Raw genomic sequence first — 57,671 nt, 5'->3', positions numbered from 1 at the left:
GTCGGGCAATATATTGATATCCCCCGTAATTGCGAGCATCGTATTAAAAATATCGGTTCCACAGATTTAATATTTATTGAAATCCAAACCGGCGATTATTTCGGTGAAGATGATATTGAGCGCTTAGAGGATGATTATAAAAGGTGACTGTTATTTCTGTAAAATCAGGAATTCGTAACATGAAAGATAGAGATATTTCATTAGATTTTTTTAAAGGGATTTGTATTATCTCTGTGGTTTGTATTCATTCTTTTGATAGTAGCAATAATTCTGATGTCTTTGCTAATTTTGATATTGCTTTTAGACAAGTCTTTAATTTTGCAGTTGCTGGTTTTATATGGGTGGCTGGGTATTGGATGGGATTTAGTTCGTTAAAATCCATATCTCCTAAATTAAGTTTATTAAAGAGACGCTTAAGTGGAGTTTTTGTTCCGTACTTAATTTGGACTACATTCTATTTGTTGATCTTTGCTCGAAAGAATACAATTTCACTAAAGTATATATGTTCTTCGATATTCTTTGGTAAGGCTTCAGGTCAGTTATACTTTATTCCTGTATTAATACAATTGTTTTTATTGACTCGGTTAATTTTCTTTCTCTATTATAATAAATTGCTTTTAAAGGTAGCATTATTTATTAACCTAAGTTATATAATCTTAATCTATTTTCTAGCTAGTCTAAATATTCAAATATCATTTCCTTATTATGCTGTTCCTTTCATGGGATGGATATTTTTCTATTCTTTAGGGATTTATATTGGGATAAATAATGATGAACTAATTCTACACCCCTTTTTGCGGTTAAGGTATTTTTTATTTACTATTTTAATAATTACTCTTTTGAGCTCAATCATAGAGGCAGAATTGATTAATTCTAAATTCAAATTGTTGCAAATCGCTTTATCTCAGATAAAGATTTCTTCATTTTTATATGCGAATAGTATAATTTTATTATTTATTATTTATAGAAAGTCATTTATGCGAAAAAATATTGTTTCGAATTTAGGTCAAATATCTTTCGGTATTTTCTTAACACATTTATTGTTTATGAATTTAGTAAAGAAAATTCTTCCAGGTATAGATCATTCTTTTATTGTTCATTTAGGAATCATATTTGCTAGGGTATGTATAATTATTTTTTTGAGTTGGTCATTAATAAAATTTCTTAGGGTTATTTTAAGAAATAATTCACAAATTTTAAAAAAAATTGGTTTTATCTAATTAAGCTTGTTAAGGTAGATATAAAAATTTCATATTGATGTTGTGATAGTTTAAATAATCCTAAATTAATAAACGAGTTAAACTTTAAAACAGATTGTATAGAACAAAGTTATTTTGTTTAGAATAAACTCTACCAAAATTAATTCATTTTTTTTAAAATGAGCATTAGAAAAAAAACGGTGCAAGGAATTACTTGGGCTGGTATTTCTCAAGTTTCGAAACAAGGTTTTCAGCTAATCATTACTGCTATTTTAGCAAGATTATTAGTACCAAGTGATTTTGGATTGCTAGGTATGGCAACAGTATTTACAGGTTTTGCAGCTGTAATATCAGAATTTGGAATTAGTAGCGCACTAATTCAAAAACAAGAAATTACCGAGATTCACCTTTCTTCATCTTTTTGGGTAAATATTATTTTTGGTATTTTATTAACTTTATTTTTTATTCTTTGTTCGCCATTTATAGCAGCTTTTTATAATAAGCCTGAGTTAACATTAATTATAAAAATAATTTCTTTTAATTTTTTGTTTTCGTCCTTAATGGTCGTTCCTCAAGCAATATTAACTAAAAATCTTGATTTTAAACGTTTAATGATTCGCGATCTTGTTTCAGTAATAATATCTGGTTTGTTTGCGGTATTATTGGCATTTAAAGGTTATGGAGTTTGGAGTCTAGTAATTCAATCTCTCGTTTTTACTTTGGTAAATTGTTTTTCTTTATGGTTGCTTACGAGTTGGCGCCCAAGGGCTATTCTTTCTTGGATGGCGCTCAAAGAAATATCTAAATTTAGTATTTTTATGGTTGGATTTAACTCAATAAATTATTTTGCTCGTAATTTAGATTTCCTCTTAATAGGGAAATTTCTTGGCGATGGTCCTTTAGGATTTTATTCGCTAGCCTATAAGCTTATGTTAGTACCTTTGCAAAATGTTTCTGGTGTTATTACCAGAGTTATTTTTCCCGTTTTTTCAAAGGTTCAAAATGATGCAAAAAAGTTAATTTTAGGTTATCTTCATTTACTAAAAGCTGTTTCAATTCTTGCTTTTCCAGTAATGCTTGGATTATTTGTTTTAACAGATGTTTTTGTGAAAGTAGTTTTTGGAGATAAATGGATTGCTATCACTCCTATAGTTAAGTTGTTATGTTTTAGTGGATTAGCGCAGGCTATAGGAGGACAACTAACCGGTAATATTAGATTGTCTAAAGGTAGAGCAGGCCTCCATTTTAGGCTAGGTTTATTACATGCTTTGTTAACTGCTGCTTCTATTATCGTTGCTTTAGCCAACGGAATATTTTGGATTGTTTTTACTTTGACTTTGTTTAATGTTGCTTGGTCGTTTTATACTAATTATATTACATTGCCCTTAATTAACTTAAAAATGAGAAAGTATTTTTCTTCTTTAAAATCAATCTTTTTAAGCAGCTTGGTAATGGTTTTATCGATTTCCATAGTTTTGCTTTTTCTAAAACAAAGTAACATTTTTACGCTTGTAATTCTAATTGTTTTTGGATTGTTAGTTTATATTTTTAGTTTGGTATATTTTAAACAAATAGTATTTATTGAAGGTAAACCTCAAATCGCATTCGAAAATGATTAATAAAAATAATTTTTTGAATATCGTTATCGTTATTATATTTTCTTGGTTCGTTGGTAATATTGTTTTTAATGCTTTATTTTATCGTTTTAAATATTTTCAATTTGTTCTCATGGGTATATTGTTTATTCCTTTGTTTATAGCTTTATTCTTTAAACATAGTAAGAATATGATTCTAGGTCTAATTGTATTTAATTTAATGATAAATCCAGGATTCCCTATTAATTTTTTTGAACACAGGCTAGTTATATATACAAGCGATTTTTTATTTTTATTTGTTTCTTTTTTTGTTTTGGCGCGAAGTAATTTTTATAAGAAGAAGAAAATATTTTCTTCTTCTGTGCTTGGTGGTATCATCCCATTACTTGGTCTTGCCTTTTTTGAACTACTTTCTTTGATTCCTGCTGTTAATAAGACTTTGCCTTGGCTTGAAATTATCGATACTTTTAGAGTTATTTGGTTATTTTTATTGGCTATAATCTTATTTGATGAATTTAATGATTTAAAATTTGTTATAAGAAACTTATTAATTGCCTTTATATTGCAATCTTGTTTTATTTTAATTGAGTTCTTAGTTGGTCATCCGGTTTTTAGAATTCCTGCTGGCGTACACATTTTTGATGTAGTTGGAGATATTTTTAGACCCTCAGGTACATTTGGTCATTCAAGTGGTTTTGCAAAGTTTTCTTCTTTGGTTATTCCTATAGCTTTTGCCTCAATGATTTACGAAAAAAGAAAATGGAGAGTTATTTCTTTTGTTTCTTTTATTCTTGGTTGCTTTGCTTTAATTCTTACCGTTTCGCGCGCGGGTATCTTGTTTACTTCGATTGGTTTATTCTACTTTATTTTTTTAATTATTATACAACGTTCTTTCAAAATCGCTTTGCCAAAATTTGTATTATTGATTTGTTTCTTTGCAGTTATTTTATCAGTTTCTTTAGGTGGAAAGAGGATTATTAGTCGTTTTAATAACGATTTGGGATCAATTTCTGCTAGGCCAAAAATGTATTCTGTCGCTTTCAATATTATAGCTCATAATCCAATTTTAGGTGTAGGGATGAATAATTATGTTCTTGTGGCACCCAAGTATGATACTACTTCAGATAGGGTTTCAGTTAGGATCCCCGATCCGGTTCACAATATATATTTACTATACGCTGCAGAAGCCGGTTTATTAGGGTTTTTGATGTTTTTGCTTTTTCTTTTGAGAACAATTTTTGCGTATTTCAAGTTTCCTTTTAGTAATGATTCTACAATATGGTTACTTTCTCGTTCGATTGGGATAGGCATAGCGTGTTGTTGGTTGCACGGTTTAATAGGGTGGGGATTTCGGCTTACGCTCGTTTTTTCTGGGTTTTTATGCTTATTTAGTGCTGCAGTTTTTAAGCTTATCTCGATTAAAAAAAATAATTTATAATGAAGAAAATACTAATAACTGGAACAGGTAATATTTTCAATAACGGCGAGTTTGCAATGTTACTTGGAGTTTATGAAGGGATTTCGAATAATTTTTGTGATTTTGAACTTAATGTGCTTACAAATAAGAAAGAGGAATGCAAAAAAATTATAAAAAATAAGAAAATAAATTTCTTAAACGATTATTGGGTAGGTCAAAAGAAAAATAAGTTAGTTTTTATTAGAAGCGTAATTTGGAATATTGTTTTTCTCGTATTTTCTCGCTTTGTTAAGATGAAATCAAAACATGAATCACTAAACGCTTATAATGATTGTGATATTATTGTTGATTTAAGTGGTGATGGTATTAGTACAGATTATACGGTTTTATCTTTGTATCTGCGTCTTTATTCTCTTTTTTGTGGAATGATTGCTAAAAAGAAAATTATTCTACTGGGTCAAACTATCGGTCCTATCAAAGGAAGAATCAATTTATTTTTAACTCGTTTTATATTGTCTAAAGCAAATGTAATTGTGTTAAGAGAAGAAAGAAGTTTCGACTATATGATTAGACACAAGTTTTTAAGAAAAAATTTAGTTTTGGGAACCGATAATGCTTTATTATTGGAACCTGATATTGAGGGAGCGGAAAATGTTTTATTTAAGAATGTTATTTTACCAAACTCCAAGTTAATTGGTTTGTCTCCTAGCGCTATAGTATATAAATGGTTTCCTGATAATGCTAGTAATGCAGATATGAAAAAAGAGTATATACGTTCCGTTGCTGGTGTCATTGATATTCTAATTGAGAATTACAAGTTTAAAGTTTTATTGATTCCTCATGTAATTTCTTCTGTAGATAATGATGATCTAGAAGTCTGTAAAGAAATCTATAAAGCTGTTAAAAATAAAAACGATATTACGTTGTTACCAGAATATTATAATGGAGCAATTTTGAAAGGCATAATTGCAAGGTTGCATTTTTTAATTACTTTTCGTATGCATGCCGCAGTTGCAGCAATTAGTTCGGGAGTTCCAGTTATTTGTTGGTCATATAACGATAAATTTGAGGGGTTAATAGGAGATAAAATGGGTCTATCTCAATATATTGTAAACATAAGAGAAAATAATTTAAGCGAGGTTATGAAAAAAACTTTAATTTTGGTGGAACAAGTTGAAAATGATTACCAAAACATTACTTATTCTTTAAAAAAAAATGCAGCTACTCAAAAAGGAAGAGCTTTAGAGAATATCAGTCATATTTTTGAGAATATGGGAATTTTTAAATGAGTATTTTAGATAAGATTACAAAAAAAAGAATTTGTACTGGTTGTGGTACTTGTTACAGTGTGTGTCCACTCGATGCTATTCAAATAAAGGAAGATTTTGAGCAGGGAATCAATCTTCCTAAAATTGATGAATCTATTTGTTCAGAGTGTGGTCTATGTCTAAATATTTGCCCTCAGAATTCGCTCTTAAAAGGAATTGAAAACCCTAATGATTTTTTTGGTTCTATGCAGTATTGTTTTTACGGATGCTCAGCAAATTATCATTTACGGATTGAATCAACTTCTGGAGGATTAGCTACAGCTATAAGTAGTTTTTGTCTTGAACAAGGAATCGTAAGTAGCGTTGTTAATGTTATTCCAAATGAAGATAATCCATTGCGGTATCGAGCCACGCTAAGTACTACAGTAAAGGATATTATGAAAAATAAGGGCGCAAAATATTGCCCTGTCTCTTTAAATGTAATTCTTAAAGAGATTGCTAAGAGGAAAAGTGAGGATTGTCTTTATATAGGTTTACCGTGTCACGTAAAGGGACTAAAAAAAGCAATGGAATTTCTGCCCGAACTACATACTAAAATTAAATACGTTATTACGATTTTTTGTGGAAACGTTCCTAATTTTAAAGGAACCGATTTTATTTTGGATAAATATAAAATCAAAAAAGAATCGGTAAAAAAGTTAGATTATAGGGGCAGGGGCTGGCCGGGAGGAATGTCTATTTCTTGCTCTGGACAGGATAGATTTTTGCCTTCAAAAGAGTATTGGAATAAATATTTTGCTAATTATTATTTTATTTCTGATTACTGTTTTGTTTGTGATGATTTATTTGGACGAGAAGGTGATATTTCAATAGGAGATGCTTGGTTGCCACGATTTAGCGAAGATAATCAAGGTACTTCAATTGGTATCGCCCGAACGTCTAAAGGGTCACAGTTGTTAGATAAATGTGTTGAAAATGGGTGTATTTATTTAAATCATATCGAGAAAAAAGAAGTTTTGCGTTCTCAGTTAGAAAAGGTAAAATTCAAAACTGGTGCATACGGATGGCGCAAAGCCTTTCTCTTAGGTGAATACAAAAAGTTCTTAAATATTGATTCAAGTTTGGGGTATAATTCATTAATTTTGTCTAATAATTTTTTGTCAAAAAATGTTTTTTTCAAGTATTTTTTACTAAATTATTTTGGAAATATATATTTTAGAATACTAGCTAAGTTAAGATTTAAACTTTTGAGATTAATTGAGGATTTTTCATGAAAGTGGCATTGGTAGCTTTTTGGTATATTGAGTATACTATTGAATTAGCTAATGCTTTAGCTGATTTGGAAGGGACTGAAATAGTCTTGTTTGTACCTGAAAGATTAGCGTGTAAATATTCTAGTCAGATTAGCAGTTTATTGAAGCTAAAAACTTTTAAATATCGGAGAATGAGTAATCCTATAAATTTCTTTGTAATAAGCGGTGTTTTTTTAAAGCTTAATAAATTGAAACCCAGTATTATTCATGTTCAAGGTGGAAATGTATGGTTTAATTTTCTTCTTCCTCTGCTTAATAAACAAAGTAAATTAATTGTAACTATACATGATGTTACTCCGCATGAAGGAGATAAGATGACATCTATTTTGCCTTTAAGGGAAAGAATAATTAGGTTTGCCGATGGATTTATTGTCCATGGAAATAAGATAAAAGATGAGTTTATACGTAAATATAAGGCAGATTTAAAAAAAGTTGCAGTAATTCCGCATGGCGAATTCTCAATTTTTAGTAGGATTGATAATCAGCTTATTGAAGAGGAGGAAGCAACAGTTCTTTTTTTTGGTAGGATTCTCGAATACAAAGGGCTCCAATATTTAATTAAAGCAGAACCGTTGATAAAAAAAGAAATTCCAAATATTAAGATTTGTATAGCTGGTGAAGGAGAATTGCTTAAGGAGTATGAAAAGCTAATTGTAAACAGAACAAGCTTTGAAATAATAAATTCTTATATAGATAATAATAAAGTCTCTCAACTCTTTCAGAAATGCTGTTTAGTTGTTTTGCCTTATATTGAAGCTTCTCAAAGTGGAATTGTCCCGATTGCTTACGCTTTTAAAAAACCTGTTATAGCTACAAGCGTAGGGAGTCTTCCGGAAGTAGTTAAAGATGGAGTTACTGGTTTTATTATTTCTCCTCGCGATATTAATTCTTTGGCAGAAAAAGTGATTTTTTTGATTAAAAACAAAGAAAAAAGACTTCTTATGGGTAAGAATTCTTTTCATATGACTAAAAATGAGTTGTCATGGATTGAAGTAGCTACCAAAACTCTAAATTTTTATAAAGAGATAGGGATTATTAAGAGATGAAAAATGTCTTATTGATACCTGGTTTTTTAAGTGATACTTTTTCAACTGTTGAAAAACTTTCTTTTCATTTGACTGAGATTTTGCAGGAGGAGGGTTATTCTGTTGTTTGGCTGGTTCAAGATGTACGTTCTTGTTTCAATGTATACAAAAACAGTATTAATGTAGGCTCTTTGAATGAACCTGTTTATGTTACTGAGCTTAAGAAATGTAAGATAACTTTTGTTACTAAAAAGTTATATAAATTCAATTTAATAAAAGATTATTTTATATTTAAAGAAATTATAAAAAATTATAAGATTGATTGTGTAATTGTTCAGTTTGGGCTAGAACGTTTTTATGCTGCAATGTTTTCGAAAATTTTTGGAGTAAAAGTTATTTGGTATGAAAGATGGGCATCTCTACATAGTAAGTTTTGGTTTCTTAAAAAAATATTTTATCATTTATTCGTTGATTTTTTTATAGCTAATTCTGAATTTACCGCGAAAACTTTACCAAGAAACAAGAGAATATTTATTTTGCAAAATAGTATTGAAGTTAAAAAAATGACAAATCTTGATAAAACAGAAAAGAATTTGTTGAAATTAAAATTGAACTTAGAGAATTTTAAATATATTGTTTTGATGATTGCAGCATTTAGAAGTGAAAAAAGATACGATTTAGCAATTGAAATATTGAAAAGGATTTTGTTGCAAAGAAAAGATGTTTGTTTTGTTTTCCTTGGAAATGGCGAGTTAAGAGAATTCTTTCTAAAACTTGTTGATAATCTTAATCTTCAAGATAATGTTATGATGCCCGGTCATGTTAATAATATTGAAGAGTTTTTGTTGGTAGCTGATGTTTTAATGTTAACTTCTTTTAATGAGCCATTTGGAAATTGTATTATAGAAGGCATGAGCTATTCTTTGCCTGTCGTGTCTTTTAATAACGGTGGACCTGCAGAAATTATTAAGGATAATGAAACCGGATATTTGGTGCCTTTTGGAGATGTTGAATTGTTTTCTTCAAGGTTATCAAATATATTAAAGAACGATGAGTTAAGGAAAGTTATGGGTGAAAAGGGATTTTGTAGGGTTAACGAAAACTTTAATATTTTGAATTGGAAAATTCAAATTCCAAGGATATTTAATGAGATTTCCGCAATTAAATAATAGAAATATTGTTACAGTTATTCATCCTGCTGACCCTTTGGGTCCTAAGGTTGGTGGGGTTGAGTCTTTTATTAAAGGCATAATAAAATATGCACCATCGAATTTTACGTTTTTTTACATTGGTGTTACTTCAGATAATAATATACGAAAAGTTAGGATTCTACAAAAAATTGAGCTTGATGGTAAAAGTATTTATTTTTATCCATTATTTATTGAAGAAAACGAAAATATTAAATCATTAGTTCCTTTGTCATTACGTTTTACTCTTTTTCTACTTTTCCATTTAAAGCTTATTCCAAAATCGGTATTATTCTTTAATAGAATTGAACCAGCAATTTTATTTTTGAAATGGAAGTCAAAAAAAGTTTTTGTTATCCATAATGATATGTTAAAGCAACTTAAAAAAGGCAATAGTGAGGTTTTGTGGAGTAATTTTCCTAAACTTTATTACTTTTTGGAAAGTATAATTTTAGATAAGTTTAATTTCATTTTTTCAGTTAATATAAATAGTTTAAACTTCTATAATAAACGATACCCTAAACTAAAGAATAAAATGAAATTTATTCCTACTTGGGTAGATAGTAAAGTATTTTTTCCATTGAACGTTGAAAAAAGCGAATTAATAAAGAACCGTTTGGAAAAGGAGTTTAAAATTATAACTAGTAATGGTCCTTGGGTTTTATTTGTTGGTAGGCTTCAGCTTCAAAAGGCCCCTATGAAATTGGTAGAAACCTTCCTTGAATTTAGAGAAAAAAATGATAATGCAGTACTTATTATAGTAGGAGATGGAAATTTACGTGGTCAATTAGAGTGCTACGTTGATAAGCATAATTTAAGAAACTGTGTTTATTTACTAGGAAATTTGACGCAAATGATTGTTGCGGATTTTTATAGGGCTTCCGATGTTTTTGTCTTAACAAGTAACTTTGAAGGTATGCCAATTAGTGTTTTAGAGGCATTAGGTTCTGGGTTACCAGTAGTCTCAACTTGCGTAGGAGAGGTCGAGAGAGTAATAACAGCGGGTTTCTCAGGAGAGATTGCTTATTCAGGGACTGTTGAAGAATTGACAAATAGTATTAATAAAGTAGTGATAAATAGAGAAAGGTATTCGAAAGTGAATTGTGTGTCTTCAATTGCTGAATTTGTTCCAGAAAAAGTTTTGAATGACTTATATGAAAAGCTAAATAATTAAGAATGAAAAATAAATTTGATCATTCACCCGAGACTGAATATTTATGGAATATAAATGTTTTGAAGTTTTTACTTATTATTTGTATAGTGTTAATTCATTCTAACAATTTTAAAATTAGATTTTCTGATGTTACATATTCGTTTCAACAAGATTATTGGCTTTTATATTTGGTTGCGTTAATAACTAATACTGTAGTTAGGGCTGCAGTTCCAGTTTTCTTTATTATTTCAGGGTTACTTTTTTTTAGAAATTATTTAACAAAAGATGATTATTTTAGAAAGCTTAGATCACGCGTTTCTACCATTATAGTTCCTTTAGTATTCTGGAACTCGATTATCCTTATTTTTCTTTATTTTTGCAATAAAACACCATGCCTCAGTAATTTTTTTACTCAAGGTCATTGGAAGCTACCGGATGCAAATATATTTTCTATTATAAATGCTATTCTTGGTATTACTAGATGGCCGTTTGTTTCCCAATTCTGGTTTCTTAGGGATTTATTCTTGTGTGTATTAATTGCTCCTATTCTACAGTACTTATTAAAGAATTTCTCTAGGATTACACTTATTATTCTAGGAATACTATGGTTATCGAGAGTGGCTATTCCTTTTAGATTGTTTCTTAGTGGTTTTGGGCATTTTACGCCACTATTTTTTTTCGCGGTAGGAGGTTATTTAACTATAAGCAAATTCGATTTTAAAAAAATTCTAAGGTTTAAGAAACAGATATTGTTTTTAAGTGTTGTTTCTGCTTTGTTTGAGGCTCATTTAATAGCAATTTTTGGTAAGTTTGGTTTTAGCCGAATCTTACATAATTTGTTTGTTATAATTTGGGTTCTTTTTTTCTTGAATTTGATGAATAGTGGGTTGAAAGACGTTGGCCTATTGAGAAAACTTTCGTTTTTTTCATTTTTTATATTTGCTACACATGAACCAATCATGACAATAATGCGCAAGCTTTTATTTAGATTATACTTACCTACTTGTAGTTTAGATTTATTTTTATTGTTTTGTTTAAACATAATTTTTACAATATCTATTTGTTTGATTTTTGGATTTTTAATCCAAAAATTCTCTCCAAAGTTTTTTAAATTTATTTCAGGATGGCGAACATAAAATGATGGTAAAATTTATTTTGCTAAATTGCAATATTTTACATTTTTCGGAAGCCATTGATTCGGTGATGAATTTCATAAAGCTGAAAAAAAGGTCAACCGTTTTCTTTTTGAATTCAGATTGTGTTTATAAATCTTTTACAGATAATGAGTATATTAATGTGCTTAATAACGCTGACATGGTTCTCCCTGATGGCGTAGGTTTACGACTTATCATTTGGTTTTTTGGCAAGAAAATGCTGGATAATTGTAATGGAACAGATTTCTGTCCAGTTTTAATGGAAAAATTAACCGAATTTAGATATAAAATTTTCTTCCTTGGTGGTAAGGAAGGGGTTGCAAAAAAAGCAGCAGACAATATGCGTAAGAAAATTCCCAATATTACCATTGTTGGGACTCATTCAGGATATTTTAAGGATGATAATCAAGTTATTGAGAAGATAAATTCTTCTGGAGCAGATGTTCTCTTTGTTGCTATGGGTGTACCATTGCAAGAGAAATGGATTGCAAGAAATAGAGAACATTTAAATCCTAGATTATGTTTAGGTGTGGGTGCATTATTGGATTTTTTGTCTGGAACCATCCCACGTGCTCCCAAATTCATGCGTTTGATACACCTCGAATGGCTGTGGCGCATAATTATTGAACCTAAAAGGATGTTTAAGCGATATATTATTGATGGATTTAAGTTATTTATTTTAGTTATTAAATACAAATTTAGTAGAAATTAATGAAAATAGATATCTGTGGAGCAAAAATAGATAATGTTACTTTTATTGAGGCCATAGAGGAAAGTATTAGTTTATCTTTTTGTAAAGATAAGTATCATTTTATTGTAACTCCTAATGTTGATCATTTAATGCAGTTGCAGAGAGATTCTGATTTAAAAATGGTTTACGATAATGCTGCATTGGTTTTGACTGACGGAATGCCGATTATTTGGCTATCTAAATTTCTTGGGAAAGGAATAAAAGAGAAGATATCCGGTTCAGATCTTTTACCAAAATTATGCGAAGTAGCAAGCGATAAAGGACTGAGAATTTTCTTTTTAGGTGGCAGGCTGGGATCAGTTGAAAGCGTGGAGAAGGCTTTTAAGAATAGATACCGTGGGATAAATATTGTAAGAGCGCATTGTCCATCTTTTGGGTTTGAAAAAGATGAAGTCGAGAATAGGCAAGTTATTGAATTGATTAAAGAGGTTCAACCGGATATTTTATTTGTAGGTTTAGGGACTCCTAAGCAAGAAAAATGGATTTATAGGTATAGAGATGAATACAAAGTTCCTTTGTCGATAGGGATAGGAGCGAGTTTTGATTTTGAGGCAGGAGTTGTTAAAAGGGCTCCTTTGTGGATGAGGAAAGTTGGTTTTGAGTGGTTTTGGCGTATTCTTATGGAGCCTAAAAGGCTTTGGAAACGATATTTAATTGATGATATGCAGTTTTTTTGGTTGGTGTTGAAGCAGAAGGTTGGGAAGAAATAGCGTAGATTCCCGCTTTCGCGGGAATGACAAAAGGGACGCGGGAATGACATTATTGTGTGTCAGTTATTGTAGGAATTACGCAATAGGGAGATTTTGAGAAATCTGTAGGAATGGTTTTACCGTTGTATTGAACTGTAACGTTGATTCGTTTAAGAAGCACAGGTGGTTTGCCCCAGTTAAATTTTCCTTCTTTGTTCCATCCAGAATCAGTATTCTTTACTTCGCTTATCGCAAATAATATATATTGATTATTATTCTTAAGAAGTGCAACTACGCCATCTTGATCAGTGGTTATAGTGAAGGGACCAAGTGCTTGAGGTTTATCTTTTATAAAGCCGATGATAGCGTTTAAATCAGGAGAATTGATAGTATATGCTCCATTATTAAGAGAAGTTTCATTTTCTTCATTTTTAAGAAAAATTAAACTGCTTAATGAGTTCAGGATTAATTGTTGGGGGTTAGCAATAGTGTTGAAATGACTTTCAATTTTAGTAAAATCCGGTTCAAGTTTCCATCCTCCACTAAAATTAAATTGAAATAATCCATCCCAATTGTTTCTTAGGGCTTCAGATGCTAAGATAATTGGTGTTTCATAAGCGTATTGGTTAGGGTAGCAATGATTCCATTCAGTAACTGTGTAGGGTTTACGGTTGCAAGTTTCAGGTTTCAAGTTACAAGGCGATTTCTCAATTAATAGTTTAATAATGCCAAGTTTTTTATCAAGAAGAGCAGATTTGTTATGGATTCGGAAATCATTTTTATCCCAAGGTTTGTTGGGAAATTTGGGATGATCCCAATATGCGTGTTTGTCAATAAAGTCGCAGGGTTCTAATGCATTTGTGCTGGAATATTGAGATCCAGTAATAGGGCATTTTACTCCGATATCTTTTTTTAAGGATTTCATTATTTCAGTGTAATATCTCTTTTCAATGTTATCTGTAGATTCTGTTGTTTGAGTTAGTTGATTCTTATAATAATCTGGCATTGTTTTTGGATCCTTTTTAGAAAGAGTAGTTTCATTAATAATCTCCACAAGCGCAACTGCAGGATCATCACAGTAGCGTAGTTTGGTGTAAGGATTGTAGTGAGTGAGTAAATCTTTGGCGTATTTTTTCTGTAACTCAATTAACTTTTTGTCAAACATTGAATATGGTTTTGCAGCCATGCCTAACATTGCCGCATCAACCACGCCATCAGCTTCAGTAAAGTGGCGAGCAACCAATAAATTCATATCAATGTAAATTCCTCGTTGTTTCAATAGGTAAATAAAATAATCAAGTTTTTCTAACTGTTTTTTGCTTAAGACGTCTGTTTTTTTCATTTGTGGGTCTTTAAAGGCAGGGCAGACGTCTTCGAAAATCCCCCGAGGTTCAAAGTAAAAATCCATATGATGCAGGCGCACAGCATTAAAGCCAAAATAGGCGATGCGGTCGGCTAATATTTTTGCTTGTTCTTTAGTAGGAAAGTTTGCATCAAAACAAAGGTTTGTCCCCCAAAATTTTGCCCTAGTACCATCTTCAAAATAAAAATGTCCTTCTTTTACCTTAACAAAGCCATGTTTACCTGCAGGGGCGTCTAAGACGAGCTTACCTATATTAAGGGGTGAGTTTTGGTCTAATTTTTCAGGAATGACGTAAGGATACCATTCGTCTGTATCAGAGGCGGTTGTGAGGACTGGGAGTAGAAGCGCTAGAAGAGTTAGAAGTAGGGTTGTTTTAAGTTTCATGGAGAGGATTATAACATAGATTGGGTTAAAATGAAATAGCGTAGATTCCCGCTTTCGCGGGAATGACAGAAGGGGCGGGAATGACAGAAGGGGCGGGAATGACAGTCGGGACCAGTCCCTTCATAAAAAAGTTAGTTAGATTTTGGTTGTTTTTACGTCTATTGGTGTATAAGGAGGAATTATTATGACAAAAGACATAGTTAGTGCAGAGGTGGTGGCGACAAAGATTCTGTTTATACGAGGAAGAAAAGTGATGCTGGATAGGGACTTGGCGGAGTTGTATGGGGTGTCGGTAAAAAGACTTAATGAGCAGGTAAAAAGAAATGCAAAAAGATTCCCAGCAGATTTTATGTTCCAGTTGAATAAAGAGGAGGTAGGAGTTTCAAGGTCGCAAATTGCGACCTTGAACGAACATATTGAAGATAAAGAAGTTATTACAATAACAAGAGGGAGAAATATCAAATATCTTCCTTATGTATTTACTGAGCAGGGTGTGGCAATGCTTTCTACTGTATTAAATTCAGATAAGGCTATTCAGGTTAATATTGCGATTATGCGTGCATTTGTTAAGCTGCGGGAGTTTTTATTGACACACAAAGAATTAGCGCAAAAGCTTGAAGAACTAGAGAGAAAGTATAACTTACACGAGAAAGATGTTCAGATGATACTCGAGGTTATCAAGCAGCTTATGACTACGTCTTCGGTACCAGAGAAGCCTAAGATAGGGTTTCATTCTTGAGGTCACAAATTGTGACTTCAAGATGGATTCCCGCTTTCGCGGGAATGACAGATGGGATGCAGGAATGACAGAAGGGTGCGGGAATGACAGAAAAAAATATTTTCTTGACACTGAGCAGTAAATTCTTATAATAACTTTTGAATTATTAAAAAACTTTATAAATACTTTTTCAATCAACTAAGGGAGGAACAGTGAAAAGATTTGTTTTTGGTTTAATATTGTGCGGTTTATTTGTTTTACCTGCAACGGCAATGGCAACAAGCGGCTGGTCGGATGATTTTAATGATAATCTCTTTAATTCCGCGGTTTGGGAGGATGGTTTTTACGGCGGGAGCACACCTGAGAGATTGTATTCTGTTGATCAAAATGGACATTTTGAATTCGTCAATCCTTCGGGCTATGAAAATGGCTGGAGCAAGACATACGAGACTGCTTTGTCATTGATAAGGTCTCAGTCTTCATTTGGATTAGATAATAATTTCTCGGCAAGAACTGATTTTCATTTTAACCCCTTGACAACCAAAGATAGCGATTTGTGGATGGGGCTGGCATTTTGGCCGAGTGATTTAGAAAGTCCTGCATATATTTTCTGCGCCGGGCCAGAAGTAAATAAAGGCCAGACTACATTTGCTAATTATATTTTAGAAGGTGGAAGCGGAAATGGTTATCTTTATCCCAGATTAGGAAGTGAAACGGATGGCACTATTTGGTATGATTATGATGCTTCTGGAAGTGGAACTTTAACAATGAGGATTACTGATCTTTCGGGGAATACTATTGTTGATCAAGAAGGTGATTTGGTCCAAGATACAGTAACTGATTTTAAGGTGCAATATCCGGATATAACTGACTTTAAGATTTTACTTGCCGCAGAAACTTTCGGCGCAGGTTTTGGTTTGGAAGGTGGAACAAGTAAAGCTTATTTTGATAATTTTAATGTTTCAGTTACTCCCGAGCCGGTAAGCAGTGCGTTATTTTTATTGGGAAGCGGATTGTTTGCAGCGCGTAAATTACGAAAAAGAAAACAAGGATAAATATGAATTCAAGAATTCTAAATATAGCAGTATTATTTTGTAGTTTAATATTTTTACCTATATTGCATGCACAGGCTTTTGATGTTTCGCCAGTGGTTGATGGAACTGTTTTTGATGGTAAATATCCAAATCTGTTTGACGGGCAAGGGGATTATATAAATTCAACTGGTTATCCGCAGGCAATGAATATGAATGGTTCTGCTTCACGAGCGCTTTTTGAATTTCCTCTTTCAAGTATTGAAAATTCATTTATTGCTGCAAGCCTGAATTTAACGGTTGAAGAGTGCCTTGGGCCTTTTCCATACACGTTAGGTATCTATTCTTATGCTGGCGATGGATACTTAGACTTTGATGATTACGCCCGCGGCAACATCATTGGTTCAATTACATTCAATGATCAATCTACGCTTAATTATGATGTTACTTCTGTTGTTCATGATTTAATTAGCTCTGGTAAAAGTTATGTTGGTTTTAATATAAGGAAAGAGGAGCAGGATATTCTTGCTCCTGGGCAGCCTTTTGTAGCATTTAGATCGTTAGAATATCCTCCATCTGCATATTTATCTGTTAAAGCTACGCCTGAGCCGATAAGCAGTGCGTTATTTTTGTTAGGAAGCGGGGCGCTGGCGATTGGGGTGAGGTTAAAAAAGAAGGTTTAACTATTTGTCATCCCTGCAGGAGTTGTCATCCCTGTAGAAGTTGTCATCCCTGTAGAAGTTGTCATCCCTGCGAAAGCAGGGATCCACTATATAGCGTAGATTCCCGCTTCTGCGGGAATGACAGCGAGGGATATTCCTTCCTAATTTGATTTATAAATTCGTTTATAAATAGATTAAAAAAGTGTTGACAGGTACGTCAGATTTAGTATAATAAAGTTGAAATATCCTTCCGGGATTTTCGTAATTCTAAATTGATAACCCGAAACAAAGAGGTTCCAATGAAATTTAAATTATTTTTAGTTGCATTGATTTCCCTCGTCGTATTTACTCCAGTTTATGCTTCTACAGTAACATTATCAGGGGATGTAGTTGTTGATAGGCAATTTACCGTCTGGATTAATGATACGGATGCCAATTTCTTGAATGCTCAATTAATAACCGGCGGTTCAAGCGCTAATCCCGATCCTGATTCCGCTCAAACTCATTTCAGCACACAGCTTACTCCGGGACACGATTATTATTTGACTGTTTTGGGTGCTGCTACTATAACTAATTTAGCTGGCTTTATTGGCGATTTTACATTGTCTGGCAGCGGGTTTAAGTTTGCAAATGGAACGCAATATTTATTGTCCAACGCAACTGATTGGACAGTGCGCCTTGAGCAATTTGATTTTCATAATTTTGGAGTTATAGATGAGCTTGCCTATGATGGGCAGGGTTATGGTGGAAAATGGAACATAGATTATCCTAATATTGATAATAATGCTAAATGGATTTGGACAAATGGCGGAAATGATTTATATTGCCAGAGATTTTTTACGACTAAAATTACCGCAACTCCTGAACCGATTAGCAGTGCGTTGTTTTTGTTAGGCGGAGCCGCATTAGTTGGATTAAGAAAACGAAGAGGTGTAAGATGAAAAAACTATTTTTAACGCTTGTATGTTTGTTTTTTGTTGCTGGTTCAGCTTGGGCAACTCCTCCTGATAATAACGGTGGTAAGGCTAAGATTTGGTTAAGTATTCCGGGAGCTGAGGAAGTCGGTATTTCAAGTGACCCTTGGCTAGAAGAAAGTGACCTAACTCATAATCCGAGTTTTACTCTAAATTTCCAGAATACTGCCGACGCTACTATTTTTGATGCACATCTTGTTTTGTCTATTCCGGGGACTTCATCTCCAACAGAGCCTTGGAAATTAACTGTTAATACCACACCATATTATTATTCCAGCTTTACTAATACAGGAAGTCACACTTATTTGCCTCCACATAGTATCTTTTGGCCAGAGGGGACAGCAAAATGGACAGAATATACCATTGGTGATGTAGCTGCTGGTACAACGATTGGAATACCGGTTTCAATCACCGATTTCATTAATTCAGGTTTAAAATTCCATTTTGATGCTTATGGAAGCTCTGATGAAAATAATCAAAACGGCTGGTATTTTAATCCACCTTCACATGATGCAAATGTAGTAACAACTCCAGAGCCAATTAGCTCGGCGTTGTTTTTGTTAGGTAGTGGAGCTTTAGCTGTAGGTTCACGTATTAAAAGAAAGAAAGCTTAATACAACTGTCATCCCTGTAGAAGTTGTCATCCCTGCGAAAGCAGGGATCCACTAAATAGCGTAGATTCCCGCGTTCGCGGGAATGAAATATTAGCGGAGAGAAGAAATTCTCTCCGCTTTTTTTTGCTTTTTTTGTGTTAGATTTTGCAAGTTTCTTCGTCTATTGTTGTAGCACCTGGCGCTTATCGGATTTGCGCCAGTGTGCCCTTGCTGGGCATAAGGAGGAAGAAAATATGGGAAAAGAATTGATTGTTGAGGCAGTAGCTGCGAAGATTTTAGTGATAAGAGGTAAAAAGGTTATGCTGGATAGAGACTTGGCGGAGTTGTATGGGATTGGAACAAAGGTATTGAATCAATCAGTAAAGAGAAATCGTAATCGTTTCCCAGGAGATTTTATGTTTAGTTTATCAGAAAAAGAGAAAAACGAACTGGTCACAAATTGTGACCGGTTTAAGCTATTAAAACATTCTTCAAGCACACCGTATGTTTTTACTCAAGAAGGAGTAGCGATGCTTTCAAGTGTTCTTAATTCTGAAAGAGCGGTTCAGGTTAATATCGCTATAATGCGGGCTTTTGTAAGAATTCGAGAGTTGCTTCTTACGCATAAAGAATTAGCAGAGAAGTTGGAAGAATTAGAAAGAAAGTATCAGCTGCACGAAACAGATATCCAAGTAATCTTTGAAGCAATAAAGAAGCTGCTTGAGCCACCACCTGAGCCACCTAAGCCAAGGTTTGGGTTAAATTAACTCTTGTCATCCCTGCGAAAGCAGGGATCCACTATATAGCGTAGATTCCCGCTTTTGCGGGAATGACAGAAGGGCGCGGGAATGACAGAAGGGCGCGGGAATGACAGATATGGATAAAAGTTATTATGTATATATTATGGCAAGCGGAAAGAAAGGTACGTTATATACTGGGGTTACTAATAATTTGTTGTTAAGGGTATACGAACATAAAAATGATATTATTGAAGGATTTACTAAAAAATATCGTGTCCACGATTTAGTTTACTATGAAATAGCGGAAGATATCAATAGTGCGATTATTCGTGAGAAATGTATAAAAAAGTGGAAAAGAGTTTGGAAGATTGAGTTGATTGAGAAAAGAAATTCCCATTGGAGAGATTTATATAAGGATATAGCGTAGATTCCCGCTTTCGCGGGAATGACAAAGTTCAGGGAATGACAAAGTTCAGGGAATGACAAGGTTCTGGGAATGACAAGGTTCAGGTAATGACATAAAAGACGCTTAGATGGCATAAAAAACAGTTAAGATTTGGAGTATAGTTTGTCATCCCTGCGAAAGCAGGGATCCAGAATTATTATACTAATTAAGAAATGCTATTTACCAAAGAGGTATTCGGCTTGGTCGGGTTTGATGTTTGAAGCGATTTCGTTGAGGAATTCATTGGCAAGTCTTTGAGCGTTTGGAATGTTTCCTTCGGTTGTAGGGATTTCAAGCCGCAGCATTAATCCCGCTTTCTTTTTATTCAATAATGTATTCCAGAATTCAAGTATCTTTTGTCCACCCCAGTTTACAATCTTTTTATCAATGCAGATCCAGTAAACAAGTAGCGTATTTTCTGATTCTTTTTGAACATAAAGTGTTTTAGCTACAAAAACCTTGTTTCCAACTTTTAGTTGAGTGTCAGCGAAGTCACTAATTTTATATCCTGAACCTCCAAAGCAAACCTTTGGATTATGGAAATTCCCCGCATCTAAGATTAAGAAAAGCAATCTCTCGCCTAACCTGTTAACGTAAGCGCGGCCGAAGATATTACCGATAAAGTTATATCGCTGGTCCCGAGTGTCAAATTTATTTGATACGTCTTGGCTAATCCAGTAATTGGTTCTCCATGGCACGTCAATTTTTGATAATATATTAAGGCTTTCGTATTTTGGTTTTGGAATCCCGAAGCTTACAGCGACGGAGAATAAAAGAACTGCTATAACTAGAATTTCTTTTTTATTTTTCATTTTCGTTTATTAAGTAATGCTTCCAAACCGACTAAACCAAGAATAAGGAAAACAAAAATCATATATCCGCTTATGTCATGGTATTTTTGGCCAATTGAATCGCCAAAATAAAAAGTTACCAAACACATTGAGACTACTCTTATGAGATTTCCGATTAAAGCAAACGGAATAATTGATGATAAGAGAAGAATCTTATTTTTCCGGTTATTCTTGCTTAAATATACGTATACAAGCCCTAAAGAAATCATTGTGATAAGCGATCGGAACCCGCTGCAAGGAGCGCCCATATAAATTTCATGGCTTCGTAGTTTTAAAAGCAAGCCCTCTCTGGTTATTGGATAGTTAAATGTTTTAAGTATAATTTCGGTGAGAACTGAAATTCCGTATCTCATGGGAACAGTAATACTGTCTAATATCCCGCTTGGAATAGGAACAAGCAAGAAAAGGTAGGAAAAAGGAAAAACTAAGGCTCTGGTTACTTTTCTGCCATATAAATAAAGTGATAAGCCGAATAAAAGAGGTATGAGGGAGAATGTAGCAATAAAATTAAAACCATTTCTATAGCCAATAATAAAGAGCGCAGCTGAAGCAATAAAAAGCGCCAGGCCTGTTTTTGAAACAACAGTAGGGATTGATTTATCAAAAGCTTTCTTTAGGTAAGCCCGCTTATACCAAATAAGCCCTAAAGAGACAGGTAAAATGAAATAAGCATGGGTATAGTCAATATATTCCCAGCCTGAACGATAAAGGAAGTAGAATGTTGGGGCATATAGGGTTGCGATAAGTGCCCAGATTATATAGTTAAGATTTATCATGGTAAATTTGAACTTTTTAAACTATTTTAATAGGAATATAAGTATATCCTATTGCAGGGCTTTGTCAAGGTATATTGAGGTTTTTTCTTGACAAATTATTGTATTTAATATATATTAAACGCTTCAAATGGAGGATAAACAAATGGCAAAAATCACGATTAAAGATTTAGACTTAAAGAATAAAACTGTTTTAATGCGTGCTGATTTTAATGTCCCGCAAGATGCTGAGTTAAAGATTACCGATGATACAAGAATTAAAGCCACAATTCCAACCATAAAATACATTTTACAAAATGGAGCAAAAAAATTAGTTTTAATGAGTCATTTAGGCAGGCCGGATGGCAAAGTTGTTGCAAAATACAGCCTTAAGCCGGTTGCTGACAGGTTAAAGGATTTATTGGGTGAACCGGTTAAATTTATTAATGAATGTGTTGGCGATGCAGTTAAAAAAGAAATTGATGCTGCTAAAGAGAGAATTATCCTTTTAGAGAATTTAAGATTTCACGCTGAAGAAGAAGCTAACGATGCGAATTTTGCCAAACAGCTGGCAAGCTTAGGAGATGTTTATGTTAATGATGCTTTTGGGACTGCACACCGCGCCCATGCCTCAACTGAGGGTGTTGCTCATTACTTGAAGGCTGCCGCAGGTTTTCTTTTAGAGAAGGAAATTAAATATTTAGGAGATGCCACACAGAATCCAGCCCATCCGTATGTAGCAATTTTAGGTGGAGCTAAAGTTTCGGATAAAATAGGAATGATTGAGAATTTATTGCCAAAATGTGATGCGATTATTATCGGCGGCGGTATGGCATATACTTTCTTAAAAGCCCAGGGTAAACCGATAGGAAATTCAAAATTAGAGAAAGATAAGATTGATTTAGCAAAATCAATTCTTGCAAAAGCAGATTCATTAAAGAAGAAGATTTTGTTACCCATAGATAACTTGGTTGTTGAAACTGTTGATGCTAATGCGAAGTCTGAAATTGTAGGCGAGAATATTCCTGATGGTAAAATCGCTGTTGATATTGGCCCAAAGACAATTGTATTATTTGAATCTGAGCTAAAGAATGCAAAAACAATAGTTTGGAATGGCCCGTTAGGAATCTTTGAAATGGATGCTTTTAGTAAAGGGACAGCGGAAGTCGCTAAATTTATCGCTACTCTTAAATGCACTTCAATTATCGGCGGGGGAGATACTGCTGCTGCAGTTGCTAAGTTTAAAGTTGATGATAAAATGTCTCATGTTTCAACCGGCGGAGGCGCAAGCCTTGAATTCTTAGAGGGCAAGGTTCTTCCCGGGGTCGCGGCACTTACGGAGAAATAAGATGAGAAAAATAATTATCGCGGGAAACTGGAAGATGTACAAAACAATTAATGAAGCAATTGAGCTGGCAAATGGCTTAAAAAGAGAGATTTTTAAGGTTGACAGCCTTAATGTCGATGTAGTTTTATGCCCTCCATATACCGCATTAAGCGAAGTTAATGAAGTAATAATTGAAACTGATATTGCTTTAGGGGCACAGGATGCTTATTGGCAGGATGAAGGCGCATTTACAGGGGAAGTTTCTTGTAAGATGTTGAAAGATGCCGGTTGTAAATATATTATCATAGGGCATTCCGAGCGCAGGCAGTTCTTCGGCGAGACCAATGAGACAGTAAATAAGAGATTAAAAGCTATCTTGCAACATGGCTTGACGCCAATTATGTGCGTAGGGGAAACTTTAGCAGAAAGAGAAAAGAATCTTACCTTTAAAGTTTTAGAAGATCATGTTAAAGGCGGGCTTAAAGATGTTAGCGCAACCGATGCTTTAAAAGTTGTTATCGCTTATGAACCTGTGTGGGCAATTGGCACTGGAAAGACTGCAACGCCTCAACAGGCTCAGGAAGCACATAAATATATTCGTGATTTGTTAAAAAAGATGTATAATGAAAACACAGCTAATGAGATTAGAATTCAATATGGCGGAAGCGTAAAACCGGAAAATACTACTGAGTTGATGAGTCAGCCTGACGTTGATGGGGCTTTAGTAGGTGGTGCAAGCCTTAAAGTAGAGTCATTTACCGAAATTGTAAAGAAAGCGAGTGAGGTTAGAAAATGATAATTTTGATTATTGCGGTCCATGTAATTGTTTGTATATTATTGATTGTTTTGGTTTTGGTTCAAAGAGGAAGAGGCGGCGGTTTAGTTGAGAGTTTCGCGGGTGTTGAGTCTATGTTTGGTACAAAAACCAATGAATTCCTTACGCGCTCAACAAGTGTTTTAAGTGTAATTTTCTTTATAACCTGTTTATCTTTAGCGATTATGTCTGTTAGGCAGAGCAAATCGTTGATGAGAGGGGTAAAGCCTGCAGCTGTAACACAGGCTGCTCAGCCAGCAGCAACAGCAGCAACAACAACCCAGCAAGTAACACCGCAAAAAGAAGAGCCTAAAACACCAGCAACACAGGAAACACCTAAAAAAACTCCTTAAGGGTGAATAACTCAAAGGTTACAGTAATAAAACAATTTAAGCTACCGATTTTCTTGGTAGCTTTTTTGTTTGTATTTCTTTCCCAAAGTTTTGCAAAAGATTATGGTGATGCTATTGTTTCAGGTTCAATTGCTGACGCAAGGAATCTTTTGCCGTTACTTGCTTCCGATTCCGCTTCCCAGTCAGCAAGCGGGCTGATTTTTAACGGGTTAGTTAAGTATGATAAAGATATAAATTTAGTTGGAGATCTGGCGGAAAGCTGGGAGATAAAAGACGGCGGGTTAACCATAATTTTTCATTTAAGAAAAAATGTTAAGTGGCACGATGGGTTTCCTTTTACTGCCTCGGATGTGGAGTTTACCTACCAGAAATTAATTGACCCTAAAATCAGGACGCCCTACAGTGGGGATTTTGAAAGGATTAAGTCTTTAGAGGTGATTGACGATTATACCGTTAAAGTTACTTACAAAGAACCATTTGCTCCGGGCCTTGCCAGCTGGGGGATGTCAATTATCCCGAAGCATCTTTTAGAAAAAGAGGATTTAAATACAACGAAATTCTCCCGTCATCCTATCGGCACCGGCCCTTATAAATTTAAATCATGGAAAAGCCAGGAGAAGATAGAATTAGCTTCAAACCGAAATTATTTTGAACACAGGCCTTATCTTGACCGTGAAATATTCAGGGTAATTCCTGATGAATCAACTATTTTTTTAGAGCTGCAGACGCAAGGGCTTGATTCTGCCGGGCTTACCCCATTGCAATTTACCCGTCAAACAGACACGCCTTTCTTCCAGAAGAATTATCGCAAATTTAAAGTGCCGAGTTTTACTTATATCTATTTAGGATTTAATTTGAACAATCCTAAGTTTAAGGATAAAAGAGTCAGGCAGGCGCTTAATTATGCTGTAGACAAAAATGAAATAATCAATATTGTGCTCTTAGGATTAGGCAAGATTTGCACAGGGCCGTTTGTCCCAAATTCATGGGCATTTAATGATAAGGTAAAACCCGCTCAATTTGATTCTAAAAAAGCAAAAGAATTATTAAGAGAGTGCGGTTGGATTAATAAGAATGGCTGGCTTGAAAAAGATGGGAAAAGGTTTGAATTTACAATTATTACCAATCAGGGCAATGAAGAACGACTGAAAGTTGCGCAAATTATTCAGCGCAGGCTCAAGGATGTAGGAATAAAAGTTAATGTAAAAGTTTTGGAATGGAGTGTATTTTTAACAGAATTTATTGATAAGAAAAATTTTGAATCGGTTTTGCTTGGCTGGGGGCTGGGTCGCGAGCCGGATAATTTTGATATTTGGCATTCATCAAAAACAAAAGAAGGTGAATTTAATTTTATCGGCTATAAAAATGAAGAGGTTGATAACTTATTAACTTCCGCGCGCAGGACATTTAATCAGGAAGAGAGAAAAGCTTGTTACCATAGAATCCAGGAAATACTTTACGATGAACAGCCTTATATGTTTTTGTATGTTCCGGATGGATTGTCTGTTTTGCACAGCCGTTTCCAAGGTGTGAAACTTGAGCCGATTGGCATTGGATATAATTTCATTGATTGGTGGGTGCCTCTAGGAAAGCAAAGATATAAGACGGTAATATCTAGTAGATAAGAAGCTGTCATCCCTGCAGGGCAATGTCATCCCTGCGAAAGCAGGGATCCACTAAATAGCGTAGATTCCCGCTTTCGCGGGAATGACATGAAGAACGCGGGAATGACAGAAGGGCGCGGGAATGACATGCGATTGTCATCCCTGTCCCTGCTTTCGCAGGGATAAACTCCAGCAGGGATCCAGTAAAATATGATTAAATATTTAGCGAAAAGATTATTGATGCTTCTGCCGATTTTCTTCGGCATTACGATTATTAGTTTTTTTATTATTCATCTTGCCCCGGGAAAGCCTACTGAGATTCAGCAATCGCTTAACCCTAAGGTTTCTTTAGAGGTCCGCCATAGGCTTGAGAAATTATATGGCCTTGATAAGCCTCTGCATGAACAATATTTTAATTGGGTTAAAAAGTTGGTTAAATTTGATTTTGGCAATTCATTTAGCGATGGCCGCCCAGTCTTAAATAAAATCCTGGAAAAAATCCCCATAACTTTAGTTATAAATGTCCTATCTTTAATAATAATTCTTATTCTTGGAATTGCATTGGGAGTAAGAAGCGCAATCAGGCCAAATCAGGCATTTGATAAAATCACGACTATCTTTGTTTTTATCGGTTTTGCCATGCCTACTTTTTGGCTGGCTTTGCTTCTGATGAATTTATTCGGGATAACATTAGGATGGCTGCCAATTTCCGGAATCACTTCTTTGGATTTTGAATATTATAGCTTTTGGGGGAAAATTGCAGATTTAAGCAGGCATTTGATGCTGCCTGTTTTTGTTTCATGCATCGGAGGCTTGGCGGGAATTTCCCGATATATGCGTTCAAGTATGATTGAAGTTTTGAATCAGCCGTATATTTATACAGCCCGTTCAAAAGGTTTACCGGAAAATGTGGTTCTTTATAAACACGCGCTTAGAAATGCAATTATGCCGATTGTTACTATTTTAGGTTTATCAATTCCCGGGCTTTTAGGAGGAAGTGTTATCTTTGAGTCAATTTTTGCTCTTCCGGGTATCGGCCGTTTATTTTATGAAGCTGTAATGACGCGTGACTATCCATTGATTATGGCTGAAGTTGTTTTGGGTGCAGTTTTAACAATGCTTGGGAATTTAATCGCTGATATCAGTTATGCGTATGTTGATCCAAGGGTAAGGTTTAAAAAATGAAAAACAAAGCTTTGTTAGCGGGAATAATAATTATTGGTTTTTTTAGCCTGATTGCAATCTTTGCGCCGATAATCAGTCCATATGAACCTTCAATTATTGACCAGAATAATCTACTTATGGCTCCGTCATCCAAACATTTATTGGGGACTGATAGCTTAGGAAGGGATATATTAAGCCGGATTATCTATGGGGCAAGAATTTCTTTAAGCATCGGTTTAATTGCAGTTGGCATTGCAACTCTGCTTGGGCTGATTTTAGGCTCAATAGCTGGTTTTTACGGCGGGTTAATTGATATGATTATTATGCGCTTTGTTGATATTATGCTTTGTTTTCCGACGTTCTTTTTAATCTTGGCTGTTGTGGCAATGCTTGAGCCGTCGATTTTTAATATTATGATTATCATCGGTTTAACCAGTTGGATGGGTGTCGCACGGCTTGTCAGAGCTGAAATACTGACGCTGAAAGAAAGAGAGTTTATCCAAGCCTCGCGAGCAATCGGAGCCTCAAATTTTAGGATAATATCTCGGCACCTAATCCCGAATGCAATTGGGCCGGTATTAGTTAATGCAACTTTGGGTATTGCGGGAGCAATTCTTCTAGAGTCGGGTTTAAGTTTCTTAGGACTTGGTGTTCAACCGCCTGTCCCCAGCTGGGGTAATATTCTTATTGAGGCAAAATCAACATTAGGAGTCGCCTGGTGGATTACGGTTTTCCCGGGTTTGGCAATTCTTGTTACTATATTAGGTTTTAATTTCTTAAGTGAAGGTTTAAAAAAGAAGATCGGATAATGGCTAATCTATTGGATATTAATAATCTAAAAGTGGAATTTGATTTAGGAGGGCAGTCTATCAGCGCTGTTGATGGAGTTGATCTAAGTATTAGAAATAATGAAATTGTTGTTTTAGCAGGGGAATCGGGATCGGGTAAAACCATAAGCGCTTTGTCGGTAACTAAAATCTTACCTAAGAATGCAAAGTTAACCAGTGGAAGTATCATTTTTAATGGCGTAGATTTATCAGGGTTAAGGGAAAGCGAACTGGTAAAAGTAAGGGGGCAGGAAATTGCTTATATTTTCCAAGAGCCAGTGAGCTACTTAAATCCGGTTTACACAATCGGCAATCAAATAATGGAAGCAATAATGCTTCATAATGATAAGCCTAAAGAAGAAGCTTATTATGTGGCACTTGATTTGCTTAGGCTGGTAAGGATTAAGGACCCGGAGAGAGTTATGTATGATTATCCGCATCAGCTTTCTGGAGGGATGAACCAAAGGGCTTTTATCGCAATGGCGTTAGCCTTAAAACCAAAACTTCTGATTGCAGATGAGCCGACCACTTCACTTGATGTAACAATTGAATCCCAGATACTTGATTTATTGGTTAATCTGAAAAAAGAATTCGGGTTTTCGCTTCTTTTTATTACTCATAATTTGGCAATCGCGCGTAAAATAGCGGATAGGGTTTATATAATGTATAAAGGCAAAATTGTTGAGTCCGGCCAAACAGAGAGGATTTTTAATTCGCCCGTGCATTTTCATACAAAAGAATTAATTCGGGCTTATCAATTAATCGGTAGATTATGAATATCGTCCAGATAAAGAATGTTTCCAAAGATTTTATAGTTGAGCGTGGATTATTTAAATCTGAAGGCGGTATAGTTAAGGCGCTTGATAACATAAGCTTTGAGGTAGGGCAATTTGAAACATTAGGAATCGTTGGAGAATCCGGATCTGGAAAAACTACCCTTGCAAAGGTCATCCTTGATTTAATCAAACCGACCAGCGGAGAAGTGGTTTTTAACAGTTCATTGATAAATAATTTCAGGAAGGACGTACAGATAATTTTTCAGAATCCTTATAATAGCCTTAACCCTAAAATGCGAATTATTGATATATTGTCTGAGCCGCTTTTAATCCACAAGATTGTTGAGAAGGGGCGTTTCCACTCAAAAGCAATGGAATTGTTAAATATGGTTGGTTTGGAAAATTCCGTTCTTGGCAGATACCCGATTGAATTTTCCGGTGGCCAACGCCAGAGGATTTGTATCGCGCGCTCACTTGCCAGTAATCCAAAGTTCCTTGTTTTGGATGAGCCGATTTCTTCACTTGATTTGACAATTCAGGCTGAAATGTTGGAATTATTTACTAAATTAAAGAGAGAATTAAGCCTTACCTATATCTTTATCAGTCATAATTTAGCGGTGATTAAGTATCTATCCGATAAAGTAATTGTCATGCAGAATGGCAGGATTGTTGAGCAGAATTCATCTAAGGCGATATTCAGCGCGCCTATGGAAGAATATACACAGAACCTATTAAAATCGATAATTTAACAGTTAGTAGTTTAAAACGGTATTTTTTCATGGTATACTTTTATTATGAAGGATAATTTAACTGCTTGCAGTAGAATAAGAAAGAAGAAAGCTGGGAATAGGGCTTTTGCATTGGCAGAGGTACTTTTGGCCCTTGGAATTTTAGCTTTCACGATGAGTGGCATCCTGCTTGTGCTGGCAAATACCTCTTTACTTTCTACGTTAAGCAAAAACTCAACTATCGCAATTAATACTTGCCAGTCCCGCATGGAAGAGATGCAAAATTTAAGCTATGATGCCATTACTGCGCTAAATGGGACAACTTTTCTTATCCCGAGCGGTAGCGGTGTTGCAGGGGACAATATCGGAATAGGAAGGATTGAAGTTGGTGTGGTAATTGACCGGTTACTTCTGCGTGTCAGGGTAGTGGCTTCATTTAGGAATAAAAATAGCATTATTGGAGAAGATGCAAATTTAGATGGAGATGTCACAGGTGCTGAAGATACAAATGGAAACGGCAGGTATGATTCTCCGATAGAATTAATAACATTGGTTCCAAATTATGGTGTTTAATATGAATAGAGGGCATACTTTAATTGAGTTAATGATTTCGGTGGGCATAGTTGTTGCTCTGTTAGTTGCGGCGCTTGGCATATTTACTATGTCTAATACGAGTTGGAGAGTTGGGATGCATCAATCTGCAGAGCAAAGAGAAGCCAGAAAGGGTATGGATAGAATTGCTCAAGCCCTAAGGCAATCATGTAGGCAATGGACTGCTGGCGGTATATATGGCGTTAATATTTCTAATGCTAATCAGCAGATTGATTTTTATGTGCCTGTTTTAGATGCAACAGGAAATATTACCACTCTTAGATTAGCGACTTTTAGGATTGATCCTAATAATTCTCAGCAGTTGCTTTATCAAGAGGGAACGGATGCCGAGTTGGTTGTGGCAAATTACGTTAGTGCAGTTAGTTTCCGGGCTGGTTGCGCTACTTGTGCTACATATACCTGCACTACTCCAGCAGCTGATTGCCCGATTATACTTGTTACGATTTCAACTTCAGACAGGCCGGCATCTGACAGGAATAGATTACCGTTTACCTTAACTTCAAGGGTTATGTTGCGTAATTATGATACAACTTTAACTAATAACCCTGTTATAGAAACTCATTAGTTAAGATTTATAAAAATGAAAGGTTGGCTCCCATGAAAAGAAAAACTAATAAAAAAGGGATGGTTTTGATAATAAGCCTTTTGCTTATAACCGGAATTCTTATTTTAGTTGGTGCTTACTTTTCTAATATCCTTTCTGAAAGCAGGTATGCTCGTGTAGAAAAAGCAGTTATCCAAGCCCAAAACCTTGCTGATGCAGGAGCAGCTAATGCTTATGCAGAGCTGAGAATTCGATCAGGGGTAAATTTAAATGCGAACATGCTTAATGTGACAAACGGGGCGCTGTTGACCGCCTATGTTACTAATAATGATCCATTGGGTTTTTTAAGGGATTATGGGACAAATGCTCCTAATCCCGCGTTTACAGTTGCAGGAGGAGAAGCAAGGCTTACTATTAATACAATGGCAGGGCTTAATACAGGAGTAAATGGCAGTTATGCAGCTACGTTGGTTGTAACTGCCGGTGCTAATCCGATTAATAATGGGTCTGTTGCTTATAGGTTTTTTTACAACTATAGAATAGAATCTATAGGAACATCAAATAATTTTCTTACCGCAATACAAAAATCCGTCAGATTGGCGCAAGGTTCTTTTTTTGTAGATATCACAAGAAACAATTTCGCGCGTTTTGCGCTTTTTACAAATAACCATACTATGCAAAATGGAGGATTGGTATGGTTTACAGGTAATACCCAATTTTCCGGCCCAGTTTCCACTAACACGCGTTTTTCTTTTGCTTACAATCCGCAGTTTTCCGGAGGAGTTGTTACACAGGTTGATAATCTGGCTAATTATTACAATAACGGGAATACAAAATCGCTTGCCAATGATCACAATGGTACTATTGATGTGCCAAATTTCTCCAATGGCTTTCAAAGGAATTCTCCGGTAAATACGCTTCCTACATCGGTTACTCAAACTGAAATGCGAGATCAGGCTTTAGGAACATTATCGGTTCCAAGTTCGAATGGAGTATATGTGCCTAATGATGGAAGTTGTTTAACGGGTGGTATATATATTAGAGGCGATTCAAATATCACATTGGGTAGTTCCGGAGACAGTGCAGTTTATACAATTAATCGGGGCGGAAACATATCTACAATTACTGCTAATTATGCGGCAAATACTACTACAGTTGTTGATGGAAGCGGCACGAATACATATTGTGGTTTGCCAAAAGGGGCAGGAGGAGAAGGTGTGTTGATTTATTCTGCATCAAGCATTAATGCTATTTCTGGAACGGTTAATCATAATTCTAATCTTACTGTTGCGGCTAATAACAATGCAGTTATTTCAAGCCACATTAGGTATGAACAATATAATACTTCGCCTTCGCTTAATGCTAGCGGGTATTCTAATGTATTAGGTTTGCTTTCCTGGAATGGAAATGTAGAAATAAGCTCTGGCGCCCCAAATAATATTGAAATACACGGAGTAGTTATGGCGCCTAACGGAGTTTTTACAGTCCAAAATTATGATTCGGGAGCTCCTAAGGGAATTGCAACTCTGCTTGGAGGTGTAATTACTGATAATTATGGAGCCTTTGGCCAGTTTAGCGGGACAACTAATACGCATGGTTATGGCAGGAATTTTGTGTATGATGCAAGAATGATTTCGGGGACTGCCCCTCCATACTTTCCTTATCTTACAAATTATTCAGCTACTCCAACCTGGACAACTAGGCCAATATGGCAGGATATGGGAGGGTAATTAATTGAAAAGCAGAGATGTTATTATTGGGGTAATTACAGTTACTTTATTAATCTTGTTTATCCTCGGTTTATCTATTAACAAAAAGAAGCCGGTTTCTGTTAATATCAGAAGTATGCAGCAGGATAAGTCTATAGAAAATCTTAATAATACCATTAAGCCGCCTTTGTCAAATGAAGAGCCGCTTAGGCCGCTTCCAAGGGAGCAGCCTTTTATAAAAGATGTGCTGGACATCTAAATTTAGTCTTGCCTTTTTCTAAAACTATACTAAAATAATTAGTATGTTTAAATCATTAGAGCCATTCATCTTAAGCTTCATTCCGATCTTTGTTGCTGTGGATGCCATTGGCAATGTTCCGCTTTTTCTTTCTCTTACCGAAGGGCTCAATAAGAAACACAAACAAAAAATTGTAGTTGATTCTGTTGTAACCGCAACGCTTATGGCTGTGGCTTTTATGTTTGTCGGCAAGTGGGTGCTTAATCTGCTAAGTATTACTATCTCTGATTTCCAGATTGCAGGCGGTATGCTTTTATTTGTAATTTCTGTCCGTCTGCTCCTACCCGGGGCAAGTAAAGGGCTTATGGTTAGCAATCATGATAAAGATGTAGGTGTGTTTCCTCTGGGGACTCCATTAATCACCGGGCCAGCTGTTTTAACAACTACCTTAATAGTGTTGGATACCTACGGAACGTTAGCTACTTTTGTTTCGTTGGCGATTAATATGCTTATTGTCTGGATTACTCTAGAGAAATCTGATATCCTAATTAAATATACAGGTGAAAGTGGCACACGCGCTTTTTCTAAAATTATGTATATCTTATTAGCCGCAATTGCAGTTATGATGATCAGGCGCGGAATTATGGGGGCATTTATAAGATGACAGGAAACGTTTTAACTTTTATTATGGCTGGAGGCAAGGGAGAGAGGCTGTACCCTTTAACAAAGGATCGCACTAAGCCTGCAGTTCCGTTTGGAGGCATCTATAGGATTATTGATTTTACTTTGAGCAATTGTATTAATTCAGGGATGCGCAAGATTTACCTTCTTACTCAATACAAATCAGCTTCTTTGCAAAGGCATATACGTCTTGGATGGAATATCCTTTCTTCAGAGTTAGGCGAATATATTGAAATCCTGCCAGCCCAGCAGAGAATCGGGGACTCCTGGTATTTGGGAACAGCGGATGCGATTTATCAAAACCTCTATACGCTTGAAATGGACCATCCTAAAGATGTTTTGATACTTGCCGGAGACCATATTTATAAAATGAATTATTTTACAATGGTTAATTTCCATCGTGAAAAAGATGCGGATTTAACCGTAGGCGTTGTTGAAGTGGAAAAAGAAATGGCTTCTCAATTGGGCGTAATTGAGGTAGATAAATCAGGGATGGTAATCGGTTTTCAGGAAAAACCAGCAAAACCAAAAACTATCCCCTCTAAACCCGATAAGATTTATGCATCTATGGGGATTTATGTCTTTAAGCATCCTGTTATCGTCCATGAATTGGAGGAAGACGCAAAGAAAAGCGCTTCAAACCATGACTTTGGCAAGGATATTATCCCTCAGATGTTAAAGAAGAACTTGAAAATCGCAGCTTACAATTTTGACGATGAGAATAAAAGAGGTTTGCAGCCCTATTGGAGAGATATTGGGACAATTGATGCTTATTATGAAGCAAATATGGATTTAGTTCAGGTTGATCCTACATTTAATTTATACGATAAAGAGTGGCCGACAAGAACGCTTCAAGAACAATTCCCGCCTGCTAAAACGGTATTTGCAGGAGACGAGGTCACAGGTAGAATCGGTTTGGTGCTTGATTCCATAGTTTCCGGGGGGTGTATTGTATCCGGAGGAAGGGTGCAGCGTTCAATCTTATCGCCAAATGTGCGCATTAACAGTTATTCCGAAGTATACGATTCTATTTTAATGGAAGGCGTGAACGTCGGGCGCTATGCAAAAATTAAAAGGGCAATCATTGATAAAGATGTAATTATTCCTCAGGGCATGGTTATCGGCTATGATCCTGAAGAGGATAAGAAACGATTTACTGTTTCTGATTCAGGGATAGTTGTTGTAGCGAAAAAGACTGAGATAAAACAAGCAAACGGAAAAAAATGATAAGAAAAGCAAGAGTCGGTGACATAAAAGAAATTCAGGGCTTAATTAATACATTCGCAGATAAAGATTTGATGCTGCCTCGTTCTTTAAACGAGCTTTATGAAAGTATAAGAGATTTCTGGGTATATGTTGACGGGAAGAAAATTGTAGGTTGTGCGGCTTTGCATATTTCCTGGTCGGATTTGTCAGAAATAAAATCACTTGCTGTCCAGGAAAGGTTTCAGGGCAGAGGAATTGGGAAGGAATTAATATCAGTTTGTATCAAAGAGGCCAAGGAACTTGGGTCTAAAAGGGTTTTTGTCCTAACTTATCACCAGAAATATTTTAATAAACTAGGGTTTAAGAGAATCAAGCATGATGACCTGCCTCATAAAATTTGGGCGGAGTGTATTAACTGCCCCAAATTCCCCAATTGTCAGGAAATCGCTTTGGTAAAAAATATTGCAAATTAAAGTTCGCTGTGATAAAATCATAAATTCAAATTTAAACATAGGGGGGAGTAATGGATTATTTGCTGACTGAAGAACAAAAGATGGTTAAAGATTTAGCACGCAAGATTGCTGATGAAAAAATTCGTCCTGTTGCCGCTAAATATGATCAATCCGAACAATATCCTTGGGAAGTAATTAAAGTTATTGCTGAAGCAGGCCTTTTTGGCTTATTTATCCCGGAAGAATACGGCGGAATGGGTATAAATGTAATGAATTTATGCCTTGCGACTGAAGAGCTTTCAAAGGCTTGCGGAGGGATTGCTGTTTGCTATGCCGCATCTGCGCTAGGTACTTTTCCAATCGTGCTTTTTGGAAACGAAGAACAGAAGAAAAAATATCTTCCTGATTTAGCCAGCGGGAAAAAGGTAGCTGCATTTGGGATTACTGAGCCGGAAGCAGGATCGGACGCCTCTGCTATTAAAACTACCGCGAAAAAAGAGGGAGATCATTATGTTATAAATGGCCTTAAGCATTTTATCACTAATGGCGGGGATGCGGAAACTTATGTGGTAATTGCAATGACTAATAAGGCTAAGGGTGCACGAGGAGCTTCAGCATTTATTGTTGAAAAAGGTACTCCCGGTTTTACCTTTGGGAAAAAAGAAGATAAATTTGGGATTCGCGCTTCCTCAACCAGAGAATTGATATTTACTGATTGCAAGGTGCCAGCTACTAATCTTTTATCCAAAGAAGGAATGGGATTTATTGTGACGATGAGAACTTTTGATATGTCGCGTCCCGGAGTTGCTGCTCAGGCATTAGGGATTGCTCAAGGTGCTTTAGATTTATCGGTAAAATATGTAAAAGAAAGGCGCCAATTTGATAAATCAATTGCCAGTAATCAGGGAATTCAATGGATGATTGCTGATATGGCAACAGAAGTTGAGGCTGCGAGAGGTTTGGTTTATGGAACCGCAAGAATGGTTGATGCGGGGATAACCGGAGTTTCAAAAGAGTCAGCAATGGCAAAAATGTACGCATCTGACGTAGCGATGAAAGTTACGCTGGATGCAATGCAGTTGTTTGGCGGCTATGGTTATATGAAAGATTATCCAATTGAAAAATATGTCAGGGACGCAAAAATCACCCAGATATACGAGGGAACTAATCAGATTCAGCGTGATATTATTGGAAAAGAAGTAATTAAGGAAGCGGCTAAGTAATATGAATATAATTGTCTGTATTAAACAGGTTCCTGAAACAACCGAAGTAAGAATTAATCCGGAAACAAATACTTTAATCCGGGAAGGTGTTAAGTCTATAATTAATCCTTTTGATATGTATGCGATTGAAGAAGCAATCCGGCTTAAAGAAAGATTTGGCGGAAAAGTTACTGTTATAACTATGGGCCCTCCTCAGGCTGATGCTGCGTTAAGAGAAGCAATTTCTTTAGGTGCTGATGAAGGTGTTTTATTATGCGATCGCGCTTTCGCAGGAAGTGACACTTGGGCAACCAGCTATACTTTGGCGGGTGGAATTAAAAAGTTGGGAGAATTTGATTTAGTGCTTTGTGGAAAACAGGCTACTGATGGAGATACTGCGCAGGTAGGCCCTGGAATCTCAACACATTTAAATATTCCTCAAGTAACTTACGTAAAAAAGATTGAAGAAGTAAAAGAAAAAATAATGCGCGTTGAAAGGATGATGGAAGAAGGTTTTGAAGTAATTGAAACTCCATTACCGGCACTTCTTACTGTAGTTAAAGAGATAAATGAGCCGCGTCTTCCTTCATTAAAGGGGATAATGAAGTCAAAAAGTGCTAAAATTACTGTTTTAACACAAAAAGAACTCGGGCTTGATGCTCAGAATATAGGGCTTTGTGGTTCGCCAACCCAAGTTGTAAAGATCTTTACGCCTCCTCAAAGAGAAGGCGGACAGATGCTCAAAGGGGAAGCCCCTGAAATTGCTAAGCAGCTGGTAGATTTACTTAAGAATGAGGTTCATTAAATATGGCCATTCAAATTATTATTGAAAAATGTACTGGTTGTTCGTTGTGTGTAAAAACTTGTCCGTTTGGTGCGATACGCATAATAGATAAGAAAGCAGTCATTGATTTTAATAAATGCAATCTTTGCGGAGCTTGCGTAAGCGCATGTAAATTTAAGGCAATTTTGTTGGAGAAGCCTCAGAATACTTGTGTTTTGCCGAATATCAAGGATTACAAAGGAATTTGGGTTTTTATTGAACAGAAAAACGGTAAAGTGCAGTCTGTTTCCTATGAGCTTCTTGGAAAAGCGCAGGAGCTTTCCAAAAAATTAAATTGCCAGGTAAGCGGTGTTTTGATCGGGAATGATCTTGATGATCAATTGGATGAGTTAGTCTGGCATGGTGCTGATAATATTTATCTTGTCCAAGCGCCGGAGATTGCTAATTTCCAAGACGAGCCTTATACAAATATCCTTGTTGAGTTAATAAAGAAGTACAAACCAGAAATCCTGCTGTGCGGTGCAACTGCAATCGGCCGCTCATTAATCTCAAGAGTTGCGATTAATATTAAGGCAGGCCTTACAGCAGATTGCACAGGGTTAGATATTGACCCTGAGAAAAAAATACTCCTTCAAACAAGACCAGCTTTTGGCGGAAATATTATGGCTACTATCATTAGCCCTAATTTCCGCCCTCAGATGGCAACAGTAAGGCACAAAGTAATGCAGCCAATGGCTCCTGATAAGCATCGCAAGGGAAAGATTATCAAGGAGAGTTTTGATAAAACACTGTATGCTTCCCGCACGAAATTAATAGATATAGTTGAAGAGATCGAATCGCTTGTTAATATTGCGGAAGCGGATATCATTGTTTCCGGTGGAAGGGGCATGGGCGCAAAAGAGAATTTTAAGATTTTAGAAGAGCTTGCTCATGCAATTGGAGCTGCCGTAGGATCGTCTCGCGCTGCGGTAGATGCCGGGTGGATGCCGTATTCTCATCAAGTTGGCCAGACTGGAAGGACAGTTGCCCCTAAAATATATATTGCCTGCGGAATCTCCGGCCAAATCCAGCATTTAGTTGGAATGCAATCATCAAAAATCATTGTTGCGATTAATAAAGACCCCGAAGCTCCTATATTTAAAGTTGCTACATATGGAGTTGTGGGAGACGTTTTTGAGATTGTTCCAGCCTTGACAAAAAGATTTAAAGAAGGGCTTAATAAGTAAGCCTGCCAATGTAATAGGTAAAAAGAAAGCGTTTTCTTTTTAAGGCCTCTTTACCTTGTAATCTGTATAAATTCAAGTTAAACTTACTACGGTGAATTACGAAAGGGGAGCTGATGAGCCACCTTTTTAATGAAAAACGGGAAAGCGTTAGATTCATGGTCCCATTGTCTGTCACCTACCGTCTAAACAACGAAAATTCTTCCGGTATTGCTAAAACAAACGACATAAGCCAAGACGGCCTTTGTTTGATTACTCAGGATAACGTCAGCGTAGGAAGTACTTTGGATTTATGGTTGGCAATGCCTGATAATGGAGAGTCTATCCGCACAAAAGGCAAGGTAATCTGGATACATCCAACTGGAAATGATTCTTTCAAACTTGGTGTAAAGTTAGAAGGCCAAAAACTAAAACCAATCCCCTTAGTCTTAAGAACAATCTCCTCCCAGAATAAATATTAGAATATATAGGGACACATCCTAGGTTGTTTTTTTGTAGGACGATTTAACAAAATAAATAGGATGTGTCCCTATTTTTTTGTTTACTTTTTTTCAAATTAGCATATAATGAGAATGGCAATAAAATAGCACGTCCTCAGTTAAACGAGGAGGTGGTGATGGGAAAAAGAGTAATTGGATTTTTAAGCAATTCTTCAATCACGAGGAATTGCTTTTTTTATTGAGTTGTCATCCCTGTCCCTGCTTTCGCAGGGATAAACTCCAGCAGGGATCCAGGCTATAGCGTAGATTCCCGCTTTCGCGGGAATGACAAAGTTAGAGGGAATGACAAATAGCAAGGAGGTAATTATGAATGAGACACAGTTGTTGCCGGCTGTTGAGCATTCAAGAGAGATTTTAAAAAAATTTGCAGAGTCAATTACCGGTTGGCAGGTAAAAGATACTGATATAAAAATGATCAGCGTGCGTTCGTTTAGTAATCGTGTAAAAAGATTTGTAATTTCAAATGTTTGTGTCGGAGAGGAACTTAACGAAAACCTTTCTGATATAATTCATGAGCCTGTTTTAGCAATCTTTGAATCAAATGAATTTCTAGTTATTACTCCCGATAAAATAAAAGCTAATAAAAGAATCTATTTTTTTAATGAAAATGAGGTTTTTGAAATAGAAAATAATATCTAGTTATTGTTGTAACTGTCTCTGCTACAAGTAATTACCTAAATAGACTCCAAACCATAAGAAACAATCCTTTCTGAACATAAATGTCAAAGAATGTAAAGATTTTCCTTGACATTTTACCATGCCTTAATATAATAATATCAAAAGGTTAGGTGAAAATATGGTTAATAATGGATTGATGACTATTGAAGATTTGTCCGATTATTTAAAAGTCACGCGTAGGACTATTTATGACTGGCTTAAACATAAAAAAATTCCTGCAGTTAAGTTGGTTGGCCAGTGGCGATTTAAGAAAGATAAGATTGACGCTTGGATTGAAAATATCTCTGAACATAACTAGGGGGATCCCATTATGTATTTTAAAAAATTAGAATTAGTTGGTTTTAAATCATTCTGCGATAAAACAATTTTGCATTTTGAGCCTGGGATTACTGCCGTAGTTGGGCCCAATGGCTGCGGGAAGTCTAATATCTTTGATTCTATTCGTTGGGTTTTGGGAGAACAATCTGCGAAATCTTTACGCGGGTCTGATATGCAAGATGTAATTTTTAACGGGACTGATTTAAAAGAACCTTTAGGTATGGCGGAAGTTACACTAACTTTTGATAATGAGTCAAAGTTTTTTAATTATGATTGCTCGGAACTGGCGATCACCCGGAGAATCTTTCGTTCAGGGGAAAGCGAGTACTTGCTTAATAAAACAGTAGTGCGCCTTAAAGATATTTTGGATTTATTATTAGGTACCGGTATTGGAGCAGAGAGTTATTCTATTATTGCTCAGGGGAAGATTGATTTAATTTTAAGTTCAAAACCTGAAGACCGGAGAATGGTTTTTGATGAAGCATCCGGAATTACTAAATATAAAGCTCAAAAAAGAGAAACTCTTAGGAGGATTGAAGAAACTGAGCAGAATCTTCTGCGTGTGAATGATATTGTTGTTGAAGTTAAGCGCCAAATAGGCAGCCTTGAGAGGCAGGCTAATAAAGCACGCAGGTATAAAGAGGTATTTGAGGAGCTAAAATCTAAAGACGTAACTTTAGCCGTCGTAAAGAAAAAAGAATTTTTACTAAAAAAAGATGAAATCATTAACCAGCTTAAGAAGCTTGAATTAAGAGAGGCAGAATTAATAAATTCTATTTCGGAATTGGAAGCTAAGATAGCAAATCGGCAGGCTGAATTAAAAGGCTTTGAAGACAGCATCATGCAGTCAAAAAACCAGATATTGAATTTAGAAAATCAGGTAATCAGGAATAGCGAACGCATAAGTTTTAATAAAGAAAAAATTGCCGAGTTGGTTGCTAATAAAGAATACTTAGAAGCTCAAGTTGAGCAGGCAAGAAACAAGTTGGTTGTTGACGAGGAGAAATTAAACAACGTAAAAATTGAATATGACGGTTTAAAGAAAACTATTGAGGAGAAAAGCCTAACTTTAAGTGAAAAGGATAGCTTATTAACCGATTTGTCTTTAAAAATCAAACAGGCCTTGGAAACGATTGCCAGCAAAAAAAGGGAGATTATTGATTTGGCGGCAAAAATTTCAAATACAAAGAACGAAATAGCTGACTTTAATTCAAAGGAGCAAATTTTTACAGCAAGAAGAAAAAGGCTTGATATTGAGAAGGCAAAAGTTTACGAAGAAAAGGTTATTATTGATGCAAGCCTGGAGACTGTTACCCAGGAAGTTGAGGCCTTGCGTTTGATAGTTGATGAAATTAACCTAAAATTAAATACAGCTAAGAATGAATTAGGCCAGGAGAACTTGGTTTTAGATAAGATTAACGCGGATATTCTTGCATTAGACCGCCAAAGATTGACTCTTGAGTCTCATCGTGAGTTTCTAGAGAAATTCAAGACTAAATATGAAGATATCAGCGAAGCAATGAATGCTGTTATTTATTTAGATAAGCTTCCAGTTGATAATGTGAGTGGATTGGTGATAAAAATTAAAGATAATGTTAATTTAAGCGAGCAGGATAAGGCTAATTTTCAAGGAGCAAGTTTCAAGCTTTCTGGAGAAGCAAAGCCTATTGAGTTAGATACCCAGAAAATTGATGAAAAAATAAGTAAGCTGCAATTGGATGTGGATGCTTTAAAAATTTCCAAATCTGGCAAAGAAGTTAAAATTAATGAATTGAATTCTTCAATTAACGGATTGCAGCAAGAATTGCGTAATCAGGAGATTGCTCTTGCTAATAAAGAGACTACTTATTCAACGATTAAAGAGCAGTTTAATAAGATTAAAGAGGAAGAAGATATTATTGTTTTGGAGTTAAGCGATGTAATTAAAGAAATAACTGTTTTGACTACTAATATTGAAGTTTCAAAACTTCATCTTGAAGAACTTTGTAGCCTTGAGCGTCAATCTGAAGATTTGATTTTGCAAGAGGAAGGCAACATCTCAGAAAGCGCCAAGACAAGAGAAGGGCTTTTGGTAGCCATAACTCAGATAAAAACCGAACTTGATTCGTTAAACAAGCGAATTTATTCTGACGAGGCAACCTTTAATCTTTTAAACGAAGCTTTTTTAAGAGATAAGGACAACTTAGCTAATTCGGAAAAACAGATAATTGAATCAAAAGCTAAAGAAGATTTTTTAATTAATGAGATTAGTGAATGTGAAGCAAAGATTCAAGACAGCAGCAAGAAGATTGAAGAAGAATCAAAGGTTTTGACTGAAGTGGAAAAGAAGTACCGGGAGGTTTCAGAGGGGACTTCGGGAGTTGTCTCTAAGATTGATTCTGATAGGAGGGAATTGGATTCTCTAAAAGACTGTTTATATAGTTTGCAGATGCAGGATAAAGACATTGATTATAAATATTCAACCATAAAAGACAGGCTTTTACAGTCATATAGCGTTGATCTGGAGGCGCAGCCAGATTTAACTTACGAAGTGGATGTAGCTTTAATTTCTCAGGAAATTGAGAAGTTAAAAGAAAAAGTTAATTCTTACGGTTCTGTTAACTTAGTTGCAATTGAAGAATATGATGAGCTAAAAAAGCGGTATGATTTCCTGATCCAGCAGCAGACAGATTTGCTTTCGGCCAAAGAATCATTGCATCAGGCTATTCTAAAGATTAATAGGACAACAAAACAAATGTTTTTGGAGACTTTTGAGAAGGTAAGTGTTGAATTCAGGAATTACTTTAAAATGCTTTTTAATGGTGGAGATGCACAGGTATTCCTCATTGATGAACAGGATCCTTTAGAGTCAGGTATTGAAATTATCTGCAGGCCTCCGGGTAAAAAGCTGCAGAATGTTTTATTGCTTTCCGGCGGGGAAAAATCAATGTCAGCAATTGCTTTAATTTTCGCGATTTTTAAGGTAAAGCCGTCGCCGTTTTGCATCTTAGATGAAATTGATGCAGCTCTTGACGAGGCAAATGTAGACAGGTTTAGCAGGGCGCTTCAGGAATTTGCAACCGGCTCACAGTTTATCGTGATTACTCACAACAAAAAGACAATTGCTAACGCGGATGTCATGTATGGGATTACCATGCAGCAGTCCGGAGTTTCAAAGATTGTTTCTGTAAAATTTTCGCAGGATAAGAAGAAAGAAGAAAAATCGCCTGATGTTGCTGTGGCAGAACCTGTTTAACAGCAGGTTCTGTTTTTTCCTTTATTTTTAGCGATATAAAGTGTTTTATCTGTTGCGGAGAGTAATTCTTGGGGTGTAGTCCCATCCTCAGGAAAGCTTGCCAAGCCTAAACTTGCCGTTAATTTCTTCTGAGGGAAAATTCCTTCTTGCATAAATTTCTGTTTTTCAATATCCATTCTGATACGTTCTGCAATCAGGTATGCTTCTTTTTTGTCTGTTTTTGGTAGGATTATAGTAAATTCTTCTCCACCGTATCTGCAGACAAAGTCCATTTTTCTTGATTGGTTTTTAAGTAGTATCGCTAATTCTTTAAGTATCCTATCTCCGTCTTGATGCCCGAGAGTGTCGTTATAAATCTTAAAATCATCAATATCAAGCATGATTAAGCTTAAGGGAAGAGACATTATTTTTGATTTTTCAATTTCAGACTGTAAAAGAAACTGAAAATACCCGTGATTCCAAAGCTCAGTTAAGGAATCCATGTGTGCGCGCAAGAATGTTTTCTCAAAAAGTTGGGAGTTTTCAATTGCAAGGCCCGCCTGGTTGGCAAGCATGATTAACATGCGCAAATCGTCTTTACTGATTGGTTTTTTAGTTATAAAGTTGTCAGCTACGATTAATCCGTTGATTTTATCTTTTGCTTTTAGTGGGATAAGCACTAATTCTTCGCTTTTAAGTATTTGAATTATAGGAGAGCTTTTATAGCTTTGTATAGTTTCTCTTGTAAGATGTAAGGGCATACCTTCCAGGACTGCCATAGTAAGTAAATCGTTATTACGTTCTTGCAGTGATATCCTTAAATGTTGGACTTGACGATTAAAACCCGATCCGGAAACATGGTTTGAGAATTTGTAATTATTGATAAGGTCATCCATATCCATCTTTTCCTGGTCTATCTGATTCCAAATCCGATTGGCCTCTTCGCCAGTTTCAGGCCCAATACCCATTCTTCCTTCAATAAGGCCGTCTTTTTCGTTTACGAGAAATAAGAGCGCCCTATTAAACCCTAAGGCAGTATGGGCTGTTACGCCTGTAAGGATAATATAAAGGATCTCATCGAGCTTTAAAGTAGTCCTCATTGCGTTGGATACTTCATACAAAATATTAAGCTCGTTTTTTGTCTGAACCAATTCCTGCTTTAATTTGGTGATTTCGTCCATAGCAGTAAATCTAACATATTTTAAGAACAATGTCAATGTTTCAGAAGCTGATAAACTAGTTTTTTTGTTAGATTTAGCCTACCTTTTCGTCTATTGATAGCAGGAAGGAGGAAAACAAAATGGATCCTTAATTTGTTTGACAGGAAAAGCGGTCTAAGATATAATATCATCTTCTATTAACTATATAAAATTGGAGGAGTTAAATGTCTATAGAAAAGAAAACGCATCCAGCGAAAACGGAAAATTCTAATGTTGCAGTTAAGGAAGAAACAAAGAATCTATCTGACAGGCAAAAGGCGCTGGAATTAGCCTTAAGCCATATTGAAAAGCAGTTTGGCAAAGGCTCAATTATGAAGCTTGGGCAAGCTGTAAAGATTAATGTAGATGCAATCCCTACGGGAGCATTAACTCTGGATTTGGCTTTAGGTGTAGGTGGATTACCGCGAGGAAGGGTTGTTGAAATCTTTGGGCCTGAAGCTTCGGGAAAAACTACGCTTACTTTAACTGCGATTAGAGAAATTCAAAGAAAAGGTGGCGTTGCCGCGTTTATTGACGCTGAACATGCTTTTGATTCAACATATGCCAAGTTAATCGGAGTAAATTTGGATGATCTTTTAATTTCTCAGCCTGATACAGGCGAACAGGCATTAGAAATTGCAGAAACTCTTGTGCGCTCAAACGCCGTTGATATGGTTGTAATTGATTCAGTTGCAGCCCTTACGCCAAGAGCTGAAATTGAAGGTGAAATGGGAGATTCTCATATCGGCCTTCAGGCAAGGCTTATGTCTCAAGCACTCCGTAAACTTACTGGAGCAATCAGTAAGTCAAGGACTTGTGTTATTTTTATCAATCAGTTAAGAGAAAAAATTGGAGTTATGTTTGGTTCTCCGGAAACAACACCGGGTGGCCGCGCTCTTAAATTTTACTCTTCAGTAAGATTGGATGTCAGGAGAATTGCAACTTTGAAAGAAGGCGATAGCGTTATCGGCGGAAGAGTGAGAGTAAGGGTAGTAAAAAATAAAGTTTCACCTCCATTTAAAGAGGCAGAATTTGAGATTTTGCATAATGAAGGAATATCTAAAACCGGCGCAATTTTAGATGCTGCGATTAATCTGGAAATTATCGCAAAATCAGGAACTTGGCTGTCTTTTCAGAATGAAAAACTTGGCCAGGGCCGGGAAGCCGCAATCAAATTATTAAAAGAACAACAGAAAATACAAGATCAGATTGAAAAAGAAGTAAGAAAAAAAGTTGCATCTGCAGCTTAGTTAAAAAGGAGGATATATGAAAATAAGAAGCCTTTTGCTTGGTTTATCCTTTTTGGCTATTGGGGTTTGTTTGGGCTTTTTTGGTTTTGCTGAAGGCGCAGAACCCACTGTCCTTAACAAATCGGAAACAGTTTCTACTGATTTTGAGAATGCGGTAATTAAAGTGGCGGAAAAAGCGGGGAAAGCAGTTGTGTCGATAAGTACTGAACATACAGAGAAGATTAAAAGCACAAAAAGAGTTTACCGGTCCAGCCCTTTTCGCGGTTCTCCTTTTGAAGAGAACGATTCCTTTAGAAGTTTTTTTGACGATTTTTTCGGGGAAATGCCGGATAGAGAGTTTAAGCAATCAGGTTTAGGCTCAGGAGTAATTATTGACGCTGAAGGTTATATTTTAACTAATGAGCATGTAATTAATGGTGCTGATAAGATCACAGTTAATCTTCCTGACGGAAGGCAGTTTAAAGGCGAAGTTAAAGGAAGAGATGAGCGGTCAGATTTAGCGGTTATTAAAATCAATGCACATAATCTGCCTTTTATTTCTCTCGGTAATTCTGATGATATAAAAATCGGCCAATGGGTAGTTGCAATAGGAAATCCTTTTGGTTTTGCAATGCAAAATCCCGAACCGACAGTAACTGCGGGGGTGATTGGAGCTTTGCACCGCAGCCTTGGAAATATGCTTTCCCGGGATAGGGATTACAATGATTTAATACAAACCGATGCTGCAATTAATCCCGGCAACTCAGGGGGGCCTTTAGTTAATCTTAAGGGTGAAGTTGTAGGGATCAATGTAGCGATATTCTCTACGAGCGGTGGTTATCAAGGGGTGGGTTTCGCTATCCCTGCTAACAGGGCAAAAAGAATTATGACTAAGTTAAAAGAGGGGAAAAAGATCCTCTATGGCTGGCTGGGTATTACTGTCCAGGATTTAACTGAAGATTTAGCGGGCTATTTCGGAGCTTCCAGTAAGAATGGGGTTTTGGTAGCCAAGGTTTTGGAAGATGGGCCGGCAATGAAAGCCGGTTTAAAGGATAAAGATATTATAAAATCATTTGGCGGCAAGACTATTAATAATGTGAAAGAATTATTAGATAGTGTTGGCAAGGCTGAAGTCGGCAGCAGGGTAAAAGTAGCTGTTTTAAGGGATAAGAAGGAAATGGTTTTTGAAGTAGTAATAAGTGAAAGGCCTTCAAACCTGACTTCAGATTCATTTGAAGGCATGGAAGAAAAATCTGAGCCTAGCTGGCGTGGTTTGCAGGTCCAAGATCTTAGCCCTGAAATGAGCAGGCGATTTGGGATAGAAGAAAGAGCTGGAGTTTTAATTACTGATGTTGAGCCAGGGAGCCCTGCTGATGATTCCGGATTAAACCAAGGCGAAATAATATTGGAAATTAATAAGCAGCCAGTTAAGAATTTAGCTGATTATAAAAGAATTATTAAAGATTCAAAAGGCAATTGTTTAATCAGGACCTCTCGCGGATTCTATGTGATAAAAAGTGAGAATAAATAACGAAGAGGCTATTCAAAAAGCAAAGGAATATGCTTTCTTACTGCTCAAATTCCGTTTGCGCAGCGAGAATGAATTGCGTGACAGGTTAAGAAGAAAGCAATTTGACAGTAATGTAATTTCTCAGGTAGTTGATTTCCTTAAAGAAAAAGAATTCATAGACGATGAGAAGTTTAGTAAGGCTTGGATTAAGTCCCGCATTAATCGCAAATTAGGATTACGCAGAATTTGTAGCGAGCTTAAACTAAAGGGCATTAGTAAAAAAATTATTGATAGCCAGGTAAAAAAAGTTGCTTCTGATTATTCGGAAAGCGAAGTAGTTAAGTCAATTGTTGAAGAAAGGCTGAGCAAGCTTAAGGGGATTGACCCGCAAGTAGTTAAAAGAAGGATTTACGGATATCTTCTGAGGCGTGGATTTTCTCCTGAAATAATTTATGAGGCTTTAAGTTAAAAATGCAAGCAGATATCCTACGAAAGAAGTTTCTTGATTTTTTTAAAGCTAAGAAACATAAGATAATTGAAAGCGATTCACTCGCTCCCAAGGATGATCCTACTGTATTATTCACTCCTGCCGGGATGAATCAGTTTAAAAAAGAATTTTTAGGATTCGATTCTGGTTTTAAAAGGGCTGCTACCTCTCAGCGCTGTTTGAGGACTGATGATTTGGAAAAAGTAGGGAAAACTATCGGCCACCATACTTTTTTTGAAATGCTGGGAAACTTTTCTTTCGGGGATTATTTCAAAGAAGAGGCGATTGGCTGGGCGTGGGAATTCTTGACTAAAGAGCTGAAGATTGATGAATCAAAATTATGGGTTTCTGTTTATAAAGATGATGACGAAGCCTACAGAATTTGGCGCGATTCAATAAAGATACCGGTTAATAAAATAATTAAGTTGGGTGATAAAGATAACTTTTGGCCTCAAGAGGCAAAAGAAAAGGGCCCGAATGGGCCATGCGGGCCTTGCTCTGAAATTTTCTATGATTTTGGCAGCAATGTTGGCTGTAAGAAAACAACTTGTGATCCTAGCTGCAGTTGTGGAAGATTTGTTGAAGTCTGGAATCTGGTTTTTACGCAGTTTAACCGTAAAGAAAGCGGTTTGTTAGAGCCTTTGCCGAATAAAAATATTGATACAGGGATGGGTTTAGAGCGGTTAACCGCGGTTATTGAAGGAGTCCAGAATAATTTTGAGACTGATTTATTTAAACCGCTGACTAAAGAGATTGCGGCACATGTTGAGAATAAAAATCGTAAAGATTTAATCTATGCAATCAGCGATCATATCCGCGCCGTAACCTTTTCAATTTATGATGGAATTTTGCCTTCAAATGAATCACGCGGCTATGTTGTCAGAAAAATGATCCGTAAGTCTTTGCTTCATTTAAGGTCTTTGGGCCAGAAAGAACCGTTTCTTTACAAGTTGGTTCCTGTTGTTGTTCAAATCATGAAAGAGCCATACCCTGATTTGGCTAAGCGTAAAGAAAATATCGCAGATATTATTCTTTCGGAAGAAAAGAATTTTATTAATACTTTAAACTCCAGCTCAACTTTATTTAAAGAGAAATTTTCCGTATTGCCAAAAGAAGGAAACCCTGAGTTAGCCGGGAAGATTTCTTTTGTATTACATGATACATACGGAATCCCATTTGAATTAACAAAAGATTGGCTGGAAAAACACAAAATCCAGGTTTCTGTTGAATCTTTTAATAAAGAGTTAGAAGGGCAAAAGACGCGTTCAAAATCGCAAAGTTCAATGAAAGGCGATGTGTTTGATTTAAAAGGCCTGGATTCTGATATTAAAGAAACAAAATTTGTTGGCTACAAAGAATATTCTACAAAAGCTAAGATTTTAAGGATTATTAAGAATAATACCCAGGTTAAAGCAATTTCTTCAGGTGAAGAAGCGCAGATAATATTAGATACGACTTCTTTTTATGCTGAGTCTGGCGGCCAGATTGGAGATACAGGTTTAATTATTAAAGGAAAAAATATTTTTGAAGTTACTGATACGCAAAAGAGTGGAAAAGTTGTTATTCATATTGGAAAGGTAAAATCCGGAAGTTTTAAAAAGTCTGATTCCATAACTGCTGACGTAGATATAGAGCGCAGGCTTAGTATTGCAAGAAACCATACTGCAACGCATCTTTTACAGGCGGCTCTAAGAAAAGTTTTAGGTACGCATGTTCAGCAGCAGGGTTCGCTGGTTGATAATATTAAATTCCGTTTTGATTTTACCCACTTTAAAAATATTAATAATGATGAGTTAAGCAGGATTGAGGAAGTGGTTAATGGTTATGTTTTATCAAATTTATCCCTTGAAACTAAACAATTGTTATTAAAAGAGGCAAAAAAGACAGGCGCGCTTGCGTTCTTCGGTGAAAAATATGAAGGAAAAGTCAGGGTAGTTTCGGTTGATAAGGTTTCAAAAGAATTTTGCGGCGGGACTCATCTTAACGCAACCGGCCAAATAGGTTTATTTAAGATTATTTCTGAAGGCTCTATTGCAAGCGGAATCCGAAGGATTGAGGCAACAACCGGGATAAATGCTTATAGAATAATTAAAAATGAGGAATCTTATCTTAAAGATATCTGCTCTTCATTAAATACTTCAGTTGAAAGTGCTGCTGTAGAAACACAGAAAAAAGTTGATAAAATTAAAGAATTAGAAAAGCAGATTAATTCTCAAAAAATGGATAATCTTAAGTCATCTATCGATTCTTTGGCTAATGAGGCTGAAGATTTAAACGGGGTAAAGGTAATAACTAAAATTATTGATAATTTAGATATGAATTTGTTAAGAAAAAACGTAGATTTAATTAAAGAAAAAACTAATAATTCAATAATTGTTTTAGGTTCCGGAAGTTCTGATAAGGCATTTCTTGTTATTGGCGTAACTCCAGATTTATGTGAAAAAGGCTTTGATGCTTCAATTTTTATTAAGGAAGCAGCAAAAGAAATCGGGGGAAATGGCGGTGGAAGAAAAGATTTTGCCCAGGCAGGAGGCAATAACCCAGCGGGATTGCAGTTAGTTTTTGAAAAAATTAAAACTTTAGTCAAGGAATACAAAAAATGAAAGTTATTAGGTTTACCAGTAAAGAATTAGAAAAAATATACAATCGTGGGTCCCAAAGGCAGAAACGCGTTGAAGACAAAGTCAAAAAGATTATTGATGATGTGCGTGTCTTGGGGGATGAAGCATTATTGAAATATACGAAAAAATTTGATCGTGTAAAATTATCCTTAAGGCAGCTTAAAGTCTCGGAGATTGAAATTAGTGGCGCTTATCAAAATATCAGCCCTAACTTTGTCTCTACTTTAAAAGTAATTATTGAGAATGTAAATCGTTTTTATCGTAAGACTATCAAGAAATCCTGGAGAATTAAGGATGGGGATGGGGTTATTTTGGGAGAGAATTTTACTCCACTTGAAAGGGTGGGGGTTTATATCCCTGCAGGTACAGCTCCTCTGGTATCAACTGTTTATATGACAGTTCTCCCGGCAAAATTAGCAGGAGTTAAGAAAATCGCCTTAATCAGCCCTCCAGATAAATTCGGGTTTATCAACCCGCATATTTTAGTTGTGGCAAACCTGCTAAAGGTAGATGAGATTTATCGTGTAGGAGGAGCTCAGGGGATTGCCGCTCTTGCTTATGGAACAAAGACAATACCGCGCGTTGATAAAATTGTTGGGCCAGGGAATGTATATGTGACAGAAGCTAAACGGCAGGTCTTTGGACAGGTTGATATTGATATGGTTGCAGGCCCGACTGAACTTGTAATTATCGCAAATAGGCATAGCGATCCAAAATTTATTATTGCTGACTTAAAAGCTCAGGCTGAACACGCTAAGGGGCTCGCTATTTTAATTACCAACTCAAAAAGTTTGGCTTATGAAATTAAATCCAAGCTTTCCTCTGACAATGGAACGATAATATTAACAAAGAACCTTGAGCAGGCAGCTGACATTGCCAATAAAATTGCTCCTGAGCATCTTGAAATCTTGGTGAATAATCCAAACAGGCTTTTAAAACTTATAAAGAACGCAGGAGCTATTTTTCTAGGGCCCTATAGCCCGACAGCTGTGGGAGACTATGTCGCTGGCCCAAGCCATGTGCTTCCGACTAACGGGACTGCAAGATTTTTCTCTGGGTTATCAGCGCATGATTTTGTCAAAAGCAACCACATTATTAATTATTCTAAAAAAGCGCTTGAGAAAATAAGAGAGCCTTTAGAAAAGGTTGCAGGGATTGAAGGTTTAGTTAAACATTTGGATTCTGTTAAAGCAAGATTTTAAACTACAAGGAATGATAATGAAAAAAAGAGTTGCGATTGTAAAACGCAAAACTAAAGAAACCGACATAGCTATTGAATTAAATATTGATGGGACTGGTAAGTCTAAAATTAAAACTGGCATAGGATTTCTTGATCATATGTTGGAATTGTTTTCATTTTGGGGCCATTTTGATTTAGACGTGTTAGTAAAGCGCGGTGATTTTAATATTGATATTCACCATACTAATGAAGATATAGGGATTGTCCTGGGGGATGCTTTTAAACAGGCATTAGGAGATAAAAAAGGAATTAGGCGTTTTGGCGATGCATCTGTGCCAATGGAAGATGCCATAGCTAATGTCGCAGTTGATATAAGCGGAAGAGGTTTCTTTAAAGGAATAGAATCGAATTTAGGGCCTATGTCAGCAAAAAAAGACGAGGATTATTCTCTTGAGTACGCGAATCATTTTTTTGAATCTTTAGCGAAGCGGATGGGGATGAATTTAAATATCATACTTAAAACAACTAATCCAGATTTGCATACTAATTTAGAGCCGGTTTTTAAAGCATTGGGTAAAGCATTGGATGAAGCAACACAGATTGATCCTCGTAGAAAGGGTATTCCTTCCACGAAAGGTGTTATTGATTAGATGATTGCGATAATTGACTATGGCATGGGAAATATCCATAGCGTAAATAAGGCCCTGGAGTTACAAGGTGCTAAAACCATAGTTTCAAATAAGTCAAAAGAAATTTTATCTGCCGAAAAGATAGTTCTTCCGGGAGTCGGAGCTTTTGATGATGCAATGGAAGAACTCAAGAAAAAGGATTTAATTTACTGCATCCTTGAGGTTATTAAGAATGGAAAACCATTCTTAGGAATCTGCCTTGGAATGCAGATCCTTTTTGAAACAAGCGAAGAAGCCAAAGAAACAAAGGGCCTCGGTGTTTTTAAAGGAAGTGTTAAAAGATTTAAAGAGGATAAAGGAATTAAGGTTCCGCATATGGGGTGGAACCAATTATCTAAAATTGCCGATAATTGTCCTCTTATGAATGGGGTTCCCGATAAATCTTTTGTTTATTTCTGCCATTCATATTATCCTTTGCCAAAAGATAATAAACTAGTGTCCACAACTACTGAGTATGGGATTAATTTTGCTTCCAGCGTTTGGCAAGGCAATGTATTCGGAATGCAATTTCACCCCGAGAAAAGCCAAGAGATTGGGCTTAAAATGATTAATAATTTTGTTAACTTATAATAAATGCTAATTTTACCTGCTATTGATTTAAAAGACGGATGTGTAGTAAGGCTTGTCCAAGGCAAGTTTGATAATAAAAAACTATACTCCCGTGACCCGGTAAAATCCGCCAAACATTGGGCAAAGCAAGGCGCGCAATTTTTGCACGTGGTTGATTTAGATGGAGCTTTAACCGGAGAGCCTAAGAATTTAAATGTGGTAAAAGAAATAGTCAGCAATATCGGTATCCCGGTTGAATTCGGCGGAGGAGTAAGAGAGATTGATACGATTAAATTACTTCTTAAGTCTGGCGTTCAACGGGTTGTTCTTGGGACTAAAGCTGTAGAAGATGAAGCATTCTTAAAAAAAGTTTATCTTGAATTCAAAGAACAAATAATTGTCAGTATTGATGCAAAAGATGGAAGTGTGCAGATAAAAGGCTGGGAGGCAAGTAAAAAAGGAATTGACGTCCTGACTTTTGCTGCAACTTTAAAGAATATTGGATTTAAGCAGATTATTTACACAGATACCCAGAAAGATGGGACATTGACTGGGCCGAATATTTTAGGCATAAAACAATTATTGAAAGAAACCGGATTAGAAATCATTGCCTCAGGCGGGATATCTTGTTTAGAAGATTTAAAAAAGCTAAAGAAGCTGGAAAAAGACGGGCTTGTTGGTGTTATAGTTGGAAAAGCTTTGTATGAAGGAAAATTTACTTTAACCGAAGCATTGAAAATATCATAAGGGAGGGGAAGATGAATAGAAAAGGGTTAGTAATGTTGGTAATCGCTTCCATTTTTCTTCTTAGCGGCTGCGCGACAAGGAAACATCTTAAGATGAAAGAAATGGATATCCAATCATTAAAGAATCAGGTTTCTGTTTTAGAGTCGCAGATTCAGTCTAAAGATGAAGAAATTAATAGTTTAAAAGATGCTTTAGCAAGGGCGCAAGAGAAACCGGCTGAAGTAGCTGCCATTAAACATGTTTCTAAGAAGAAGGTTGTAGGAGAAGTTAAATCCAGGCCTAATATCAAGCAAATCCAGATTGCTTTGCAGAACGCTGGTTATAATCCGGGCCTTATTGATGGAAAGATGGGGAAACAAACAGTAGATGCGATTAAAATGTTTCAGAGGAATGCTAATATCAAAGCTACCGGCCATGTGAATAAAAGGACATGGGCTTTGCTAAGGCAGTATCTCTATAAAAAAACAAAATAATTTATGCTGACCAAACGAATCATCCCTTGTCTTGATATAAAAGACGCAAGGGTAGTAAAAGGTGTGAAGTTTCTCGGGCTTAAAGACGCTGGGGACCCGGTTGAAGTTGCCAAGGCATATGACGCACAAAAGGCGGATGAACTTGTTTTTTTGGATATCACCGCAAGTTTTGAAAAAAGAAAAACCTTAATTGGCCTTGTTGAAGATATTGCAAAAAATATTTTTACTCCTTTTACTGTTGGAGGAGGAATCGGGGAAGTAAACGATATCAGGGCACTTTTAAATGCCGGAGCAGAAAAGGTGTCAATCAACACGCAGGCTGTCAAGTTCCCTGAATTGATTTCTGATGCGGCTGTTAGATTTGGAAGCCAGTGTATAGTAGTAGCAATAGATGCTAAGAACACAGCGCCCTCTAATAATCCCCCAAAATGGGAAGTTTTCGTAAACGGAGGAAGGACTCCGACGGGTATTGATGCGATAGAATGGGCAAAAAGAGTATGTAAACTGGGAGCTGGAGAAATTCTTTTAACCAGCATGGACTTTGACGGCACAAAAGATGGGTTTGATATCCAGCTTACAAAGTCAATCACTGATGCGGTAACTGTTCCGGTAATTGCTTCAGGCGGCGCAGGAAAACTTGAAGATTTCCAAGAAGTTTTTACAAAGGCAAACGCAGATGCCGCATTAGCTGCTTCAATATTCCATTATCAAGAATATACAATTGAACAAGTAAAGAAGTATTTAAGTGAAAAAGGAGTTTTGGTAAGATTATGAAAAAAGAAAAAGTTTCGTTAAATGATTTTAAGTTTGATAAGCAAGGCTTGATACCGGCAATTGTGCAGGATTATAAAACAAACGAAGTCTTGATGGTGGCTTATATGAATAAAGAATCGCTTAGGCGTACAATCAAACTTGGGAAAACTTGCTTTTGGTCGAGATCCAGAAAGGAATACTGGGTTAAAGGATTAACAAGCGGGCACTTTCAATTTGTTAAATCAATTGCCTACGATTGCGATTTAGATGCTTTATTAATTAAGGTTAGGCAAGTCGGTGCTGCCTGCCACACTGGGAACAGAAGCTGTTTCTATAGAAAACTAAAATAACTAATAAAATATGTATTATCCAACATTCCAGGAATTTAAAAAATTAGCTAAATCGGGTAATGTCATTCCCGTATTTAAAGAGATCAATGCTGATCTTGATACTCCGGTTTCAGCTTTTCTTAAGCTCCAAAAGAGCGATTACGCTTTTCTTTTGGAATCCGTTGAAGGGCAGGAGAAGATTGCCCGGTATTCTTTTTTAGGAAGCAACCCTTCGTTAATATTTATTAGTAAAGGCAGGGATATTGAAATTATTCATCCGCATCAGAATAAATCCGACCGTTTTGTTACCGATTCAACTCCGCTTGATGAAATCAAGAAAGTAATGAAAGATTTTAAGGCTGTTTTGGTAAAGGGCCTTCCTCGTTTTTACGGCGGATTAGTCGGTTATATGGGCTACGATACGGTGAGATTTTTTGAACATCTGCCGGATAAAAACAAAGATGTTCTGAATGTTCCTGATTGTGTATTTATTTTAACTGACACTATTCTTATTTTTGATCATGTAAACCACAAGATAAAAATAGTCAATAATTGTATTTTGCCTAACAAAGGGTTGAAATTGAGCAATATAGAGTTGCTTAAAGTTTATAATAAGGCTTTGAAAAAGATAGAATCTATACGAAAAGAGTTTTGTTCTGCGATAATTGAAAACGATACTATTGAAGAAAAATCCACAAAACCGGCTATCGCCGCTAATCTAAGTAAAAACGAATTTATCAAGATTGTAACGAAAATGAAAGAGTATATAAGAAAAGGTGATATTATACAGGCAGTGCCTTCTATTCGTTTTAGCTTGAAGTTCAGCAAAGACTCTTTTCGTGTTTACAGGAATTTAAGAAGCCTTAATCCGTCTCCTTATATGTATTACTTAAAATTAAAGAAGATTGAGATTGTAGGAGCTTCCCCTGAAATGCTGGTAAGGTGTGAGAATGGAGTTGTCCAAACCCGCCCAATAGCCGGAACAAGGCCCAGAGGTCACTCTGAAGAAGAAGATGTTTTACTTGCACAAGAGCTTGTTTCCGACGAGAAAGAGCGTGCGGAGCATTTAATGCTTGTTGATCTGGGGAGAAATGACTTAGGCAGGGTTAGTAAGATAGGTAGTGTAAAGGTTAGCGAATTCATGTCGGTTGAGAAGTATTCTCATGTTATGCACTTGGTAAGCGAAGTAAGAGGAATACTTGACAAAACCAAATATGATATCTATGATGTAATGAAAGCGGCATTCCCCGCAGGGACAGTTTCCGGCAGTCCCAAGATCCGGGCAATGGAAATTATAGATGAATTGGAGAATCTGCGGCGTGGCCCTTACGCGGGTTGTGTGGGGTATTTTAGTTTTTCACACAACATGGATACCTGTATTACAATAAGAACAATTGTTATTAAGGGTAATTGTGCACATATTCAAGCAGGAGCAGGGATCGTAGCGGATTCAGTTCCTGAAAAAGAATACTATGAGTGTGTAAATAAAGCAAAAGCGTTAATTGAAGCAATCATTAAGTAAGAAAAGTTAACCCCCAAATCTAAAGGATGATTTGGGGCGAGCTTCTGCTCAGGGAGGAAATAAAAAATGGCAGTACATGTAAGATTAAGAAGAATTGGAAAAAATCCTAAAGGGCAAATCCACTTTAGAATTTCTGTTTTTGATGAGCGTAAAGGCAGAGATAGCAGCTGTATAGAAGAATTGGGTTCCTATAGCCCTGTTTCTGGCCAATTCAAGATAAAAAAAGACCGTCTTGAATACTGGGTTAAGAACGGCGCTCAACTTTCAGCAACTGTTAAAAGTCTAGCTAAAAAAGCATCTAAGGAGGCTTAAAATGCCACAAGCACAGGCTGTGAATCCGATAGTTAATCTCATTCCTTTTGCCTTAATATTCGTAATATTTTATTTTATGCTTATTAAGCCGCAAAAAAACAGAGAAAAAGAGCATCAAAAGATGCTTTCAAATTTAAAAAAGAACGATGAGATTGTAACAACCGGCGGCATACACGGAACAGTTATTAATGTTAAAGATAAAACTTTAACCTTAAGAATTGATGAAAACGTAAAAATAGAAGTTGAGAAAAACTGCGTTGCTTATGTTAAAGCGCAACCGGGTTTAGCCAAGTAAAAGTAAGGAGAATCAACTAATGGAAAGGCGTATATTATATAAGTCAATTCTGATTTTGGGAATTGTGGGGCTATGTGTTTATTTTGGTTTCCCTATCCAAAAAAGGATTAATTTAGGTCTGGATTTGCAGGGAGGAATGCATCTTTTGCTTAAAGTTGACACCAGTAATTTAAACGAAAAAGCGAAAGTTGATGCAACTGACAGGGCTGTTGAAGTAATCCGTAACAGGATTGATCAATTTGGAGTAAGAGAAACCTCTATCCAGAAACAAGGTGAAGACGAAATTGTTGTTCAGCTACCCGGTGTAACAGACAGAAACCGCGCTATTGATATTATTGGAAAAACCGCCCTTTTGGAGTTTAAGCTTGTTTCAAATGATGCGGAAAAGTTAAAACAAGCGATAGCAGGCACTGTTCCTGAAGGCTTTGAATTGAAATATACGCAAGAAAATAATGAGCCAATTCTTTTAGAAAAACAAGCTGTTTTGGTTGGAGATGCCTTAACTAATGCAACAGTACAGTTTAGCCAGAGTGAATTTAACGAACCGGTTGTAGGTTTGCAATTTAATGCAGAAGGAGCCAAAAAATTTGCCGATATTACAGCAAAGAACGTAGGAAGAAGATTGGCGATTGTTTTGGATGGAAAAGTGCAGTCAGCTCCTAATATTAAAGAAGCTATTCCTTCCGGAGAAGCAGTCATAACCGGCCGCTTTAGTATTGAGCAAGCTCAGGATTTGTCCTTAATCCTTAGGGTTGGCGCTTTGCCAGCTCCTATGCAAATAGAAGAAGAAAGGACTATCGGCCCTCTTTTAGGCCAGGATTCCATAAATAAAGGATTTAAGGCTGCTTTGATTGGCGTGTGCTTGGTTTTTCTTTTTATGGCAGTTTATTATCTTTTGGCCGGAGTCGTTAGCGATATCGCGCTTTTCTTAAATTTACTTATGGTTTTAGGCGGCTTAGGGATGCTTCCGGTATTATTCCCGGGAATTTCGGCAACTTTGACTTTACCCGGTATAGCTGGTATCGCTTTATCGCTTGGTATGGCAGTAGATGCCAATGTTCTTATTAATGAAAGAATAAGAGAAGAAATTAGAATAGGAAAACCTTTGCGCGTTGCAATTGCTAATGGATATGACAAAGCATTTAGCGCAATTTTTGACTCGAATCTTACTACTTTAATTGCTGCATTTTTTCTTTTTCAATTCGGGACAGGGCCAATCAGAGGCTTTGCTGTTACTTTAACTATCGGTCTTATTGCTTCAATGTTTACTGCGATTGTAGTAACCCGGACAATATTTGAGCTTTTGTTAAATCTTGGCTGGATTAAATCTTTGCCAATGCTTAAGCTGATAAAAGATACTAAGATTGATTTTATTGGAAAAAGAAAGATTTGTTACGCGCTTTCCTTAATTATCATTATTTGGGGAATGACCGTTCTTTTTAAAAAAGGCCCCAGTGCTTATGGCATTGATTTCTCAGGAGGCCAGCTGCAAGAATACAAGTTTAAAACCGCAGTTCCTATTGATGAATTAAGAACTGCTATTAGTGAAGCAGGTTTT

Annotated in this window: 60 protein-coding genes (2 of these 60 cut by a window edge); 56 read left to right on the top strand and 4 right to left on the bottom strand. The window is 36.1% G+C overall.

The features are described from left to right. The 12 genes from PHO70_03415 to PHO70_03360 form a co-directional block, all read left to right on the top strand. Positions 1-147, top strand: partial view of a phosphomannose isomerase type II C-terminal cupin domain gene (locus PHO70_03415; protein ID MDD5432018.1) — the final stretch only. 219 nt of this gene lie to the left of the window's left edge; the window shows 147 of its 366 coding nt (coding positions 220-366); the start codon falls outside the window, past its left edge; its stop codon occupies positions 145-147. A 32-nt stretch (positions 148-179) separates the two neighbouring features. Beyond that, on the top strand, positions 180-1,220 hold the full coding sequence (locus tag PHO70_03410; GenBank protein MDD5432017.1) for an acyltransferase: 1,041 nt from the start codon (positions 180-182) through the stop codon (positions 1,218-1,220). A gap of 158 nt (positions 1,221-1,378) precedes the next feature. Next, a complete protein-coding gene (locus PHO70_03405) occupies positions 1,379-2,818 on the top strand; it encodes an MOP flippase family protein (protein MDD5432016.1) in 1,440 nt (479 codons plus the stop codon). After that, positions 2,811-4,232, top strand: a complete 1,422-nt coding sequence (locus PHO70_03400; protein ID MDD5432015.1) for an O-antigen ligase family protein — start codon at positions 2,811-2,813, stop codon at positions 4,230-4,232. The genes PHO70_03405 and PHO70_03400 overlap by 8 nt, the downstream gene beginning before the upstream one ends. Continuing rightward, positions 4,232-5,500 carry a polysaccharide pyruvyl transferase family protein gene (locus PHO70_03395; protein ID MDD5432014.1) on the top strand — a complete coding sequence of 423 codons (1,269 nt, stop codon included), beginning with the start codon at positions 4,232-4,234 and terminating at the stop codon, positions 5,498-5,500. The genes PHO70_03400 and PHO70_03395 overlap by 1 nt, the downstream gene beginning before the upstream one ends. Then, positions 5,497-6,753 (top strand): Coenzyme F420 hydrogenase/dehydrogenase, beta subunit C-terminal domain, encoded by a 1,257-nt coding sequence (locus PHO70_03390; GenBank protein ID MDD5432013.1) that lies wholly within the window; start codon positions 5,497-5,499, stop codon positions 6,751-6,753. Before PHO70_03395 ends, PHO70_03390 begins: the two co-directional genes overlap by 4 nt. Beyond that, a complete protein-coding gene (locus tag PHO70_03385; GenBank protein MDD5432012.1) occupies positions 6,750-7,838 on the top strand; it encodes a glycosyltransferase family 4 protein in 1,089 nt (362 codons plus the stop codon). The genes PHO70_03390 and PHO70_03385 overlap by 4 nt, the downstream gene beginning before the upstream one ends. Further along, positions 7,835-8,986: a glycosyltransferase family 4 protein gene (locus PHO70_03380; protein MDD5432011.1), complete on the top strand. Its 1,152-nt coding sequence runs from the start codon at positions 7,835-7,837 to the stop codon at positions 8,984-8,986. The genes PHO70_03385 and PHO70_03380 overlap by 4 nt, the downstream gene beginning before the upstream one ends. Then, positions 8,964-10,178 (top strand): glycosyltransferase family 4 protein, encoded by a 1,215-nt coding sequence (locus PHO70_03375; GenBank protein ID MDD5432010.1) that lies wholly within the window; start codon positions 8,964-8,966, stop codon positions 10,176-10,178. The genes PHO70_03380 and PHO70_03375 overlap by 23 nt, the downstream gene beginning before the upstream one ends. A gap of 2 nt (positions 10,179-10,180) precedes the next feature. Beyond that, positions 10,181-11,293 carry an acyltransferase gene (locus PHO70_03370; protein MDD5432009.1) on the top strand — a complete coding sequence of 371 codons (1,113 nt, stop codon included), beginning with the start codon at positions 10,181-10,183 and terminating at the stop codon, positions 11,291-11,293. Between the two features lies 1 nt (position 11,294). Beyond that, positions 11,295-12,023 (top strand): WecB/TagA/CpsF family glycosyltransferase, encoded by a 729-nt coding sequence (locus PHO70_03365; GenBank protein MDD5432008.1) that lies wholly within the window; start codon positions 11,295-11,297, stop codon positions 12,021-12,023. Beyond that, positions 12,023-12,772: a WecB/TagA/CpsF family glycosyltransferase gene (locus PHO70_03360; protein ID MDD5432007.1), complete on the top strand. Its 750-nt coding sequence runs from the start codon at positions 12,023-12,025 to the stop codon at positions 12,770-12,772. The genes PHO70_03365 and PHO70_03360 overlap by 1 nt, the downstream gene beginning before the upstream one ends. A 49-nt stretch (positions 12,773-12,821) precedes the next feature. Here the strand turns inward: PHO70_03360 and PHO70_03355 are convergent, their stop codons facing one another. After that, positions 12,822-14,498, bottom strand: coding sequence for a hypothetical protein (locus PHO70_03355; protein ID MDD5432006.1), 1,677 nt, complete (start codon positions 14,496-14,498; stop codon positions 12,822-12,824). A gap of 184 nt (positions 14,499-14,682) precedes the next feature. On the opposite strand from PHO70_03355, the gene PHO70_03350 reads away from it, so the two are divergent. The 7 genes from PHO70_03350 (at position 14,683) to PHO70_03320 (ending at position 19,643) form a co-directional block, all read left to right on the top strand. After that, positions 14,683-15,237: an ORF6N domain-containing protein gene (locus PHO70_03350; GenBank protein ID MDD5432005.1), complete on the top strand. Its 555-nt coding sequence runs from the start codon at positions 14,683-14,685 to the stop codon at positions 15,235-15,237. A gap of 191 nt (positions 15,238-15,428) precedes the next feature. Then, positions 15,429-16,271, top strand: a complete 843-nt coding sequence (locus PHO70_03345) for a PEP-CTERM sorting domain-containing protein (protein MDD5432004.1) — start codon at positions 15,429-15,431, stop codon at positions 16,269-16,271. 2 nt (positions 16,272-16,273) lie between these two features. Beyond that, the gene (locus PHO70_03340; GenBank protein ID MDD5432003.1) at positions 16,274-16,930 is read left to right on the top strand and encodes a hypothetical protein; all 657 of its coding nucleotides are present in this window, start codon (positions 16,274-16,276) and stop codon (positions 16,928-16,930) included. 278 nt (positions 16,931-17,208) lie between these two features. Continuing rightward, positions 17,209-17,850, top strand: coding sequence for a PEP-CTERM sorting domain-containing protein (locus tag PHO70_03335; protein MDD5432002.1), 642 nt, complete (start codon positions 17,209-17,211; stop codon positions 17,848-17,850). Continuing rightward, positions 17,847-18,497 carry a choice-of-anchor N protein gene (locus PHO70_03330; protein MDD5432001.1) on the top strand — a complete coding sequence of 217 codons (651 nt, stop codon included), beginning with the start codon at positions 17,847-17,849 and terminating at the stop codon, positions 18,495-18,497. Before PHO70_03335 ends, PHO70_03330 begins: the two co-directional genes overlap by 4 nt. 233 nt (positions 18,498-18,730) lie before the next feature. Next, the gene (locus PHO70_03325; GenBank protein ID MDD5432000.1) at positions 18,731-19,243 is read left to right on the top strand and encodes an ORF6N domain-containing protein; all 513 of its coding nucleotides are present in this window, start codon (positions 18,731-18,733) and stop codon (positions 19,241-19,243) included. Between the two features lie 109 nt (positions 19,244-19,352). Next, entirely contained in the window at positions 19,353-19,643 is a 291-nt protein-coding gene (locus PHO70_03320; GenBank protein MDD5431999.1) for a GIY-YIG nuclease family protein, read from the top strand. 194 nt (positions 19,644-19,837) lie between these two features. Here PHO70_03320 and PHO70_03315 read toward each other — a convergent pair whose 3' ends face one another. Together PHO70_03315 and PHO70_03310 are read right to left on the bottom strand one after the other, a co-directional pair. Further along, positions 19,838-20,473: an EpsI family protein gene (locus PHO70_03315; protein MDD5431998.1), complete on the bottom strand. Its 636-nt coding sequence runs from the start codon at positions 20,471-20,473 to the stop codon at positions 19,838-19,840. Continuing rightward, positions 20,470-21,288 carry an exosortase/archaeosortase family protein gene (locus PHO70_03310; protein MDD5431997.1) on the bottom strand — a complete coding sequence of 273 codons (819 nt, stop codon included), beginning with the start codon at positions 21,286-21,288 and terminating at the stop codon, positions 20,470-20,472. Before PHO70_03310 ends, PHO70_03315 begins: the two co-directional genes overlap by 4 nt. Before the next feature lie 142 nt (positions 21,289-21,430). Here PHO70_03310 and PHO70_03305 point away from each other — a divergent pair, with 142 nt between their 5' ends. The 22 genes from PHO70_03305 to PHO70_03200 all read left to right on the top strand — a co-directional run bounded on the left by PHO70_03305 (position 21,431) and on the right by PHO70_03200 (position 42,239). After that, positions 21,431-22,612, top strand: a complete 1,182-nt coding sequence (locus tag PHO70_03305) for a phosphoglycerate kinase (protein MDD5431996.1) — start codon at positions 21,431-21,433, stop codon at positions 22,610-22,612. 1 nt (position 22,613) lies between these two features. Beyond that, a complete protein-coding gene (gene tpiA / locus PHO70_03300) occupies positions 22,614-23,387 on the top strand; it encodes a triose-phosphate isomerase (protein ID MDD5431995.1) in 774 nt (257 codons plus the stop codon). After that, a complete protein-coding gene (secG, locus tag PHO70_03295; protein MDD5431994.1) occupies positions 23,384-23,758 on the top strand; it encodes a preprotein translocase subunit SecG in 375 nt (124 codons plus the stop codon). Before tpiA ends, secG begins: the two co-directional genes overlap by 4 nt. Before the next feature lie 2 nt (positions 23,759-23,760). Next, positions 23,761-25,383 carry a peptide-binding protein gene (locus PHO70_03290; protein MDD5431993.1) on the top strand — a complete coding sequence of 541 codons (1,623 nt, stop codon included), beginning with the start codon at positions 23,761-23,763 and terminating at the stop codon, positions 25,381-25,383. 189 nt (positions 25,384-25,572) lie between these two features. Then, a complete protein-coding gene (locus PHO70_03285; GenBank protein ID MDD5431992.1) occupies positions 25,573-26,547 on the top strand; it encodes an ABC transporter permease in 975 nt (324 codons plus the stop codon). Then, entirely contained in the window at positions 26,544-27,335 is a 792-nt protein-coding gene (locus PHO70_03280) for an ABC transporter permease (GenBank protein MDD5431991.1), read from the top strand. The genes PHO70_03285 and PHO70_03280 overlap by 4 nt, the downstream gene beginning before the upstream one ends. Beyond that, positions 27,335-28,129: an ABC transporter ATP-binding protein gene (locus tag PHO70_03275; protein MDD5431990.1), complete on the top strand. Its 795-nt coding sequence runs from the start codon at positions 27,335-27,337 to the stop codon at positions 28,127-28,129. Before PHO70_03280 ends, PHO70_03275 begins: the two co-directional genes overlap by 1 nt. Beyond that, entirely contained in the window at positions 28,126-28,878 is a 753-nt protein-coding gene (locus PHO70_03270) for an ATP-binding cassette domain-containing protein (GenBank protein MDD5431989.1), read from the top strand. Before PHO70_03275 ends, PHO70_03270 begins: the two co-directional genes overlap by 4 nt. A 45-nt stretch (positions 28,879-28,923) precedes the next feature. Then, entirely contained in the window at positions 28,924-29,430 is a 507-nt protein-coding gene (locus PHO70_03265; protein MDD5431988.1) for a hypothetical protein, read from the top strand. After that, positions 29,420-30,034: a prepilin-type N-terminal cleavage/methylation domain-containing protein gene (locus tag PHO70_03260; protein MDD5431987.1), complete on the top strand. Its 615-nt coding sequence runs from the start codon at positions 29,420-29,422 to the stop codon at positions 30,032-30,034. The genes PHO70_03265 and PHO70_03260 overlap by 11 nt, the downstream gene beginning before the upstream one ends. Positions 30,035-30,066: 32 nt before the next feature. Further along, entirely contained in the window at positions 30,067-31,743 is a 1,677-nt protein-coding gene (locus PHO70_03255; GenBank protein MDD5431986.1) for a DUF4900 domain-containing protein, read from the top strand. Between the two features lie 4 nt (positions 31,744-31,747). After that, positions 31,748-31,981: a hypothetical protein gene (locus PHO70_03250; GenBank protein ID MDD5431985.1), complete on the top strand. Its 234-nt coding sequence runs from the start codon at positions 31,748-31,750 to the stop codon at positions 31,979-31,981. A 43-nt stretch (positions 31,982-32,024) separates the two neighbouring features. Beyond that, the gene (locus PHO70_03245) at positions 32,025-32,624 is read left to right on the top strand and encodes a MarC family protein (protein ID MDD5431984.1); all 600 of its coding nucleotides are present in this window, start codon (positions 32,025-32,027) and stop codon (positions 32,622-32,624) included. Then, positions 32,621-33,868 (top strand): glucose-1-phosphate adenylyltransferase, encoded by a 1,248-nt coding sequence (gene glgC, locus PHO70_03240; protein MDD5431983.1) that lies wholly within the window; start codon positions 32,621-32,623, stop codon positions 33,866-33,868. Before PHO70_03245 ends, glgC begins: the two co-directional genes overlap by 4 nt. Next, complete coding sequence (locus PHO70_03235; GenBank protein ID MDD5431982.1) at positions 33,865-34,320, top strand: N-acetyltransferase; 456 nt, start codon at positions 33,865-33,867, stop codon at positions 34,318-34,320. The genes glgC and PHO70_03235 overlap by 4 nt, the downstream gene beginning before the upstream one ends. Before the next feature lie 50 nt (positions 34,321-34,370). After that, complete coding sequence (locus tag PHO70_03230; protein ID MDD5431981.1) at positions 34,371-35,522, top strand: acyl-CoA dehydrogenase family protein; 1,152 nt, start codon at positions 34,371-34,373, stop codon at positions 35,520-35,522. A 1-nt stretch (position 35,523) separates the two neighbouring features. Further along, the gene (locus PHO70_03225) at positions 35,524-36,306 is read left to right on the top strand and encodes an electron transfer flavoprotein subunit beta/FixA family protein (GenBank protein ID MDD5431980.1); all 783 of its coding nucleotides are present in this window, start codon (positions 35,524-35,526) and stop codon (positions 36,304-36,306) included. 2 nt (positions 36,307-36,308) lie between these two features. Next, entirely contained in the window at positions 36,309-37,511 is a 1,203-nt protein-coding gene (locus PHO70_03220) for an electron transfer flavoprotein subunit alpha (GenBank protein ID MDD5431979.1), read from the top strand. Between the two features lie 113 nt (positions 37,512-37,624). Beyond that, complete coding sequence (locus PHO70_03215) at positions 37,625-37,969, top strand: PilZ domain-containing protein (GenBank protein MDD5431978.1); 345 nt, start codon at positions 37,625-37,627, stop codon at positions 37,967-37,969. 345 nt (positions 37,970-38,314) lie between these two features. After that, positions 38,315-38,647, top strand: a complete 333-nt coding sequence (locus PHO70_03210) for a hypothetical protein (protein MDD5431977.1) — start codon at positions 38,315-38,317, stop codon at positions 38,645-38,647. A gap of 157 nt (positions 38,648-38,804) precedes the next feature. Next, complete coding sequence (locus tag PHO70_03205) at positions 38,805-38,984, top strand: helix-turn-helix domain-containing protein (protein ID MDD5431976.1); 180 nt, start codon at positions 38,805-38,807, stop codon at positions 38,982-38,984. A 12-nt stretch (positions 38,985-38,996) separates the two neighbouring features. Further along, the gene (locus tag PHO70_03200) at positions 38,997-42,239 is read left to right on the top strand and encodes an AAA family ATPase (protein MDD5431975.1); all 3,243 of its coding nucleotides are present in this window, start codon (positions 38,997-38,999) and stop codon (positions 42,237-42,239) included. On the opposite strand, the gene PHO70_03195 is transcribed toward PHO70_03200, so the two are convergent. Further along, positions 42,236-43,399, bottom strand: coding sequence for a sensor domain-containing diguanylate cyclase (locus tag PHO70_03195; GenBank protein ID MDD5431974.1), 1,164 nt, complete (start codon positions 43,397-43,399; stop codon positions 42,236-42,238). The two genes, PHO70_03200 and PHO70_03195, sit on opposite strands and share 4 nt — an antisense overlap. A 203-nt stretch (positions 43,400-43,602) precedes the next feature. On the opposite strand from PHO70_03195, the gene recA reads away from it, so the two are divergent. The 15 genes from recA to secD form a co-directional block, all read left to right on the top strand. Next, entirely contained in the window at positions 43,603-44,667 is a 1,065-nt protein-coding gene (gene recA, locus PHO70_03190; GenBank protein ID MDD5431973.1) for a recombinase RecA, read from the top strand. 16 nt (positions 44,668-44,683) lie between these two features. Then, positions 44,684-46,177 (top strand): Do family serine endopeptidase, encoded by a 1,494-nt coding sequence (locus PHO70_03185; GenBank protein MDD5431972.1) that lies wholly within the window; start codon positions 44,684-44,686, stop codon positions 46,175-46,177. Further along, positions 46,164-46,625, top strand: coding sequence for a regulatory protein RecX (locus PHO70_03180; GenBank protein ID MDD5431971.1), 462 nt, complete (start codon positions 46,164-46,166; stop codon positions 46,623-46,625). The genes PHO70_03185 and PHO70_03180 overlap by 14 nt, the downstream gene beginning before the upstream one ends. Positions 46,626-46,627: 2 nt before the next feature. Beyond that, positions 46,628-49,246 (top strand): alanine--tRNA ligase, encoded by a 2,619-nt coding sequence (gene alaS / locus PHO70_03175; GenBank protein ID MDD5431970.1) that lies wholly within the window; start codon positions 46,628-46,630, stop codon positions 49,244-49,246. After that, entirely contained in the window at positions 49,243-50,466 is a 1,224-nt protein-coding gene (hisD, locus tag PHO70_03170) for a histidinol dehydrogenase (protein MDD5431969.1), read from the top strand. The genes alaS and hisD overlap by 4 nt, the downstream gene beginning before the upstream one ends. Positions 50,467-50,482: 16 nt before the next feature. Then, entirely contained in the window at positions 50,483-51,094 is a 612-nt protein-coding gene (locus PHO70_03165) for an imidazoleglycerol-phosphate dehydratase (GenBank protein MDD5431968.1), read from the top strand. Next, complete coding sequence (gene hisH, locus PHO70_03160) at positions 51,095-51,703, top strand: imidazole glycerol phosphate synthase subunit HisH (GenBank protein ID MDD5431967.1); 609 nt, start codon at positions 51,095-51,097, stop codon at positions 51,701-51,703. A 3-nt stretch (positions 51,704-51,706) separates the two neighbouring features. Beyond that, complete coding sequence (gene hisA, locus PHO70_03155) at positions 51,707-52,429, top strand: 1-(5-phosphoribosyl)-5-[(5-phosphoribosylamino)methylideneamino]imidazole-4-carboxamide isomerase (GenBank protein MDD5431966.1); 723 nt, start codon at positions 51,707-51,709, stop codon at positions 52,427-52,429. Positions 52,430-52,440: 11 nt separating this feature from the next. After that, positions 52,441-52,902 carry a peptidoglycan-binding protein gene (locus PHO70_03150; protein ID MDD5431965.1) on the top strand — a complete coding sequence of 154 codons (462 nt, stop codon included), beginning with the start codon at positions 52,441-52,443 and terminating at the stop codon, positions 52,900-52,902. Between the two features lie 3 nt (positions 52,903-52,905). Continuing rightward, positions 52,906-53,676, top strand: coding sequence for an imidazole glycerol phosphate synthase subunit HisF (gene hisF / locus PHO70_03145; GenBank protein MDD5431964.1), 771 nt, complete (start codon positions 52,906-52,908; stop codon positions 53,674-53,676). After that, entirely contained in the window at positions 53,673-54,005 is a 333-nt protein-coding gene (gene hisI / locus PHO70_03140; protein ID MDD5431963.1) for a phosphoribosyl-AMP cyclohydrolase, read from the top strand. The genes hisF and hisI overlap by 4 nt, the downstream gene beginning before the upstream one ends. Positions 54,006-54,015: 10 nt before the next feature. Next, the gene (trpE, locus tag PHO70_03135) at positions 54,016-55,506 is read left to right on the top strand and encodes an anthranilate synthase component I (protein MDD5431962.1); all 1,491 of its coding nucleotides are present in this window, start codon (positions 54,016-54,018) and stop codon (positions 55,504-55,506) included. Positions 55,507-55,572: 66 nt separating this feature from the next. Then, complete coding sequence (gene rpsP / locus PHO70_03130; protein ID MDD5431961.1) at positions 55,573-55,818, top strand: 30S ribosomal protein S16; 246 nt, start codon at positions 55,573-55,575, stop codon at positions 55,816-55,818. Between the two features lies 1 nt (position 55,819). After that, positions 55,820-56,113, top strand: coding sequence for a preprotein translocase subunit YajC (gene yajC, locus PHO70_03125; GenBank protein MDD5431960.1), 294 nt, complete (start codon positions 55,820-55,822; stop codon positions 56,111-56,113). Positions 56,114-56,132: 19 nt separating this feature from the next. Further along, a protein-coding gene (secD, locus tag PHO70_03120; GenBank protein ID MDD5431959.1) for a protein translocase subunit SecD crosses the window boundary here: on the top strand, positions 56,133-57,671 show its 5' portion. Its footprint extends 666 nt past the window's final position; the window shows 1,539 of its 2,205 coding nt (coding positions 1-1,539); the start codon lies at positions 56,133-56,135; its stop codon lies off the right edge, out of view.

Source organism: Candidatus Omnitrophota bacterium (assembly GCA_028715415.1).
GTDB lineage: Bacteria > Omnitrophota > Gorgyraeia > Gygaellales > Profunditerraquicolaceae > JAQURX01.
Note: the sequence above shows the minus strand (reverse complement) of the source record. Positions and strands in the feature narration are given on the sequence as shown.

What these genes read in the sequence shown, in the direction of transcription:
- PHO70_03220 (MDD5431979.1), top strand. Translation starts at nt 36,309, where the DNA reads ATGGCCATTCAAATTATTATTGAAAAATGTACTGGTTGTTCGTTGTGT.
- PHO70_03165 (MDD5431968.1), top strand. Translation starts at nt 50,483, where the DNA reads ATGAAAAAAAGAGTTGCGATTGTAAAACGCAAAACTAAAGAAACCGAC.
- PHO70_03370 (MDD5432009.1), top strand. Translation starts at nt 10,181, where the DNA reads ATGAAAAATAAATTTGATCATTCACCCGAGACTGAATATTTATGGAAT.
- PHO70_03350 (MDD5432005.1), top strand. Translation starts at nt 14,683, where the DNA reads ATGACAAAAGACATAGTTAGTGCAGAGGTGGTGGCGACAAAGATTCTG.
- PHO70_03320 (MDD5431999.1), top strand. Translation starts at nt 19,353, where the DNA reads ATGGATAAAAGTTATTATGTATATATTATGGCAAGCGGAAAGAAAGGT.
- PHO70_03340 (MDD5432003.1), top strand. Translation starts at nt 16,274, where the DNA reads ATGAATTCAAGAATTCTAAATATAGCAGTATTATTTTGTAGTTTAATA.
- PHO70_03225 (MDD5431980.1), top strand. Translation starts at nt 35,524, where the DNA reads ATGAATATAATTGTCTGTATTAAACAGGTTCCTGAAACAACCGAAGTA.
- glgC (MDD5431983.1), top strand. Translation starts at nt 32,621, where the DNA reads ATGACAGGAAACGTTTTAACTTTTATTATGGCTGGAGGCAAGGGAGAG.
- PHO70_03215 (MDD5431978.1), top strand. Translation starts at nt 37,625, where the DNA reads ATGAGCCACCTTTTTAATGAAAAACGGGAAAGCGTTAGATTCATGGTC.
- PHO70_03395 (MDD5432014.1), top strand. Translation starts at nt 4,232, where the DNA reads ATGAAGAAAATACTAATAACTGGAACAGGTAATATTTTCAATAACGGC.
- PHO70_03275 (MDD5431990.1), top strand. Translation starts at nt 27,335, where the DNA reads ATGGCTAATCTATTGGATATTAATAATCTAAAAGTGGAATTTGATTTA.
- PHO70_03380 (MDD5432011.1), top strand. Translation starts at nt 7,835, where the DNA reads ATGAAAAATGTCTTATTGATACCTGGTTTTTTAAGTGATACTTTTTCA.
- PHO70_03325 (MDD5432000.1), top strand. Translation starts at nt 18,731, where the DNA reads ATGGGAAAAGAATTGATTGTTGAGGCAGTAGCTGCGAAGATTTTAGTG.
- secG (MDD5431994.1), top strand. Translation starts at nt 23,384, where the DNA reads ATGATAATTTTGATTATTGCGGTCCATGTAATTGTTTGTATATTATTG.
- PHO70_03360 (MDD5432007.1), top strand. Translation starts at nt 12,023, where the DNA reads ATGAAAATAGATATCTGTGGAGCAAAAATAGATAATGTTACTTTTATT.
- hisA (MDD5431966.1), top strand. Translation starts at nt 51,707, where the DNA reads ATGCTAATTTTACCTGCTATTGATTTAAAAGACGGATGTGTAGTAAGG.
- PHO70_03265 (MDD5431988.1), top strand. Translation starts at nt 28,924, where the DNA reads ATGAAGGATAATTTAACTGCTTGCAGTAGAATAAGAAAGAAGAAAGCT.
- PHO70_03285 (MDD5431992.1), top strand. Translation starts at nt 25,573, where the DNA reads ATGATTAAATATTTAGCGAAAAGATTATTGATGCTTCTGCCGATTTTC.
- PHO70_03375 (MDD5432010.1), top strand. Translation starts at nt 8,964, where the DNA reads ATGAGATTTCCGCAATTAAATAATAGAAATATTGTTACAGTTATTCAT.
- PHO70_03260 (MDD5431987.1), top strand. Translation starts at nt 29,420, where the DNA reads ATGGTGTTTAATATGAATAGAGGGCATACTTTAATTGAGTTAATGATT.
- alaS (MDD5431970.1), top strand. Translation starts at nt 46,628, where the DNA reads ATGCAAGCAGATATCCTACGAAAGAAGTTTCTTGATTTTTTTAAAGCT.
- PHO70_03150 (MDD5431965.1), top strand. Translation starts at nt 52,441, where the DNA reads ATGAATAGAAAAGGGTTAGTAATGTTGGTAATCGCTTCCATTTTTCTT.
- PHO70_03310 (MDD5431997.1), bottom strand. Translation starts at nt 21,288, where the DNA reads ATGATAAATCTTAACTATATAATCTGGGCACTTATCGCAACCCTATAT.
- hisF (MDD5431964.1), top strand. Translation starts at nt 52,906, where the DNA reads ATGCTGACCAAACGAATCATCCCTTGTCTTGATATAAAAGACGCAAGG.
- PHO70_03390 (MDD5432013.1), top strand. Translation starts at nt 5,497, where the DNA reads ATGAGTATTTTAGATAAGATTACAAAAAAAAGAATTTGTACTGGTTGT.
- PHO70_03230 (MDD5431981.1), top strand. Translation starts at nt 34,371, where the DNA reads ATGGATTATTTGCTGACTGAAGAACAAAAGATGGTTAAAGATTTAGCA.
- PHO70_03205 (MDD5431976.1), top strand. Translation starts at nt 38,805, where the DNA reads ATGGTTAATAATGGATTGATGACTATTGAAGATTTGTCCGATTATTTA.
- tpiA (MDD5431995.1), top strand. Translation starts at nt 22,614, where the DNA reads ATGAGAAAAATAATTATCGCGGGAAACTGGAAGATGTACAAAACAATT.
- PHO70_03195 (MDD5431974.1), bottom strand. Translation starts at nt 43,399, where the DNA reads ATGGACGAAATCACCAAATTAAAGCAGGAATTGGTTCAGACAAAAAAC.
- PHO70_03410 (MDD5432017.1), top strand. Translation starts at nt 180, where the DNA reads ATGAAAGATAGAGATATTTCATTAGATTTTTTTAAAGGGATTTGTATT.
- PHO70_03355 (MDD5432006.1), bottom strand. Translation starts at nt 14,498, where the DNA reads ATGAAACTTAAAACAACCCTACTTCTAACTCTTCTAGCGCTTCTACTC.
- PHO70_03270 (MDD5431989.1), top strand. Translation starts at nt 28,126, where the DNA reads ATGAATATCGTCCAGATAAAGAATGTTTCCAAAGATTTTATAGTTGAG.
- trpE (MDD5431962.1), top strand. Translation starts at nt 54,016, where the DNA reads ATGTATTATCCAACATTCCAGGAATTTAAAAAATTAGCTAAATCGGGT.
- PHO70_03235 (MDD5431982.1), top strand. Translation starts at nt 33,865, where the DNA reads ATGATAAGAAAAGCAAGAGTCGGTGACATAAAAGAAATTCAGGGCTTA.
- PHO70_03400 (MDD5432015.1), top strand. Translation starts at nt 2,811, where the DNA reads ATGATTAATAAAAATAATTTTTTGAATATCGTTATCGTTATTATATTT.
- PHO70_03200 (MDD5431975.1), top strand. Translation starts at nt 38,997, where the DNA reads ATGTATTTTAAAAAATTAGAATTAGTTGGTTTTAAATCATTCTGCGAT.
- PHO70_03210 (MDD5431977.1), top strand. Translation starts at nt 38,315, where the DNA reads ATGAATGAGACACAGTTGTTGCCGGCTGTTGAGCATTCAAGAGAGATT.
- PHO70_03315 (MDD5431998.1), bottom strand. Translation starts at nt 20,473, where the DNA reads ATGAAAAATAAAAAAGAAATTCTAGTTATAGCAGTTCTTTTATTCTCC.
- hisD (MDD5431969.1), top strand. Translation starts at nt 49,243, where the DNA reads ATGAAAGTTATTAGGTTTACCAGTAAAGAATTAGAAAAAATATACAAT.
- hisI (MDD5431963.1), top strand. Translation starts at nt 53,673, where the DNA reads ATGAAAAAAGAAAAAGTTTCGTTAAATGATTTTAAGTTTGATAAGCAA.
- PHO70_03330 (MDD5432001.1), top strand. Translation starts at nt 17,847, where the DNA reads ATGAAAAAACTATTTTTAACGCTTGTATGTTTGTTTTTTGTTGCTGGT.
- PHO70_03365 (MDD5432008.1), top strand. Translation starts at nt 11,295, where the DNA reads ATGATGGTAAAATTTATTTTGCTAAATTGCAATATTTTACATTTTTCG.
- PHO70_03305 (MDD5431996.1), top strand. Translation starts at nt 21,431, where the DNA reads ATGGCAAAAATCACGATTAAAGATTTAGACTTAAAGAATAAAACTGTT.
- PHO70_03185 (MDD5431972.1), top strand. Translation starts at nt 44,684, where the DNA reads ATGAAAATAAGAAGCCTTTTGCTTGGTTTATCCTTTTTGGCTATTGGG.
- rpsP (MDD5431961.1), top strand. Translation starts at nt 55,573, where the DNA reads ATGGCAGTACATGTAAGATTAAGAAGAATTGGAAAAAATCCTAAAGGG.
- PHO70_03405 (MDD5432016.1), top strand. Translation starts at nt 1,379, where the DNA reads ATGAGCATTAGAAAAAAAACGGTGCAAGGAATTACTTGGGCTGGTATT.
- yajC (MDD5431960.1), top strand. Translation starts at nt 55,820, where the DNA reads ATGCCACAAGCACAGGCTGTGAATCCGATAGTTAATCTCATTCCTTTT.
- PHO70_03385 (MDD5432012.1), top strand. Translation starts at nt 6,750, where the DNA reads ATGAAAGTGGCATTGGTAGCTTTTTGGTATATTGAGTATACTATTGAA.
- PHO70_03245 (MDD5431984.1), top strand. Translation starts at nt 32,025, where the DNA reads ATGTTTAAATCATTAGAGCCATTCATCTTAAGCTTCATTCCGATCTTT.
- recA (MDD5431973.1), top strand. Translation starts at nt 43,603, where the DNA reads ATGTCTATAGAAAAGAAAACGCATCCAGCGAAAACGGAAAATTCTAAT.
- hisH (MDD5431967.1), top strand. Translation starts at nt 51,095, where the DNA reads ATGATTGCGATAATTGACTATGGCATGGGAAATATCCATAGCGTAAAT.
- PHO70_03255 (MDD5431986.1), top strand. Translation starts at nt 30,067, where the DNA reads ATGAAAAGAAAAACTAATAAAAAAGGGATGGTTTTGATAATAAGCCTT.
- PHO70_03335 (MDD5432002.1), top strand. Translation starts at nt 17,209, where the DNA reads ATGAAATTTAAATTATTTTTAGTTGCATTGATTTCCCTCGTCGTATTT.
- PHO70_03280 (MDD5431991.1), top strand. Translation starts at nt 26,544, where the DNA reads ATGAAAAACAAAGCTTTGTTAGCGGGAATAATAATTATTGGTTTTTTT.